Origin of the sequence: Streptomyces humidus, from assembly GCF_014649655.1 — a bacterium.
Classification (GTDB): Bacteria; Actinomycetota; Actinomycetes; order Streptomycetales; family Streptomycetaceae; genus Streptomyces; species Streptomyces humidus.
Genome location: NZ_BMTL01000024.1, coordinates 56,652 through 110,741 on the forward strand (window position 1 = coordinate 56,652; position 54,090 = coordinate 110,741).

61 protein-coding genes and 3 pseudogenes (2 of these 64 running past the window's edge) are annotated in these 54,090 nt (G+C 69.5%); 30 read left to right on the forward strand and 34 right to left on the reverse strand.

The genetic code is table 11. The annotated features are described in order from the left end of the window. The 4 genes from IE239_RS26345 to IE239_RS42370 all read left to right on the forward strand — a co-directional run. A protein-coding gene (locus IE239_RS26345) for an OmpA family protein (protein WP_190151886.1) crosses the window boundary here: on the forward strand, positions 1 to 111 show its end. The gene continues 1,206 nt to the left of window position 1, outside the view; only the last 111 of its 1,317 coding nucleotides appear in the window; the start codon falls outside the window, past its left edge; it ends in the stop codon at positions 109 to 111. A gap of 98 nt (positions 112 to 209) precedes the next feature. Continuing rightward, a complete protein-coding gene (locus tag IE239_RS26350; protein ID WP_190151887.1) occupies positions 210 to 1,658 on the forward strand; it encodes a hypothetical protein in 1,449 nt (482 codons plus the stop codon). Next, positions 1,655 to 2,065 (forward strand): hypothetical protein, encoded by a 411-nt coding sequence (locus IE239_RS26355; protein ID WP_190151888.1) that lies wholly within the window; start codon positions 1,655 to 1,657, stop codon positions 2,063 to 2,065. The genes IE239_RS26350 and IE239_RS26355 overlap by 4 nt, the downstream gene beginning before the upstream one ends. A 543-nt stretch (positions 2,066 to 2,608) precedes the next feature. Beyond that, positions 2,609 to 3,028 carry a hypothetical protein gene (locus IE239_RS42370; RefSeq protein ID WP_229878316.1) on the forward strand — a complete coding sequence of 140 codons (420 nt, stop codon included), beginning with the start codon at positions 2,609 to 2,611 and terminating at the stop codon, positions 3,026 to 3,028. Positions 3,029 to 3,207: 179 nt separating this feature from the next. On the opposite strand, the gene IE239_RS42375 is transcribed toward IE239_RS42370, so the two are convergent. Further along, positions 3,208 to 3,396 (reverse strand): hypothetical protein, encoded by a 189-nt coding sequence (locus IE239_RS42375; protein WP_229878317.1) that lies wholly within the window; start codon positions 3,394 to 3,396, stop codon positions 3,208 to 3,210. A 52-nt stretch (positions 3,397 to 3,448) separates the two neighbouring features. On the opposite strand from IE239_RS42375, the gene IE239_RS26365 reads away from it, so the two are divergent. Next, a complete protein-coding gene (locus IE239_RS26365; RefSeq protein WP_229878318.1) occupies positions 3,449 to 3,763 on the forward strand; it encodes a hypothetical protein in 315 nt (104 codons plus the stop codon). Positions 3,764 to 3,924: 161 nt separating this feature from the next. On the opposite strand, the gene IE239_RS26370 is transcribed toward IE239_RS26365, so the two are convergent. Beyond that, positions 3,925 to 4,131 (reverse strand): Imm32 family immunity protein, encoded by a 207-nt coding sequence (locus IE239_RS26370; protein ID WP_190151889.1) that lies wholly within the window; start codon positions 4,129 to 4,131, stop codon positions 3,925 to 3,927. Between the two features lie 183 nt (positions 4,132 to 4,314). Here IE239_RS26370 and IE239_RS26375 point away from each other — a divergent pair, with 183 nt between their 5' ends. Next, positions 4,315 to 4,791 carry a hypothetical protein gene (locus IE239_RS26375; RefSeq protein WP_190151890.1) on the forward strand — a complete coding sequence of 159 codons (477 nt, stop codon included), beginning with the start codon at positions 4,315 to 4,317 and terminating at the stop codon, positions 4,789 to 4,791. A 23-nt stretch (positions 4,792 to 4,814) separates the two neighbouring features. Here the strand turns inward: IE239_RS26375 and IE239_RS26380 are convergent. Continuing rightward, positions 4,815 to 5,165: pseudogene (locus IE239_RS26380) on the reverse strand (helix-turn-helix domain-containing protein); the annotation flags it as partial. On the opposite strand from IE239_RS26380, the pseudogene IE239_RS26385 reads away from it, so the two are divergent. Further along, a pseudogene (locus tag IE239_RS26385) lies at positions 5,166 to 5,951 on the forward strand (tyrosine-type recombinase/integrase); the annotation flags it as partial. Positions 5,952 to 6,206: 255 nt separating this feature from the next. Here IE239_RS26385 and IE239_RS26390 read toward each other — a convergent pair. Beyond that, entirely contained in the window at positions 6,207 to 7,808 is a 1,602-nt protein-coding gene (locus IE239_RS26390; protein WP_229878319.1) for a restriction endonuclease, read from the reverse strand. An 867-nt stretch (positions 7,809 to 8,675) separates the two neighbouring features. On the opposite strand from IE239_RS26390, the gene IE239_RS26395 reads away from it, so the two are divergent. After that, a complete protein-coding gene (locus IE239_RS26395; RefSeq protein ID WP_190151891.1) occupies positions 8,676 to 11,561 on the forward strand; it encodes an NACHT domain-containing protein in 2,886 nt (961 codons plus the stop codon). Between the two features lie 180 nt (positions 11,562 to 11,741). Here the strand turns inward: IE239_RS26395 and IE239_RS42380 are convergent, their stop codons facing one another. Genes IE239_RS42380 through IE239_RS26410 form a run of 3 tightly spaced genes read right to left on the reverse strand, consistent with a single transcriptional unit; the run spans position 11,742 to position 13,001 of the window. After that, on the reverse strand, positions 11,742 to 12,125 hold the full coding sequence (locus IE239_RS42380) for a hypothetical protein (RefSeq protein ID WP_229878320.1): 384 nt from the start codon (positions 12,123 to 12,125) through the stop codon (positions 11,742 to 11,744). Further along, the gene (locus tag IE239_RS26405) at positions 12,119 to 12,547 is read right to left on the reverse strand and encodes an ATP-binding protein (RefSeq protein ID WP_190151893.1); all 429 of its coding nucleotides are present in this window, start codon (positions 12,545 to 12,547) and stop codon (positions 12,119 to 12,121) included. Before IE239_RS26405 ends, IE239_RS42380 begins: the two co-directional genes overlap by 7 nt. A gap of 46 nt (positions 12,548 to 12,593) precedes the next feature. Further along, complete coding sequence (locus IE239_RS26410) at positions 12,594 to 13,001, reverse strand: NUDIX hydrolase (RefSeq protein WP_059130624.1); 408 nt, start codon at positions 12,999 to 13,001, stop codon at positions 12,594 to 12,596. A gap of 110 nt (positions 13,002 to 13,111) precedes the next feature. On the opposite strand from IE239_RS26410, the gene IE239_RS26415 reads away from it, so the two are divergent. From IE239_RS26415 to IE239_RS26475, 13 genes are all read left to right on the forward strand, one after another. Next, a complete protein-coding gene (locus tag IE239_RS26415) occupies positions 13,112 to 13,900 on the forward strand; it encodes a GntR family transcriptional regulator (protein WP_057600682.1) in 789 nt (262 codons plus the stop codon). Positions 13,901 to 13,928: 28 nt separating this feature from the next. Beyond that, on the forward strand, positions 13,929 to 14,228 hold the full coding sequence (locus IE239_RS26420) for a hypothetical protein (RefSeq protein WP_190151894.1): 300 nt from the start codon (positions 13,929 to 13,931) through the stop codon (positions 14,226 to 14,228). 161 nt (positions 14,229 to 14,389) lie between these two features. Further along, on the forward strand, positions 14,390 to 14,746 hold the full coding sequence (locus tag IE239_RS26425; RefSeq protein WP_108999490.1) for an SCO3933 family regulatory protein: 357 nt from the start codon (positions 14,390 to 14,392) through the stop codon (positions 14,744 to 14,746). Next, positions 14,746 to 16,128: an FtsK/SpoIIIE domain-containing protein gene (locus IE239_RS26430; protein WP_190151895.1), complete on the forward strand. Its 1,383-nt coding sequence runs from the start codon at positions 14,746 to 14,748 to the stop codon at positions 16,126 to 16,128. The genes IE239_RS26425 and IE239_RS26430 overlap by 1 nt, the downstream gene beginning before the upstream one ends. An 83-nt stretch (positions 16,129 to 16,211) precedes the next feature. After that, positions 16,212 to 16,847 carry a DUF2637 domain-containing protein gene (locus IE239_RS26435; protein WP_190151896.1) on the forward strand — a complete coding sequence of 212 codons (636 nt, stop codon included), beginning with the start codon at positions 16,212 to 16,214 and terminating at the stop codon, positions 16,845 to 16,847. A gap of 3 nt (positions 16,848 to 16,850) precedes the next feature. Further along, positions 16,851 to 17,036, forward strand: a complete 186-nt coding sequence (locus tag IE239_RS26440) for a hypothetical protein (protein WP_190151897.1) — start codon at positions 16,851 to 16,853, stop codon at positions 17,034 to 17,036. 1 nt (position 17,037) lies between these two features. Beyond that, a complete protein-coding gene (locus tag IE239_RS26445; protein WP_010985414.1) occupies positions 17,038 to 17,229 on the forward strand; it encodes a mobile element transfer protein in 192 nt (63 codons plus the stop codon). 16 nt (positions 17,230 to 17,245) lie between these two features. After that, positions 17,246 to 17,440, forward strand: coding sequence for a hypothetical protein (locus IE239_RS26450; protein ID WP_190151898.1), 195 nt, complete (start codon positions 17,246 to 17,248; stop codon positions 17,438 to 17,440). A 24-nt stretch (positions 17,441 to 17,464) separates the two neighbouring features. Next, positions 17,465 to 17,716 (forward strand): SpdD protein, encoded by a 252-nt coding sequence (locus IE239_RS26455; protein WP_190151899.1) that lies wholly within the window; start codon positions 17,465 to 17,467, stop codon positions 17,714 to 17,716. Positions 17,717 to 17,875: 159 nt separating this feature from the next. Beyond that, the gene (locus IE239_RS26460) at positions 17,876 to 19,156 is read left to right on the forward strand and encodes a replication initiator (RefSeq protein ID WP_190151978.1); all 1,281 of its coding nucleotides are present in this window, start codon (positions 17,876 to 17,878) and stop codon (positions 19,154 to 19,156) included. Then, positions 19,149 to 19,388: a helix-turn-helix transcriptional regulator gene (locus IE239_RS26465; protein ID WP_190151900.1), complete on the forward strand. Its 240-nt coding sequence runs from the start codon at positions 19,149 to 19,151 to the stop codon at positions 19,386 to 19,388. The genes IE239_RS26460 and IE239_RS26465 overlap by 8 nt, the downstream gene beginning before the upstream one ends. Then, complete coding sequence (locus IE239_RS26470; RefSeq protein WP_190151901.1) at positions 19,388 to 20,632, forward strand: tyrosine-type recombinase/integrase; 1,245 nt, start codon at positions 19,388 to 19,390, stop codon at positions 20,630 to 20,632. The genes IE239_RS26465 and IE239_RS26470 overlap by 1 nt, the downstream gene beginning before the upstream one ends. A 400-nt stretch (positions 20,633 to 21,032) precedes the next feature. After that, positions 21,033 to 21,212: a hypothetical protein gene (locus IE239_RS26475; protein WP_190151902.1), complete on the forward strand. Its 180-nt coding sequence runs from the start codon at positions 21,033 to 21,035 to the stop codon at positions 21,210 to 21,212. An 80-nt stretch (positions 21,213 to 21,292) separates the two neighbouring features. Here the strand turns inward: IE239_RS26475 and IE239_RS26480 are convergent, their stop codons facing one another. Continuing rightward, positions 21,293 to 22,054 carry a phosphoglyceromutase gene (locus IE239_RS26480; protein WP_190151903.1) on the reverse strand — a complete coding sequence of 254 codons (762 nt, stop codon included), beginning with the start codon at positions 22,052 to 22,054 and terminating at the stop codon, positions 21,293 to 21,295. A 232-nt stretch (positions 22,055 to 22,286) separates the two neighbouring features. On the opposite strand from IE239_RS26480, the gene IE239_RS26485 reads away from it, so the two are divergent. Continuing rightward, complete coding sequence (locus IE239_RS26485) at positions 22,287 to 23,651, forward strand: MDR family MFS transporter (RefSeq protein ID WP_190151904.1); 1,365 nt, start codon at positions 22,287 to 22,289, stop codon at positions 23,649 to 23,651. A gap of 32 nt (positions 23,652 to 23,683) precedes the next feature. Here the strand turns inward: IE239_RS26485 and IE239_RS26490 are convergent, their stop codons facing one another. Next, positions 23,684 to 24,244 carry a DUF2000 family protein gene (locus IE239_RS26490; RefSeq protein WP_373308147.1) on the reverse strand — a complete coding sequence of 187 codons (561 nt, stop codon included), beginning with the start codon at positions 24,242 to 24,244 and terminating at the stop codon, positions 23,684 to 23,686. Between IE239_RS26490 and IE239_RS26495 the strand changes: the two genes are divergently transcribed. After that, positions 24,243 to 25,052 (forward strand): helix-turn-helix transcriptional regulator, encoded by an 810-nt coding sequence (locus IE239_RS26495; protein ID WP_190151905.1) that lies wholly within the window; start codon positions 24,243 to 24,245, stop codon positions 25,050 to 25,052. The two genes, IE239_RS26490 and IE239_RS26495, sit on opposite strands and share 2 nt — an antisense overlap. A gap of 135 nt (positions 25,053 to 25,187) precedes the next feature. On the opposite strand, the pseudogene IE239_RS26500 reads toward IE239_RS26495, so the two are convergent. Together IE239_RS26500 and mshA are read right to left on the reverse strand one after the other, a co-directional pair. Further along, positions 25,188 to 25,682: pseudogene (locus tag IE239_RS26500) on the reverse strand (type III secretion system chaperone family protein); the annotation flags it as partial. Beyond that, positions 25,675 to 27,012 (reverse strand): D-inositol-3-phosphate glycosyltransferase, encoded by a 1,338-nt coding sequence (gene mshA, locus IE239_RS26505; protein WP_190151906.1) that lies wholly within the window; start codon positions 27,010 to 27,012, stop codon positions 25,675 to 25,677. The gene mshA and the pseudogene IE239_RS26500, both read right to left, overlap by 8 nt. 320 nt (positions 27,013 to 27,332) lie before the next feature. On the opposite strand from mshA, the gene IE239_RS26510 reads away from it, so the two are divergent. From IE239_RS26510 to IE239_RS26520, 3 genes are all read left to right on the forward strand, one after another. Further along, positions 27,333 to 28,151 (forward strand): class I SAM-dependent methyltransferase, encoded by an 819-nt coding sequence (locus tag IE239_RS26510; protein WP_190151907.1) that lies wholly within the window; start codon positions 27,333 to 27,335, stop codon positions 28,149 to 28,151. A gap of 381 nt (positions 28,152 to 28,532) precedes the next feature. Then, the gene (locus IE239_RS26515; protein ID WP_190151908.1) at positions 28,533 to 29,648 is read left to right on the forward strand and encodes a C40 family peptidase; all 1,116 of its coding nucleotides are present in this window, start codon (positions 28,533 to 28,535) and stop codon (positions 29,646 to 29,648) included. Between the two features lie 337 nt (positions 29,649 to 29,985). Further along, positions 29,986 to 31,446: a PP2C family protein-serine/threonine phosphatase gene (locus IE239_RS26520; protein WP_190151909.1), complete on the forward strand. Its 1,461-nt coding sequence runs from the start codon at positions 29,986 to 29,988 to the stop codon at positions 31,444 to 31,446. Positions 31,447 to 31,689: 243 nt separating this feature from the next. Here IE239_RS26520 and IE239_RS26525 read toward each other — a convergent pair whose 3' ends face one another. The 3 genes from IE239_RS26525 to IE239_RS26535 form a co-directional block, all read right to left on the reverse strand. Beyond that, positions 31,690 to 32,025 carry a DUF2516 family protein gene (locus tag IE239_RS26525; protein WP_373308151.1) on the reverse strand — a complete coding sequence of 112 codons (336 nt, stop codon included), beginning with the start codon at positions 32,023 to 32,025 and terminating at the stop codon, positions 31,690 to 31,692. Positions 32,026 to 32,205: 180 nt separating this feature from the next. Next, a complete protein-coding gene (locus IE239_RS26530; protein WP_190151981.1) occupies positions 32,206 to 32,931 on the reverse strand; it encodes a hypothetical protein in 726 nt (241 codons plus the stop codon). A 164-nt stretch (positions 32,932 to 33,095) separates the two neighbouring features. Further along, complete coding sequence (locus IE239_RS26535) at positions 33,096 to 33,533, reverse strand: helix-turn-helix domain-containing protein (RefSeq protein WP_190151910.1); 438 nt, start codon at positions 33,531 to 33,533, stop codon at positions 33,096 to 33,098. A gap of 368 nt (positions 33,534 to 33,901) precedes the next feature. Here IE239_RS26535 and IE239_RS26540 point away from each other — a divergent pair, with 368 nt between their 5' ends. Continuing rightward, positions 33,902 to 34,624 carry a Clp protease N-terminal domain-containing protein gene (locus tag IE239_RS26540; protein WP_229878322.1) on the forward strand — a complete coding sequence of 241 codons (723 nt, stop codon included), beginning with the start codon at positions 33,902 to 33,904 and terminating at the stop codon, positions 34,622 to 34,624. A gap of 30 nt (positions 34,625 to 34,654) precedes the next feature. Here the strand turns inward: IE239_RS26540 and IE239_RS26545 are convergent, their stop codons facing one another. The 6 genes from IE239_RS26545 to IE239_RS26570 all read right to left on the reverse strand — a co-directional run bounded on the left by IE239_RS26545 (position 34,655) and on the right by IE239_RS26570 (position 42,446). After that, positions 34,655 to 35,134: an HAD domain-containing protein gene (locus IE239_RS26545; RefSeq protein ID WP_190151911.1), complete on the reverse strand. Its 480-nt coding sequence runs from the start codon at positions 35,132 to 35,134 to the stop codon at positions 34,655 to 34,657. Positions 35,135 to 35,213: 79 nt separating this feature from the next. Next, positions 35,214 to 37,346, reverse strand: coding sequence for a HelD family protein (locus IE239_RS26550; RefSeq protein ID WP_190151912.1), 2,133 nt, complete (start codon positions 37,344 to 37,346; stop codon positions 35,214 to 35,216). Positions 37,347 to 37,437: 91 nt separating this feature from the next. Next, complete coding sequence (locus IE239_RS26555) at positions 37,438 to 38,097, reverse strand: TetR family transcriptional regulator (protein WP_190151913.1); 660 nt, start codon at positions 38,095 to 38,097, stop codon at positions 37,438 to 37,440. Between the two features lie 199 nt (positions 38,098 to 38,296). Continuing rightward, positions 38,297 to 40,408, reverse strand: a complete 2,112-nt coding sequence (locus IE239_RS26560) for a phosphotransferase family protein (RefSeq protein WP_190151914.1) — start codon at positions 40,406 to 40,408, stop codon at positions 38,297 to 38,299. A gap of 416 nt (positions 40,409 to 40,824) precedes the next feature. Beyond that, positions 40,825 to 41,568 carry an HAD family hydrolase gene (locus IE239_RS26565; protein ID WP_229878323.1) on the reverse strand — a complete coding sequence of 248 codons (744 nt, stop codon included), beginning with the start codon at positions 41,566 to 41,568 and terminating at the stop codon, positions 40,825 to 40,827. Next, positions 41,568 to 42,446, reverse strand: coding sequence for a FadR/GntR family transcriptional regulator (locus IE239_RS26570; protein WP_190151916.1), 879 nt, complete (start codon positions 42,444 to 42,446; stop codon positions 41,568 to 41,570). Before IE239_RS26570 ends, IE239_RS26565 begins: the two co-directional genes overlap by 1 nt. A 153-nt stretch (positions 42,447 to 42,599) precedes the next feature. On the opposite strand from IE239_RS26570, the gene IE239_RS26575 reads away from it, so the two are divergent. Next, positions 42,600 to 42,794, forward strand: a complete 195-nt coding sequence (locus IE239_RS26575) for a hypothetical protein (protein WP_190151917.1) — start codon at positions 42,600 to 42,602, stop codon at positions 42,792 to 42,794. Here the strand turns inward: IE239_RS26575 and IE239_RS26580 are convergent. Then, positions 42,784 to 43,692, reverse strand: a complete 909-nt coding sequence (locus IE239_RS26580; protein ID WP_229878324.1) for a winged helix-turn-helix domain-containing protein — start codon at positions 43,690 to 43,692, stop codon at positions 42,784 to 42,786. The two genes, IE239_RS26575 and IE239_RS26580, sit on opposite strands and share 11 nt — an antisense overlap. Before the next feature lie 398 nt (positions 43,693 to 44,090). Continuing rightward, a complete protein-coding gene (locus IE239_RS26585; protein ID WP_190151919.1) occupies positions 44,091 to 44,657 on the reverse strand; it encodes an RsiG family protein in 567 nt (188 codons plus the stop codon). Positions 44,658 to 44,815: 158 nt separating this feature from the next. Between IE239_RS26585 and dtd the strand changes: the two genes are divergently transcribed. Then, a complete protein-coding gene (dtd, locus tag IE239_RS26590; RefSeq protein WP_190151920.1) occupies positions 44,816 to 45,241 on the forward strand; it encodes a D-aminoacyl-tRNA deacylase in 426 nt (141 codons plus the stop codon). 67 nt (positions 45,242 to 45,308) lie between these two features. Here dtd and ygfZ read toward each other — a convergent pair whose 3' ends face one another. The 6 genes from ygfZ to IE239_RS26620 all read right to left on the reverse strand — a co-directional run bounded on the left by ygfZ (position 45,309) and on the right by IE239_RS26620 (position 50,101). Then, positions 45,309 to 46,274 (reverse strand): CAF17-like 4Fe-4S cluster assembly/insertion protein YgfZ, encoded by a 966-nt coding sequence (gene ygfZ / locus IE239_RS26595; RefSeq protein WP_190151921.1) that lies wholly within the window; start codon positions 46,272 to 46,274, stop codon positions 45,309 to 45,311. Positions 46,275 to 46,284: 10 nt separating this feature from the next. Beyond that, positions 46,285 to 46,797: a Fur family transcriptional regulator gene (locus IE239_RS26600; protein WP_190151922.1), complete on the reverse strand. Its 513-nt coding sequence runs from the start codon at positions 46,795 to 46,797 to the stop codon at positions 46,285 to 46,287. Between the two features lie 16 nt (positions 46,798 to 46,813). Further along, a complete protein-coding gene (locus IE239_RS26605; protein ID WP_190151923.1) occupies positions 46,814 to 47,389 on the reverse strand; it encodes a heme-binding beta-barrel domain-containing protein in 576 nt (191 codons plus the stop codon). Between the two features lie 245 nt (positions 47,390 to 47,634). After that, on the reverse strand, positions 47,635 to 48,552 hold the full coding sequence (locus IE239_RS26610) for a hypothetical protein (protein WP_190151924.1): 918 nt from the start codon (positions 48,550 to 48,552) through the stop codon (positions 47,635 to 47,637). After that, positions 48,549 to 49,421, reverse strand: coding sequence for a hypothetical protein (locus IE239_RS26615; RefSeq protein ID WP_190151925.1), 873 nt, complete (start codon positions 49,419 to 49,421; stop codon positions 48,549 to 48,551). Before IE239_RS26615 ends, IE239_RS26610 begins: the two co-directional genes overlap by 4 nt. After that, entirely contained in the window at positions 49,418 to 50,101 is a 684-nt protein-coding gene (locus tag IE239_RS26620) for a hypothetical protein (RefSeq protein ID WP_190151926.1), read from the reverse strand. Before IE239_RS26620 ends, IE239_RS26615 begins: the two co-directional genes overlap by 4 nt. Before the next feature lie 284 nt (positions 50,102 to 50,385). Between IE239_RS26620 and IE239_RS26625 the strand changes: the two genes are divergently transcribed. After that, positions 50,386 to 50,748: a DsrE family protein gene (locus IE239_RS26625; RefSeq protein ID WP_190151927.1), complete on the forward strand. Its 363-nt coding sequence runs from the start codon at positions 50,386 to 50,388 to the stop codon at positions 50,746 to 50,748. A gap of 54 nt (positions 50,749 to 50,802) precedes the next feature. On the opposite strand, the gene IE239_RS26630 is transcribed toward IE239_RS26625, so the two are convergent. The 6 genes from IE239_RS26630 to IE239_RS26650 form a co-directional block, all read right to left on the reverse strand. Next, positions 50,803 to 51,075: a DUF3099 domain-containing protein gene (locus IE239_RS26630; protein ID WP_190151928.1), complete on the reverse strand. Its 273-nt coding sequence runs from the start codon at positions 51,073 to 51,075 to the stop codon at positions 50,803 to 50,805. Between the two features lie 91 nt (positions 51,076 to 51,166). Then, the gene (locus IE239_RS26635) at positions 51,167 to 51,454 is read right to left on the reverse strand and encodes a DUF1416 domain-containing protein (protein WP_007382995.1); all 288 of its coding nucleotides are present in this window, start codon (positions 51,452 to 51,454) and stop codon (positions 51,167 to 51,169) included. A 71-nt stretch (positions 51,455 to 51,525) separates the two neighbouring features. Next, positions 51,526 to 52,365, reverse strand: a complete 840-nt coding sequence (locus IE239_RS26640; protein WP_190151929.1) for a sulfurtransferase — start codon at positions 52,363 to 52,365, stop codon at positions 51,526 to 51,528. 142 nt (positions 52,366 to 52,507) lie between these two features. Beyond that, a complete protein-coding gene (locus IE239_RS43330; RefSeq protein ID WP_350818853.1) occupies positions 52,508 to 52,591 on the reverse strand; it encodes an Ms5788A family Cys-rich leader peptide in 84 nt (27 codons plus the stop codon). A gap of 199 nt (positions 52,592 to 52,790) precedes the next feature. Continuing rightward, positions 52,791 to 53,528: an LmeA family phospholipid-binding protein gene (locus tag IE239_RS26645; protein ID WP_190151930.1), complete on the reverse strand. Its 738-nt coding sequence runs from the start codon at positions 53,526 to 53,528 to the stop codon at positions 52,791 to 52,793. A 227-nt stretch (positions 53,529 to 53,755) separates the two neighbouring features. Then, positions 53,756 to 54,090, reverse strand: the end of a protein-coding gene (locus IE239_RS26650) for a hypothetical protein (protein ID WP_190151931.1). 1,132 nt of this gene lie beyond the right edge of the window; only the last 335 of its 1,467 coding nucleotides appear in the window; the start codon falls outside the window, past its right edge; its stop codon occupies positions 53,756 to 53,758.

Below are 54,090 nucleotides of genomic sequence, written 5' to 3' on the forward strand. Positions count from 1 at the left end.
GGGCGCGGACAGCCGGCCGACTGCCCTCGTGGAGGGCCGGCCGGCGGCTCGCCCTCCGGCCCGGACCGGTTGCAGTGCGCCCGGCGGGTCGACATCGAGGTCGACGCGTAGCCACCGAGCACCCGCGCAGGACGACGGTCGTCGGATCGAACGGTTACCGATCGAACGGTTACCAGGGGAAACGGTTACCAGGGGAAGTGAACCGAGGAATGAGCGTCAACGGAAACGCGCCGCACGGCACACAACGGACTCCGGCCGCGGTCACCTGCCCGGTCCTAGCCCTGCGCCCGGCCGAGAGCGGGAACGACGACGGGCCGCCGCACCCGGACGGGCGGTCGGTGAACCGGACGGACAGCAAGGAGGTCGCGGCTCTCCTGGAGGCGTTCGCCACCGCCAACAGCGGGCTCGCCCAGGCACATGCCGAACTCGGCGAGCGGGCCGCCGAAGTGCTGCGCTCGGCCGAACGCGCCCGCGGTGCGCTGGAGGCGGTGGAACGCTTCGAGCACACCCGGTCACCGGCCAAGGCCCGGAAACGCATCGAGGAACTGGACGGGGAGCACTCCCAGGACGGCCCGGAGGACCTGCGCCGTTCGTCGCGCCTGTGGCGCTGGGTGCTGCTGCCCCTGATCGTGCTGGCCGGCATGGCCTTCGACGCTTCCTTCATCGGAAAGCTCCTGCAGTATCTGATGAAGGCCGGGCCGGACCAGTCCGCGTACTACCTGGCTTATCTGCCGGGCCTCGCCGTCCCCATCTGCCTGCTCGGGGCGGGCACCCTGCTCGCCGAGTCGGTGTTCCGGCAACGCGTCACGGCCGCCCGCACCATGAAGCGCGAGCGCCGCCGCCTGACGTTCAGGGAACGGCGCATACGCCTCGAACACGCCACCCAGACCCGCGAGCAGACCGGCCTGCCGTGGCCGAACGCAGGATGGCCGCTGCTCTTCACCCTGGCGATACTCGCCATGTCCGGCTTCTGGGCCTACACGAGGACCGTACAGATCGCCAGCGGTCGCACGGGATTCCTCACCGCCTACCGGCCCGCCGTGGTCGTCCTGCTGGTCATGCTCGGCGTGGCCACGGTGATGGCCAAGATCATCGCCCACAACCCGTACGCCGCCAGATCGAGGGAGGCCCGCAAGAAGGCCGAGAACGCGGAACAGGGGGCCACGGACCTGCTCGCCGGCGCGAGGGAGCAGCTCGCCCTGCACGTCACCTCCTGGTCCCGGCTCAAGTCGGCCACCCTCGCCGCCGAGGACCGGGCACGCCGGGCCGTGGAGGACGCGTGCATCAAGCTCGTCCAGGACCGGGCCCGCAGCGGCGTGGCCGGGGAGTTCACGTTCCCTCTGCGGACGCTCGTCTGGCCGTGGCCGCCCGAGGAGCCGGGCGCCGGGGACAGCGGCGCCGTCGACGCCGTGCCCTCTCCGCGCGTCCGGCTGGAGCTGCTCGACGACATCCACGCCATGCTCGAGCGCTGCGATCCCGAGCAGCTGCACGAGCAGGTCACGAAGGCCGCCGGTCGGACGACCCTGCAGTGGAAGGTCGGCGGTCCCCCGGACGCGGACGACACACACGTCCCCGAGGGGCGCGAGACCGAGCAGGCCGAGGCGAAGGCGGACGGTGGCCCGGCCGGAGCCGGGGACCCGGCCGGGACGGAGGGATGATCACCCCGCCCTGGGAGCAGCGGGCCAAGCACCTGGAGTTCCTGCAGAGCACCATAGCCAGGCTGAGCACGAACTCCTTTCTGATCAAGGGCTGGACCATGACCTTGACAGGCGCCCTCGGGGCCGTCGTGACCCAGCTCCCCAAACGGTCCGTCGCGACGGCGGCCCTCCTGCTGACCATGGGTTTCTGGCTCCTGGACAGTTACTACCTCAGACAGGAGCGCATGTTCCGCTCCTTGTACGAGAAGGCGGCCGAGGACCCGAGCGGCATACCCCTGTTCACGCTGGACGCGGACCGGTACAGCGAGCCGGTGGGATGCCTGGCGGTGTTTCTGTCGAGCACCATGCTGTTGTTCTACGGGAGCCTGCTACTGCTGGACGTCACGGGCCTCGTCGTCCTCGCCTGAAGGCGTGGACGTCACGGGCCTCGTCGTCTTGGCTGGTTGCTCGACCGACATGGCGACCTCCCACATGCCCGACTCGGATCCGGTTACGCGCACAACGCCAACCGCGGTCGTCAGCGGCCGGTAGAGCCGCACGGCCCGTCGGCACGGCCGGATGACACCTCCAGCCATGCGGGGGAAGGCGCATGCTTTCCCCGGCACGGCCGGATGACACCTCCAGCCATGCGGGGGAAGGCGCATGCTTTCCCACTGTGATGCTGGGGCGTTGCGCCGCGTACGGGGGCGTTCACCAGGTTCATGGGCGGCTGGCCCGTCGAGCAGGCCGGGCGTTCGGTCCCCTCTGAACGGCCGAACGGTGCTGAATCAGACGGAGACTGAGACGGCGGGTGTAGTAGGAGTGGCAGGACGTACTGTCCTGCCGGTGTCGCGGTGAGGCAGAGTGCACGAGATGTCGAGGGGACCATGAGGGCAGGAGATCGCGAGTCAACGTCTACAACGAGGCGTACGAAGACGGTGCTCCGTCGAGCGGCAGCACACCTCGCCGCCATGCATCTGAGCGGAGCGCTGCTTCTACTCACCTTCCTTGTGCCACCGGTCTGGGTTCTGGACGCCTACGGGGCAGCTCCGGCCAATGATCCTTCGGCGGACGTGCCGCCTTTCATGCTCCTCGTGGCGGTCGTGTTCGGCTGCGTGAGCTTCCACGTGGCGGTGCAGATTCCCTCGGGACTGCTGGGTACATGGCTTGGTCGGAACCGTACGGCCAGCATCACTTACGCGCTCGTCCTGGCGGTGGCGGGTGTGCTCACGGCCGTTCTTCTGTGGGGCGTCTTGGGGGCTCGCCTCGTCGCCCAAAACCTGCTGTTGTGGGCCGACTTCATGGCGCGCGGCTCATTGGCCATGGCTGCGTATGTCTGGCTGAGCCGCCGTCTCCGGACTCGGTCTGTGCAACGCTCTGTTGCCAGGTAGTGCTCCCTCAGCTGGGGAAGCTGCGGGCACTTGGGGGGGGCGGTTCGGGTCTGACCTGCGCGAACGACCAAGATAGGGTTTCGTTGGGCCCGCCCGCTGTCACCGTGGTTCCCCGCTGTTCCCCGCCCGATCTGGTGCGCTTGTGGTGCACGCATGCCTCGTCCCCGTCCCGGCAGTGCCTATCGCTTCTGCGCCCTGTAGCGCTTCATCAGTGCAGTGATCCGTGCGTGGTCCGCCCGGCCGTTGAGTTCGGCTACGAGATCGTCAGGACACAACTCGTAGAGATCCCCCCACCAACGACGTCCTCGGTTGTCCCAGATGCGATATCCACCTGGCACCCCCCGAGATACGTAGCGTCTCCTACCCACAGTCCCGGCTTCCTGCCGTACTTCCGTATGCGCTCGCTGGCACGATGACCTCGTGGCTGACCTAGAGCGCATCGCGACAGAGATCATGGCGTACTACCGGACGCTCGACGAGGGCGCCACCCTGAGACACCACTTCCGCCATGCTGACGAGGAAGACGGCCTCTGGTACATCGAGGCCGTTCCGGACCGCGGCGAGTTGGTTGTCGTCAAGCAGATGGAGCTGACCTCGGCCGGCCAGCTCCACCGGTACAGCTGGGAGCACCTGGAGGACGAGCACGGCGGCTTGACAGACCAAGCGGTCGATCCTGAGAAGGATCCGCTGGAGCCTATCCCGGCCGGAGACTTCCATCAGGTGTGGAATCGGTGAGCACGCTGGACAACCCCTTCGGAGCGAGGTGCGGTAGGTGCTCGGCTGACCAGCGCCTTCGCCATCTCGGGCCCGCCTGGCGCTGAGTGCCGTGCCGTGCCGTACCGCGGTTCCCCGTGAGACCCCGTTCGTTCTGGCACGAGAGTGGTACAGCCCGCGTACTACACCTTGTCGTATCGCTCCAAGATCAGGCTGATCGATCCGGCCTCGAGATTGATGCCACCCTCAAGATGCTCGTGGTACCCGCCTCGGAGCTCCGGATCAGCAAGACCAGTGAGTCGCTCTGCAAGATCCCGCAGTCCGGCGGCGTTGGCTGCAATGGTGATTTCGGTGGCTGAGCCATACACCTTGATCCGAGGTTCATCCATGACGTCACGCTACCGTCCGGTTGGTGAAGTCCCACCGGGCAGGCCAACCGTCCTGAACACACCCACTACAGGTGAACGGCCCTTGGCGGGGCACGCTGCTGATGCCCGGGGATACCTCCGGATCCCTGCGGTGTGTGCAGAGGCGTGGGAACGTCCATTGGGCACAGGCGGCAAGATGACCACATGGCCGACGACAAGAACACTGGCTTCAGCTTGCCGCGAGGGGCGACAGGCTTTCATCGGCCAAAGGACGACCCCCTTCCCGAGACCGATCTACGGGCCTTCAGGGGCGCTCTGTACGCAGCTGCTCGCGCTACTGGAGGCAAGGTGGGCGAGGTGGAGGAACAGGCATACCCCCGCACGTTCCACACTGCGTCGGTCGTCGAGGACGCAGGCCAGCACATCATCTTGTGCCACGCCCATCAGCCCTGGATCGCGTTCGCTCAGATGCGCAGGGACTGGTACAGCGAGGAGTTCGTCGCACCGCCGCCCTGGGCCGGCACCTTCGTGCACGCTGGGTTCCTGGTGCTCGACCGCGAGCAGCTCACCGCACCTCTTGCAGACGTGGACACTTCGGACCTGTCACAGGGCGAGTGGCGCGAGATTCGTTTCTATGGCATTACCACGCTGGGCGGGGTGATTTTCAACGCGTGGGACTGATGAGATTAAGGGCTTGCAGATCATTAACACGTCGTCTTGATCACGCTGGGGCGCCGCTCAGGGCTCGAACCGCGAGCCTGGAGGGCTGTGAGGGCGGAGGGCAGGGTGGCTGCCGGCGGGATGATGACGCTGTGCGCCTTGAGCAGTGTCCTGATCTTCAGCAGGGTGCGGTGCATGGCGGTCCGGCTGCTGTCGAACAGCACGGCCAAGGGCTCCGCGGCCAGGGCGACCCGCAGGTGAAGGACGGTCGCCAGGACCTGGTCGGGGAATGCGAGCCGGGGCGGGCGGCCGCGCTTGACGTCGCCGTCGACGGCCAAAGTGTCGCTGAGATCGCTCAGTTGCTGCCGTGACATGTCGGTCAGGGCGGGGTCGGCTCCAACGTTCGGGCCGTGCTCTCTGCGGCCGTAGAGGACGGCTACCTTCGCCGGAACCCGTGCAACTCGCGCACGGTGACGCTCCCCGAGATGGGCATGCGCCGGGTCGTCCCCTGGGAGCCGGGACGCGTCTTCGCCATGCGGGCCGCCATGGTCGAACGCTTCCGTCCCAGGGTGGAGATGGGTGCCGACTGTGGCCTCCGGCAAGGCGAGATCCTCGGGCTGTCCGTGGATGAGCTGGACTTCGACAGCGGCACCCTGCACGTGGTGCAGCAACTCAAGCTCAGCCTGAGCAAGGCCGTGTTCGCGCCCCCGAAGGGCGGCAAACTTCGTGACGTCCCTCTGCCCGATCCCGTGGCGGAAGCACTCCAGGAGCACCTCAAGCGCTTCCCGCCCGTTGAGATCACCCTGCCGTGGATGCGGGCGAACGGCCGGCTGGTGACCAAGCGCCTGATCTTCACCGGGCCAAACGGCGGCCACGTTTGGCGCACCTCGCTGAATGAGGACCACTGGAAGCCTGCTCTGGCATCCGTGGGCGTCATCCCGAAGGCCAAGAGCCGGGAGCACACCGCCGCGCGCGAGCATGGCATGCACGCCCTGAGGCACTTCTACCCGTCGGTGCTGTTGGACGCGGGCGAGAGCATCAAGGCCGTCAGCGAGTACCTCGGGCACTCCGACCCGGGACTCACTCTGAAGGTGTACGCGCATCTCATGCCGAGCAGCCGCGACCGGGCCCGGAAGGCTCTCGGTCAAGCACTCCGGCCGCCGCAGGACCCGCCGCGTTGAGGTCCCATAGAGGGCCCAGGCCGTGAAAATGCCCCCGCCCCGCGCCGTATGCGCAGGTAGGGGGCATGATCATGGACTCTACTTCTTCTTGCCCTGGGTCTTGCCGGGGATCTTGGTGAGCTGGGTTTTTGCTGGTCAGGGGCGGTGGGCTCGTGCGCCTGGTGGTCGTCGTTGGTCGTCATTGGCCACTGGTAAGCGGCCTCGGACGGCCCAGGGACGGCCCAGCTCCTCGGCCTGATGGGCGGCCCGCCGGCCTCAGCGCGAGGGGCGCCTCTTCGGGGGGACCGGGCCCGGGATCACGTCCTTGCCAAGGTGTTCCTTGATCAGGTACTTGAGTTCCGGCCCTTCGATGAGCTGGAGCCGGCCATGCTGACGGGCAAAGTCGTGGCTGGCCCTGCCGAACCACGATGTGGTGATCAGGACCCCCTTGGCAGCACGTTTGTGCTCGACAACTCCGGCGAGCGCCTGGACGGACTCAACACCCACGAGCTTGCTGTAGCGCTTCGCCTGAATGATGCACTCACCGTTGAAGACGGGGTCCTTGCTGACGGCCACCGCGTCAACGCCCTCGTCTTTGGACGCCTGGGTGTTCCAGGCCTCCATGCCGATCGCCTCGAACAGTTGGCGGATCAGGTGCTCGAACTCGGTGGGCGTCAGCTTCACCAGCACAGGCCTGCTGTCCAGGCCAGCAACAACATCCATGCTGTCCATGAGCCGGTACTTCGACAGGTCGAACTCGACGATGGGGCGGATCGGTTCGAGATCGTAGGGGTTGGGAGACACCAGAGCGTTGAGTCCCCTGAGGCACTGCGCCGGATCAACCTGACTGAGACGGAGCTTCCCGAACTGCTCCCTGCTGGCGCTGAGCGTCACCAGACAGGGTGAGACCTCCTGACCGGTGGCCCGATCGATGGTCCTCACATGGCCGTTCAGGATCACGCCATTGACGATCCGGTCGGGATCGCTCGTCAGGACCTCGTGGACTGTCCTCAGAGCAACTTGAGCCAGGACGGAGGCGTAGATCTCCTTGCGCTCCTTCTCCGGACGAGGCAGCACGGTCGTCTCGTCTCGGTTCTTCACGTACCGGTAGCCCCGCGCGGTGGGAACGATCGCCTCAGGCGGCAGGTGGATCTCAACGAGTACGTCACCGGTGGCAGGTCGAAAGGCGATCCGATGCTCGTGGGGGAAGCCCAATGGATACTCCGACGCATCTAGAACAGCCCCTAGGTGAGCCTCGACCGCCGCGGGCTCCCCGGCCCTGTAGGCCTCGCGCTCCTCGTCCAACTTCCTGTTGAAAGCCGCCACCTCGTCAAGGGCTAGCTCTTCGGCCTGGCGGTGCTCGGCACGCTTCCGCTCCAGGGTGGCCAGCCGCTTCTCCTCGGCTCGCCTGTGACGATCCTGTGCCTCGCCGAACCGCACCCGTGCCTCGGCAACCTCAGCTTCATAACGCTTCCTGCCAAGACCCAGGACAGCAGCCAGACCGCCGGGCTCCGGTGGTGCGAACTCCTCCCAGCGCGGTGAAGGCTCCGGACGAGACCAAGGACGCTCGTCTAACTTCTTCGGCGTGTGAGTCCTCCGCCGGCGCTCGAAGGTCGTCGGCGGATCGCCCACCAACGCGTTACGGAGCAACTGCCCGAGCTGCTCGACCTCGTGCTCGACCCCGATCGTGCGCACCTGCGCCTGCTCCGCCTGCTGCTCCTGATACGCGGCCTTCCGCTCGCGTTCCTGCCGCTTGCTGGCCGTCTCAGCGGCCTTGCGTTCCCGCTCCGCTTGTCGTGCCCGTTGCTCCTGGGCACGTCGTAACGCTTGCTGCTGCCGCTGATAGTCGTTGCCTCGGCCGCTGCCCCGTTGCGCCACCTGGTTACCCCTCCCCTGACCTCACTCCGCCACAGGGCTGCATTCCCCTTCTACATCGCAGAATCACGCAGCGCAGAGACGTCGCCTCAGTCGGACTGCACGGTGTGCACCGTGGACTCAGGTCGTCTGCACCTCAACCGACGACAGTCAGCCACGATGGCGGGTTTGCCGACCGACCAGGCGCGCGTGTGCCTCGCCGCGCCCCCACAGACCTCAGCCACGCTGTCGCGGTGTCGTCGACCAGAGGAAGCCAGGACGGTCGGCCCGTGAGCACACTGCCTGAGCCATCAGCTTGGGAAGCTCGGGTTTCTTGGCGACGATTGCTGTGCTGACCTGCGGCGGAGTGGCGTTGGAGCCCCGGTCGCTCCCAGGGCAAGTTCCCGTTGTTCCCCGTGGTTCCCCGCAGGATCTGGCACGCGAATGGCACGGTCCCTCTGCGTCAACGCAACTCAGCCGAGTTGGTCCTCGGTGTCTGAGCCTCAGCCGACGACAGTCAGCCAGGGTGGCGGGTCAGCCGACCGTGCAGGCGCGCGTGTGTCTCGCTGTGCCCCCACCGACCTTGGCCAGCCTATGTGCAGTTTTCTGGTGTGCGTCACCCATGGCGGTTCAGACGCAGGGCTTGGCACGGGTCAGTGTGTCTGGTCCCGAGACCTCTCGACGGTGACTACTGCCGATCGCTCTCGTGCAGCGGTACGCCAGCAAGCCCCTCCAGACGGGGTGCCAGCTGGTCGCGACGATCCCTGTACACGGAACAGCCACCGGAAACTAAGTGGCTTGCCACACCCGGGGAGCGAAATCTGCCAACTGGCTCCCGCAGACGCAGGGACGTCAGTAAGGTCATTACCTCCTGATGAGACGGGGTGGCAGGTGTTCTCGGATCCGGTGTTGCAACAAGCCGCAGGCGGCGTCATTGCCAGTGTTATCGGCGCCACGGCGACGCGCCTTGGCGTGACCCTCAGGTCTCTGGGCAGCCGAGGCCTCAAGGAAGATGAAGAAGTTGTTAAATGGTTTAATACTTACACGGTTGCCGAATCGGCACCTCGAATCTCCACTCTGCCGACTGGCGTTCCCGAAAGTGAACTTTGTCGAATCCTGGAGAGCTCGGCGTTTCATTCCGTGATTCATGAGCTATTGGCCGCACGCCTCACCGATGCCCCAGAAGCTGATGTTCAAGATATCCGAAAGGTTTTTGAGCTCACGCTGGGCTACGCTAATCCCGCTGTGGATATATCTGATTTTTCCGATGCCCTATTTGATTACTACGATGCCGAGATCTCCTCGATTGTTGGAAGAATTCAAGGAGCTTCGCCTGAATTTCTCCCAAGGCTGAGAAGTGAGGCTTTCGCGGCACGGATGGTCTCCTCCCTGAAGGCGCTCGAGCGGAGAGTGCGGTCCTATGACACGGCAGACCCTCAAAGGGATCGCGCGTTCCTTCTTCGCTACAAAAATCATCTTTTGGAGGAATTTGGGAAAATTGAACCCCCAGACTTCGAGCGCCGCCGTCGCGTTCCAATCTCCGATCTCTATGTGACTCCGGAAATCAATCAACTTGATATGCCCAATGCAAGCCCAATCGATGTCTGGGAGTTGGGTCGCAGAATCGATAGGACAGTTCTGCTCGGGGATCCGGGAGGGGGTAAGACAACAGCATCAAATGTCCTCATGCATTGGCATGCAAATTCGAATGGTCAACTTACCCCATTCCTGGTCACTCTCCGAGAATTTGCATCACAGGACCCTCCAGAGCGGTCCGTCCTGAAACACATTGAGCACACGCTTGAAATCATTTATCAGTGCCCCCCGCCCGAAGGGCTCATCTCGCGACTGCTCCTTTCGGGTTCAGCCCTCGTAATCTTCGACGGTCTGGACGAATTGATCGACACGGCGCGGCGATCTGAAGTAACTACGATCGTCGAGCGATTTTGCACGGAGTACCCGATGGTAAAGGTACTCGTAACTTCACGCCTCGTCGGATACGATCAAGCGCGCCTCGACGATCAGTGTTTTACTCGATACCGTGTTGGAGGGTTCGACACGGCGAGAGTGAGCGAATACGTCCGGAAATGGTTCGCGCAAGAGAGTGGAATTAGCAACCCGGAGGCGGAAGCCCTTGCTGAAGCCTTCATGAGTGAAAGTGTCACTGTTTCAGACCTCAGATCTAATCCGCTCATGCTTGCCCTGATGTGTATTCTTTATCGCGGAGAGGGTTCGATCCCGAGAAATAGGCCAGAAGTCTACGAGCAATGCGCTGGCTTGCTTTTTAGAAAGTGGGATGCGAGGCGGCGAATCCACACGGAGCTTCGAGCGCGCCCACATGTCGAACCCGCTCTACGACACTTGGCCTATTGGCTTTTTAGTCGACAGGACACCGAGTCGGCAGTAACTCATGGCGGCTTGATCAGTGAAACTGCCAAGTTCCTGCATGGGCGGGGATTTGAGTCGATCGATGAAGCGAAAGAGGCAGCAGAAGAGTTCGTGGACTTCTGTAAAGGGCGTGCTTGGGTCTTCAGTGATGCTGGAACAACGGCTCGAGGGGAAGCGCTCTACACTTTTACCCACCGCACGTTTTTGGAATATTTCACGGCTGCGTATCTCTCATCGGTCAGTGATACACCTGAGAAGCTAGCAAAGCTACTAGTACCCCACGTCGCGAAAGAAGAGTGGGAGGTAGTAGCTGAGTTGGCCGTGCAAATGAAGGATCGTTCCGTTGATCAGGGTGCGGCCAGGGTTTACAGGAGCTTGCTGAGTGATCGCCGTTACACGGCGTTTGACAGTCGCAGCAATCTACTCTGTTTCCTTGCTGCGTGCCTGGAGTCCGTTGATCCTCCGCCGGCTGTAGTGCGGGAGCTCACTCGTAACTGCCTCAGCCATCTTCTTCGCGGCAGCTTGAATGATCAGCTATTCTATGCTCCTCTGCTTGTTTTGGTCAGGTGCAGTGGTGCCTATCGTGAAATCGTCGCCAGCGAAATAACAGCAAAAATTGATGAACTTGCTGAATCAAGCGACGAATCGATGAGACTGGCAGGTCTTAGACTCGCAGTCTGGTGTGACCCGCAGAATAGTACCTACTCACGTGGGCCCCTGGGTTCCATCGGGGAGGAAATTGGACGCTATTGGCGTGATTTTACTGAAGCCAATTGTGTTCGATTTGAGTCGGAGATTGTTGCAGCGGCGGAAGCTGACTCAGGCTTCTTGCATCTTGCTCTCATGCGGAGACTTATTGATTTGGAGCAGGTGCTATCGCATCCGCATAATTTTGAAAAGTTGACGATTGGGGGCCACCCCATCGCTATTTTCGGAACTATCTGGTCGCCGTACTTGCCGACCCAGGCCATCAAGCTGGTGACACAGCCGGAGGATGTAGCTGAGGACACCCTTAAAGACATGGCGGTGGTGGGCAAATATGTTGCTCAACACTCTTCTCCGCCCTGGATGCGTTCAGATAGCGGTCACTGGGCAGGATTTGTGCGTCCCGTGGTCGATCCTCCAACATTGCAGCCACTGCAATCCGATGCCTTCCTGGGGGCATCAGTATTGCTGATGATCATCGTTGAGCTATCAGGAGATGTCGGCTTCAGGTCCGGGACGCCGGAGGATTTGGGTTTTCTTTCCGATCTCCATCCGTATCTCGTGACGCGAGTTGCTCGTCAAACTGAAGTTGTTCTTCCACCTCTGCCGATTCCTCAGGAGCTGCAAGGACTTATGGAGCGCTGGGCTCTGGGAGAAGTCGATTTTCTACGGAGCAACGCATAGGCTGACCGCCGATTGGCGGGAAATAGTCCTGCTAGCGGTGAGCGGTTAATTGTTCTGCGCGCGGCACGGGCGCCGGCCGGGTTGGAGCGGGACGAAGGCAGGAGCGCAGGCCCGGCCGGGGGCCGGGCCGCGCGCGGGGAGCGGAGCGAGCCGCCTTGAACCAGTAGAGAAAGTTGTAACTCAGTTGGCTCTATGGGGCTTGAAGTCATTCGTGCAGGCTGGGAGTTCGACGCCCTGACGGTGTGCCAGGGGTAGGAAGAGAGCTGGTCGGACCGTCCATGTGATGCGTGTGCTGATGTGCGTGATGGACACCGTCCAGGGCTCCCGGCGCAACAGGGCTCGTCTCGTGTCGATGCGGTCGTCGTGGAGTCGTGTCCACGCCTCCTGGGAAGCGGCGGTGTCCGGGGCCGGTGAGATGGTGCGCAGGATCGTCGCCACCCAGTTGTTCGCCTCGACCGCCGAGTACGCGTCGAAGGATCCGAAGAGCGCCGGCGGGCGTCGTCCGTCGAGCCGTTGTGTCCAGCACTCGCACCAGAAGCCCGGCCGGGTCGTCGTCCTCAGCACGGGTGGCCTCCTCGGCCTGCGTCGGTGAAGAGCTCCGCCGTGATGGTGTGGCCGGCCTCGCTGCCGTGGACGACGACCCGGTGAGCGATCGAGGTGACCATGCCGAGTCCGCGGCCGTGTTCGGCGTCCTGGTCCTGGTGCTCGATCTTCGGGGCCGTGCCCGTGCCTCCGGCATCCGTCACGGATACCGCCACCACCTGAGCCGAGACGGCGACGGCCAGGTGGAAGCTGCCGGACTCGCCTCCGCTCGCCGTGTGCAGGATCGCGTTCGCGCTCAGCTCGCTCACGATCAGCTCGGCGTCCTCGGCGAAGGGGGAGCCTCGCAGGACGTCGCGCGTCCATCGGCGGGCCCGGCTGACCTCTTCCGGGAAACCTGGGCAAGACAGTCCCCAGACCCGGGCAGTACTCGTATACTCGTGCATACAAGTTCCTTCATGCTGGTAGGCCGCCATGTGCAGCGGGTTCGGACTAGACGAGTTTCACGCCGTCGTGGGCGCGGATGGCTGGCGGAGACGCCGCGTCGAGTGCGTCTATGACGCGAATCGCGTATGCCTCGTCAGCGAGTTCGGAGACTTCTTCACGAGTCACCCAGCGCAGTGCGCGGGTCTCGTCGCCGGTGGTCGGCGTACCGTCGGCCGCCTCGCAGCGGAAGACCAGCGAGACGATCAGACCCGTCATGTTCTTGTAGACGCCGGTGAGGGTCGCGGGAAGCGCGATCTTGATGCCGGTCTCTTCGAGGACTTCGCGTTGAAGGGCTTCGGGGACGGTCTCCTCGCGTTCGAGGATGCCGCCCGGCGGTTCCCAGTGACCGTTGTCCCGGCGCTGGATCAGGAGGGCCCGGCCCTGGGCGTCGACGACGACCCCGGCCACGCTCACGGAGTGCGGGCGTTCTGTGCTCACGTTCCTCGGCCCTCTCGGATGGCTAGGCTCTCCACCGTAGCAACAAGCACTCGCCCACTCGTCTAGATACCTAAAGGAGTACACACATGAGCCCTCTTTCTTCGGGCCTGCTCGGTGATCTCGACCCTACGAGCGATCGTGCGGTCTTCAGGCAGATCGCCGACCAACTGCGTGAGGCCATCGACCGTGGGCGATTCCGGGAGGGCGAGAAGCTGCCCTCGGAAGCTGAGCTCGTCGACCACTACGGCGTCTCCCGGATGACGGTCAGAAACTCCTTCTCCATCCTCCAGGGGGAAGGCCTCGTCCACGCCGAGCACGGCAAAGGCGTCTTCGTCCGGCCCCGTCCGCCCGTGCGGCGGCTCGCCTCGGACCGGTTCGCCCGTCGTCATCGCGAGCAGGGGAAGTCCGCGTTCATCGTCGAAGCCGACGCGGCGGGCAGCCACCCGCAGGTCGACAGCCTTGAAGTGAAGGAAGAGAAGGCGAGCCAGGACATCTCCACGCGGCTCGGGTCCGTGCGGCGGGTCCTCGCACGTCGGCGCCGCTACCTCCTCGACGGGCGACCGGTTGAGTTCGCCACCTCCTACCTACCGCTCGACATCGCCCGCGGCACGCAGATCGCCGAACCCAACCCCGGCCCCGGCGGCATCTACGCCCGCCTCGAAGAGCTGGGCCACCGCCTCGACCACTTCGAGGAAGAGATCCGCGCCCGGATGCCCTCGCCCGACGAGGTGCGCACGCTGCGACTGGCGGCCGGCGTGCCCGTGATTCACCTGATCCGAACCGCCTTCGACACCGAAAAGCGACCCGTCGAGGTCTGCGACACGGTCATGGCGGCGGATGCATACGTCCTGGCGTACCAGCTCCCCGCCACATGAGCCTGTGGCATCAGGAAGGAGACGCGTCGTGACCGAGGAATGCTGGCAGCTCATGTGCGGCGATCGGCTCGCCGGAACCCTCCGGATGGAGGCTATCGACATGTTCTGGACGGACTGCACCTTCGAACCGGGGCCTGAGTGGGAAGTGCTTCGTCCGCTCTTCGACGCCTCGCGTGACGCCTGGGTGCGGGGAGACAGAGAGGCTGCCATGGTGGCCGACCACCGCATTCGCGCGGCGGGCCTCGTCCTCGCCGGGAGCGAAGGGGGAGCAACGATCACCGATTTCCTTATCCGGATCCACGGGGGCAAGGCACGGTTTCGGTGGTGACCTCGCGGCTCCGTTCCCGTCGGTACCACGAACTCGTACACCCCAACACGCTTACTCGTATAGACGAGTGGGCAAGTTGTGTGGCAGGGTGATCGTCGTGAGCCCGAGGAATCGGGTTCGCAGATCGCATCTTGTATAGACGAGTAGATAGGAACGTGCCTGTGCGCACCATCCGTGTTGAGACCTCCGCCGCGACCATCCTCCTGACGGAAGCCCCTGAGCCGAAGGTCCGTGACCGCCAGACCGGTGAGATCGCCAAGGACGCCGTCAGCGGCGAGGCGCTGATGACCATCGGCGTCGTCTACATCGAGGACGGGGAGTCCTCGCTGATCAAGGTCACCGTCCCGGAAGGCGGCGTCTCAGAGGGGCTGAACCTCGGTGCGCCGGTCTCGCTGCCGGGGCTGGTCGCCCGGCCCTGGGAGTCCGTGTTCAACGGCCAGCAGCGTCACGGGATCGCCTTCCGGGCCGCCGCCGTCACCCCCGCCGCCTTCCCGGCCGTCATGGGGGCCTCGGCCTGATGACCGATCTCGCGACCCTTCTGGAGGTGGGTGGTCCCGTCGCCGCGCTCGGCGGTGGGGCCGCCTACACCCGGGCCAACCACCCCAGCCTCTACTGGTCGGCCGTCGGCGGGCCGATATCCACCGTCCGGCTGCTCAGCTCGTACGCCTCGGTCATGGAGGCCTGCGGCCTGACCGTCCCGCCGTCCCGGCTGCGCATCCTCGCCGTCAAGGCCACCACTCGGCGGGAGGTGCGGCCTGTCCCGCCTCGTCGGGGCATCATCCGCCCTACGTCGACGGGCTTACGGCTGCGACTGCGGCTCGCTCCTGGACAGGAACCCGCCGACGTCGCCGCCTCGGCCGAACGGCTGCGGCACGCCTGGGGCGTCCACGCTGTGTACGTCTCCACCGTCAAGCCCGGTGTCGTCGAACTGCGGCTGGTCGGCTTCGACGTCCTGCGCAAGGTGCGGATGCCGCGCAAGATCGACGGCGGCTTCCTCCAGGTGCCGGTCGCGCTGCGGGAGGACGCCATGCCCTTCGTCCGCGACTACCGGGCAGTTCCTCACCAGCTCACCCTCGGCGCGACGCTGTCGGGCAAGTCCATGTACCTGCGTCATCTCGTCTCCGGACTGGCCTCGCAGGACGTCGCCCTCGTGGGCGTCGACTGCAAACGCGGGGTTGAGCTGGCTCCCTTCGCGTCGCGTCTCTCGGCGCTGGCCACCGATCCCGATGAAGCGGCAGAGCTTCTGCCCGTCCTGGTCAAGGAAATGGAGGACCGATACGACCTGATCAAAGCCCGGCAGGGCATCGCCCCTAACACTCCGGACGAAGAGATCACCTCCGACGTCTGGGGCCTGCCCGAGAGCGAACGTCCCGTGCCCGTCGTCCTGTTCGTCGACGAGGTGGCCGAACTCTTCCTCACAGTCACCCGCAAGGACGAGGAACGGCGCGACGAGATGGTCACCCAGCTCATCCGCCTCGCCCAGCTCGGCCGCGCGGCCGGCATCTACCTGGAGGTCTGCGGACAGCGCTTCGGTGCCGAACTCGGCAAGGGCGCGACCATGCTCCGGGCCCAGCTCACCGGCCGGGTCTGCCACCGCGTGAACGATGAGGCCTCCGCGAAGATGGCCCTCGGCGACATCGCGCCGGAAGCGGTCCTCGCTGCCTGCGCCATCCCCGCCGAACGTCCTGGCCTCGCGGTCGCGGGTGACACGTCCGGCGGCTGGTCCCGCATCCGCACCCCGTGTCTCTCCCTCGGCGACGCCGCCGACATCTGCCGGGAGGCGGCTCACCTGGTGCCGGACCTTCCCGCGCTGAAGCCGTTTCGGCCCTACGTGCCCGTTCCTCTGCCTTCTGTCGAACGGCCAGGGCCCGCTGTCCAGCCGCGCCCCCTCGCCGACTGAGTCTCACCGCACCCCGGTCGGCGTGACCGTCTCGCGCCACGTCCCTACCCCTCCCATGCCTGATCCAGAAGGGAGACGCCCTCATGCGCGCCCAACTGGCCCGTATCGACGCGGTGTTCGTCCAGGCGTTCATCGCCGCCGCGCTGTCCTTCGCGCACATTCACGACGTCGCCGTGGCGGCCGGACAGGACGGCTGGAAGGCCTGGGCCTATCCCGTCTCCGTCGACCTGCTGCTCGTCGCCGCCTGGCGTCGGCTGCGTTCCGGCTCGGCCAAAGGTGCGGCCTGGTGCTGGTTCGTCATCGCGCTCGCCGCGTCCCTCGGCGCGAACGTCGCCACGGCCGGCCTCCTCGACCTCGGCGACGTCCCGGCCTGGCTGCGCATCCTCGTCGCGGGCTGGCCCGCCGTCGCCTTCCTCGGCGGAACCCTCCTCGCCCACTCCACCCCCAAGGCGGCCGACGACGTCGAGCTCATCGAGGACCAGGAGGACGAGCCTGAAAGCGCACCAGAGCCGACTACCCCGCCCGCCATCGAGGCCCCACCTGACCGCTCCGCCGTCCCGGTCCCGGCCGCCCTCATCGACCACGCCCGCAAGGTCGCCGCCGAACACCACACCCGAACCGGCTCCCCCATAGACGTCACCACCCTGCGCGCCCGCCTCGGCGTCCCGGCGCCCATGGCCGAAGCCATCGCCGCCCACCTCATGCCGACAGGAAGTTGACCCATGCCCTTTCTCACCTTCAACACGGCCGCCGACTACCTCGACGCGGCCCGCGAGATGGCCGCCAGCGGCCGACCGGCACTTGCCCGGCTCCTCGCCGAAGAGGCTGCCGACCGCACACCGGACCCCACCGAAGCCGCCCGAATCCTCAACGCTTTCCCCGCCCCCACCCCTCGGGAGGAGGACTGACGTGACCGCCAACCGCCGCTTCCGCAACGTCACCCGCATCGGCCCGGTGCAGGTCGGCACCGCCTACGACCACCGCGGCCGCGAGAAGCACACCGCCGCCTGCACCGCCCCGCGCTGCAACTTCTCCGCCGACTACGACAGCCGAGCCGCCGCCGAGCTGGCCGCCCGCACCCACCGCTGCCCCGTCCGCTGAAAGGACCCTGTACCCCGTGACCGTCAGCCTTCCGCTCGTCGTCGTCCTCGGCTTCTTCGCCTGGGGAGCGGTCAAGTACCTCGGCGTCCGCATCTGGATCGTCGTCCTGATCACCCTCTTCGGCTTCTGGCTCTCGCGCACCTTCCTCGCCCCCGCCATCGAGTCCGGCACGCGCTCCGGCGTGACCGTCATAAACGGCCAACACATCTAGACGAGTAGACAGGAGACCGCTGCCGTGTTCCTCCCCAAGTACCCGGACAACCCCACCCCGCCGCCCGCACACACCCACGCCCCGACCGACCCGGCCCCCGCCCCAGTCCGGCGCTCGCTCCCGTCGGTCTCCGTCGACCAGAAGACCGTCGCGGCCGTGCTTGTCGGCGGAGTCGTCCTCACCGCGCTCCTGGCCGCCGTCGCCGTCACGGCCATCTCGGTCGCCGTCGCAGCCGTGGTCCTGCGCTCCCTGCTCCGCGACCACCACCGCCGCTGACCTGCGGCCAGACCTCCGGGGCGGCGTGACACAGCCACGTACCCGCCGCCCCGGCGGCCCACCCCTCCCGAAGTGCCCGTCAGAAGGAGAACCGTCATCTTCGCCCGCGCCACCCCGCCCCCTCTCCCGGAACTCAGCAACCTCGCCGCAGGCGGCACCCTGCCCGGTATCCTCCGGCAGCTCTCCGGCCTCGGCGGCTGTACCCACCCGATCCGCCTCGACGGCCACCGCACCGAATACGACGTCGACGCCACCACAGGCGAGGTCGGCCGCATCCTGCGGCACCTCGACTCCTCGGAACTCCCAGCCGGCCAACTCCTCGTTCGCTGCAACAACCGCCGCACGACCCGCTGTGCGGCCTGCTCCGAGGTCTATCGCCGCGACACCTTCCAACTGATCACCGCCGGGCTGCGCGGTGGCAAGGGCACCCCCGAACACGTCGCCACCCACCCGCGCGTCTTCGCGACCTTCACCGCCCCTGGCTTCGGCCCGGTCCACAACCGCCGTACTGACGGCCGTCCCTGCCGCTGCGGCACCCACCACGACCAGGAGGACGAAGCCCTCGGCTCCGCGCTCGACCCGGACACCTACGACTACGAAGCTGCCGTCCTCTGGAACGCGCACGCCGGTCCGCTCTGGCGCCGCTTCTCGACCTACCTGCGCCGGGAGGTCGCCAAGCGCGCCGGCCTGTCGCAACGGGAGCTCCGCGACCACGCCCGCGTCTCCTTCGCCAAGGTCGCCGAGTACCAGAAGCGCGGTGCGGTCCACTTTCACGCGGTCATACGCCTCGACGGCCCCGGCGGCGGCGAGACTCCGCCCCCGGCCTGGGCGACCGCCGAACTGCTGACCGACGCCATCGGCGCTGCCGCGTCCAAGGTCCAGGTCGACGGCCCGACCATCGACGGCCGCGCCCACGCTTTCGTCTTCGGCCGCCAACTCGACGTCCGCACCATCCGATCCGCCGACTTCAACGACGGCCAGGAGCTCACCGAGCGCGCTGTCGCCGCCTACATCGCCAAGTACGCCACCAAAGGCGCGGAGACCGCCACGGGAGCCCTCGACCGCCCGCTGAAGTTCGTCGCCGAACTCGCCCAGCTCGACATCAGCGAGCACGCCCGCCGCCTGATCCGAACCGCCTGGGCCCTCGGCGCACGCAAGGACCTCGAACACCTCCGCCTGCGCGCCTGGGCCCACATGCTCGGCTTCCGCGGCCACTTCTCCACCAAATCCCGCCGCTACTCGACCACCCTCGGCGCACTCCGCGACGCACGCGCCGAATGGCGACGAGCACAGGCAGCAGCGAACGAACCCGCCCCCGAGACGACGTACGTACTCGCGCACTGGGTCTTCGCCGGAACCGGTCTCTCCGACGCCGAAGCCTGGCTCGCCGCATCCCTCGAACCCGCCCCCGGAACCGAAGGAGAACCCACCCGTGGCTAGCCGACGCCTCGCCCTGGCCGACGTGGCCGCCGAACCGCGCGCCCTTCCTTCGCGGTACCTGACCCCTGACGACCTGGTGGAGATGTTCGAGTTGCCCAGCGTCGAGACGGTCTACCAGTGGCGACGTAAGCGCACCGGGCCCCGTGGGTTCCGCGTCGGCCGGCACCTGCGCTTCGACCCGGCTGACGTGCGGGCCTGGGTGGACTCCCAGCGTGAGGGGGCGGCTGCCTGATGGCCGGACACATCCAAGACCGCTGGTACAAGTCCGAGGTAGGTCCGGACGGCAAGAGCCGCAGAGTGAAGAGCGACCGCTATGGTTCGGGCGCCCGCTACCGCGCACGGTACGTCGGCCCGGACGGTACGGAGAAGTCCAAGAGCTTCCCCGACAGACAGAAGCGGCTTGCTGATCAGTGGCTCGCCCACACCGAGGCGGACATGGCACGCGGGCAGTACATCGACCCGCGTGCCGCTCGGGTCACGTTTCAGCAGTACGCCGAGACGTGGGTATCCACCCAGGGAGCCGACCCGAACACTCAGGCTTCGATGGAGTCACAGCTTCGACTGCACGCCTTCCCGTACCTGGGATCGCGCCCGCTCGGCTCCTTCCAGCCTGCGCACATCCGGGACTGGGTGCGGCAGCTGAGCGAGAACGGCATCCGGGGCTCGTACGCCCGCACCATCTACTCCAACGTGCGTGCCGCCCTCAGTGCGGCCGTGGATGACGGGCACCTTCCCCGGAATCCGTGTGCGGCTCGATCGGTCCGGCCGCCGACCGTCGATGACAGGCGCGTCGCTCCCTGGACACCGGAACGGGTCTTCGCCGTCCGGGCCGGCATGCCCGAGCGGTTCCGGGCCATGGTCGACCTCGGCGGCGGCTGCGGGCTGCGCCAGGGCGAGATCCTCGGCGTGGCCGTCGACGCGATCGACTTCGAGTCGGACACGTTGCACGTGGTCCAGCAGCTCAAGCTGAGCCGAAGCAAGGCCGTCTTCGCCCCGCCCAAGGGTGGCAAGCTCCGGGACGTGCCGCTGCCCGGTCCCGTCGCAGATGCACTCCGGGCTCACATGAAGCGGTTCCCGCCGGTCGACATCACCTTGCCGTGGAAGGTGGCGGACGGGCCTCCGGTGACCAAGCGGCTGATCTTCACGGGGCCGCGCGGAGGTCACGTCTGGCGGACGTCACTCAACGAGGAGGCGTGGAAGCGGGCGCTGGCCTCGGCTGGAGTGATCCCCGAGCGTAAGCCTGGCGAGCCGTACGCCGAGTCCCGCGAGAACGGCATGCACGCACTCCGCCACTTCTACGCCTCGGTGCTCCTGGACGCTGGGGAGAACATCAAGGCCCTCGCCGAGTACCTCGGCCACTCGGACCCGGGCCTGACGCTCCGCGTATACGCCCACTTGATGCCGTCAAGCCGGGAGCGCACCCGCAAGGCTGTTGCTTCAACCTATGAGAATTCCCGCAGCATTGAACGAAACTAGTGGCAGCGCTCAGACACTGCATTATTCCTTCCACTGAAGGAAGTAATCATTCCTCTCGCGGAAGGAAAGAGGAAAGGGTCATTCCGGGCTCACGTAGCACGAAATCCGCTCCCACTCTATAGCGACAATAGGTTCCGTAGAGTGGGGATGACCTGGCCTCCCTTGGAGGGGGTACGCGACGGAACGTTCCCTCAGACTCTTAGGGAAGTTAGGTAAATGTGCGCAAAGAAGTGTCTACGAGTCAACCTCGACCCCTCTTTTCACCTGCATGTTTGGCTACGGCGTGGCAGCTATGAGAAAGTCTCCAGGGTATGCGAATGCCGCCCCGGCATGGGCGGCATTCGCTTCCATTTTTGCGCTCAGAAACCCTAGCCAGGAACCGACCACAGATGGAGGCCACATGGTCCCACGCGCAGGTGTCACCGTCGACATCTGTCCCCGTGACTTGCCGCTCGCGCTCATCGGCACGGCCGGCGGCGCGCTCGCCCTCTGGGCCGATGCTCCCCCCGAGATCGCCGTCCCCGTGGCGCTGGTGATCGTCCTCGACATCCGGGTCCGCCGCTGGCGTCGTCGCACCTGACGGCCCAGGGACGGCCCAGCCCCACCAAAAAGCCCCCGACCTGCCAAGAAACCGCAGGTCGGGGGCTTGCCGGTGTCGTGTTACTTCTTCTTGCCCTGGTTCTTGACCGCCTCGATCGCTGCTGCCGCCGCGTCCGGGTCGAGGTAGGTGCCGCCCGGGGTGACCGGCTTGAAGTCCGCGTCGAGTTCGTAGGCGAGGGGGATGCCCGTCGGGATGTTCAGGCCCGCGATGTCGGCGTCGGAGATGCCGTCGAGGTGCTTGACGAGGGCGCGCAGGCTGTTGCCGTGGGCGGCGACGAGGACCGTGCGGCCGGCGAGGAGGTCCGGGACGATGCCGTCGTACCAGTAGGGGAGCATCCGGACGACGACGTCCTTGAGGCACTCCGTGCGGGGGCGGAGCTCCGGGGGGATGGTCGCGTAGCGCGGGTCCGCGGACTGGGAGAACTCCGTGCCGTCCTCGAGGGGCGGGGGCGGGGTGTCGTAGGAGCGGCGCCACAGCATGAACTGCTCCTCGCCGAACTCCGCGAGGGTCTGCGCCTTGTCCTTGCCCTGCAGCGCGCCGTAGTGGCGCTCGTTGAGGCGCCAGGAGCGGTGGACCGGGATCCAGTGGCGGTCGGCGGATTCGAGGGCCAGCTGGGCCGTGCGGATCGCTCGCTTCTGGAGGGACGTGTGGACCACGTCAGGCAGGAGGTCGGCGTCCTTCAGGAGTTCGCCACCGCGGACCGCCTCCTTCTCGCCCTTCTCGTTGAGGTTGACGTCCACCCAGCCGGTGAACAGGTTCTTCGCGTTCCACTCGCTCTCGCCGTGACGGAGGAGGATCAGCTTGTACGGTGCGTCGGCCATGCGTACGAGCGTAATCCACCGCTCCGACACGTTGTGCGTCCGCTCGTACAGCGGACAGGCCGACGGCAGGGCTGCTCTCAGGACAGCTGTCAGGACGGCGGTCAGGACGGCTCGCAGGGCGATGGCAGGACCGTGACGATTGACCGTTTCTGTTAAATGAGTGGCCTCCCCTTTCGCCTCCCTCGTAAGTTCTGAGAGCCGTCTGCGCCGCTTACATTCCGGGGGATACGCCATGCCTGTCGCCGTACTGAGACGTGCCGCCCGCGAGACGCTGTCCGGGCTCCCCCGGGAGTTCTGGTGGCTGTGGACCAGCACCCTCGTCAACCGGCTCGGCGCCTTCGTGGCCACCTTCATGGCGCTGTACCTGACCCTGGACCGCGGCTACTCCGCCTCCTACGCCGGGCTCGTCGCGTCGCTGCACGGGCTGGGCGGGGTCGTCTCGTCGCTCGGCGGCGGCGTCATGGCGGACCGGCTGGGACGGCGGCCCACCATGCTCCTCGCCCAGACGTCCACCGCCGCCTCCGTCGCGCTGCTCGGGTTCATGGAGCATCCGGTCGCCATCGCCGGGGTCGCCTTCCTCGTCGGAATGGCCTCCAACGCCTCCCGGCCGGCCGTGCAGGCGATGATGGCCGACATCGTGCGGCCCGAGGACCGGATCCGCGCCTTCTCGCTCAACTACTGGGCCATCAACCTCGGCTTCGCCGTCTCCTCCATGGCCGCCGGGTTCATCGCCGAGGTCAGTTACCGCGCCGGCTTCCTCCTGGAGGCCGGGATGACGTTCGTGTGCGCGATCGTCGTCTTCCTCAAGCTGCCCGAGTCACGGCCCGAGCAGACGGACCAGGGCGTCCTCCGCGACAGCGGCAGGGTCGGGCTGGGAACCGTCCTGCGCGACGGGCGCTTCATGAGCGTCGTCGGCCTGTCCTTCCTCGTCGCGCTCGTCTTCCAGCAGGGGGCCGTGGGTCTGCCGGTGGCGATGGGCGCGGCCGGGTTCACGGCGGCCGACTACGGCACGGCCATCGCCGTCAACGGCGTCCTCATCGTCGTGCTGCAGATCCCCGTCACACGGTTCATCGAGCACCGGGACACCCGGCGGCTGCTGGTGATCTCCTCGGTGCTCGCGGGGTACGGGTTCGGGCTGACCGCCTTCGCCGGGTCGGTCGGCGTGTTCGCGCTCACGGTCTGCGTGTGGACCCTCGCCGAGGTCGTCAACGCGCCCACGCAGACCGGGCTCGTCGTCCGCCTCTCCCCCACCCACGGCCGGGGCCGCTACCAGGGCATGTACACGCTCTCGTGGGCCCTGGCCTCCCTGGTCGGCCCGGTGCTGTCCGGTCTCGTCATCGACCGGTTCGGGGCGGAGTGGCTGTGGGGGATGTGCGCGGTGGTCGGCACGGTGGCGGGGGCCGGGTACGCCGGGCTGATGCGGCGGCTGCCGGCGGAGAAGGAGTCGTCAGACGCCCGCCAGGCCGCCGCCGGTGACGGGGGTCCCGCCCGCCGGGCCGTCTCCGACGGCTGCCACGCCGACCGGGTCTCCTCCGACGGGCCCTCCCGTCCCGGCCGTGCGGACGCCGCCCCGGAGCCGGAGAGCAGCAGCGCCTGACGTCCGCCGGCGCCCGGCCTCCCGGCGCCCCGCTACGGGTGCATCCGCGCGCCCTTCAGCACCTTGTCCACCGCGTTCCTCGGTCCGTACACCGCCAGGCCCACGAGGTCCAGGTCGGCCGTCGCCACGGCGCGCACCGCCGCGCGGTTGTCTCGGTCGTTGCCGGTGGCGAAGAGGTCGCTGGTGAACACCGCGCGCGGGAGGGCCCGGGACAGCACGCGCGCGTGGGCGGCCGTGAGCAGTTCCTTCGTGCCTTCGAAGACCAGCACCGGCTGCCGGAACATCGAGAGGCAGCGCACGCCGTCCGCGTCCTCGTACGGCTCCCCGATCACCTCGGGGACCGCCGACCCGAGGCCGCTGACCAGGAACGCGGTGACGTTCAGACGCTGCCAGGTCGCCAGGTCCTCGCGCAGCAGTACGGCGATCTTCGTGTCGAAGCGGACGGGTCCGGTGCTCGTGCCCGTGATGGAGCCGGTGGTGGCGCCCGGGTTCGCGGCGGGGCCGGTGGTGGTGTTCGGATCCGTGTGCGTGCTCGTGCTCATACGGTGAGACTGCCGATCGCCCCACGGCCCCGTCTTGTACGTTCTTTGCATGGCTGCCCGGCAGGAAGTGTCCGCCTGGCGCCCGGCCGTCCCGGGTGTCGTGGAGGTCTTCCACGCCCGCTTCACCGGGTACGCGTACCCGATGCACGTCCACGAGGCGTGGACCCTGCTCATCGTGGACGACGGCGCCGTACGGTACGACCTCGACCGGCACGAGCACGGCACCCCGCACGACACGGTGACCCTGCTGCCGCCGCGCGTGCCGCACAACGGTTCACCGGCCACCTCGGGGGGTTTCCGCAAGCGGGTCCTGTATCTCGACACCAGCGTGCTCGGCGAGGACCTCATCGGGGCCGCCGTCGATGCGCCCGACCTGCGCGATCCCGTGCTGCGTCGACGGGTCGGCCGGCTGCACTCCGCGCTTGCCCGGCCCGGCGACGAGCTGGAGGCCGACAGCCGGCTCACGCTGATCGGCGAACGGTTGCGGGGCCGTCTGCGGGCGGGGCGGGACGCCGCTCTCCCGCGCCGCGACCCCGCGCTGGCGGGCCGCCTGCGAGAACTGCTCGACGAACGCGTGGTCCAGGGCCTGACCCTGGACGAGGCCGCCGGGCTCGTCCAGGCCCATCCGGCCCATCTGGTACGGGCGTTCAGTGCGGCCTACGGCATCGCGCCGCACCAGTACCTCACCGCCCGCCGCGTCGACCTCGCCCGCCGGCTGCTGCTCGACGGGCGGCCACCGGGTGAGGTCGCGGCGGTGGCCGGCTTCTACGACCAGGCCCATCTCACGCGGCATTTCAGGAAGTTGGTGGGGGTCACGCCGGGGCGGTACAGGGACGGCCGCAGGCCCTCCGCCCGCTGATCAAGCCGCCGGGCCGGCCGGGTTCGCCGGATCGGCACGGTCGACCGGGCCCGTAGGGTCCGTCCGGTCCATCAGGTCCGTAGGGTCCGTCCCGTCCATCGGCTCCATCAGGTCCGTCCGGTCGGCCGAGGCGGGCGGGCGCTGCGTCAGGTGCGCGAACGCGTCCAGGTTGCGGGTCGGTTCGCCCCGGGAGACGCGCCACTCGTACTCCCGGCGGATGGCGCTCGCGAAGCCCAGCTCCAGCAGGGTGTTGAAGGCGCCGTCGGCGGCCTCCAGGACCTGGCCCATGAGGCGGTCGACCTCGTCGGCGCCGACCGCGGCGAGCGGGACGCGGGCGGTGACGTAGACGTCGCCGAGCTGGTCGACGGCGTAGCCGACGCCGTACAGCTTGAGGTTGCGCTCCAGGAGCCAGCGGTGGACGCCGGACTCGTTCTCGTCGGGACGACGGATGACGAAGGCGTTGAGGGAGAGCGAGTGACGGCCGACGATGAGGGAGACGGTCGTCCTGAGTTTGCGGGTGCCGGGCAGCTGGGCCACGTAGGCGCCGGGCCCGGTGCTCTCCCACTCCAGCTCCGCGTCACGCAGGAAGGCCTCGATGGCCTGTGCGGCGGTCTTCTCCACGTCACCCATGCTCGGAGCGTACGTGACGGCGATGGGACTGGGCCGCGGCCGCGTAGACGTCGGCCGTCGCGGCGGCCGCGGTGTCCCAGCCGAAGGACTGGGCGTGCGCGGCGGCGGCCGCGCCCATGCGGGCGGCCAGTTCGGGGCCGTCGGCGAAACGCGCGAGCACGCGCGCGTAGCGGGCCGGGTCGTGGCCCTGCACCAGGAAGCCCGTCTCGCCGTCCCGGACGGCCACCGGCAGCCCGCCGACCGCAGCCGCGAGCACCGGGGTGCCGGCCGCCTGCGCCTCTATGGCGACCAGGCCGAAGGACTCGCTGTAGGAGGGGACGACCAGCAGCGACGCTGCCCGGAACCAGTCCGCGAGCTGGTCCTGGCCGACGGGCGGCCGGAACCGTACGACATCCGCGATGCCGAGCCGCGCGGCGAGCTTCTGCAGCCCCTCCGGCCTGGTGAGGCCGCTGCCGCTGGGTCCGCCGACGATCGGGACGACGATGCGGGAGCGGAGCTCGGGGCGCTCGTCGAGCAGGACGGCCACCGCGCGCAGAAGGATGTCGGGCGCCTTCAGGGGTTGGATACGGCCCGCGAAGAGGGGGACCAGGGCGTCCTGCGGGAGGCCGAGGCGGGCGCGGGCGGCGGCGCGGCCGTCCGCGGGGCGGAACCGGTCGAGGTTGACGCCGGGGTGCACCACGGCGACCTTGTCGGGTTCGGCATGGTAGTGCCGGACGAGTTCACCGGCCTCCTCCGCCGTGTTCGCGATGAGGCGGTCGGCGGCGACGACGATCTGGGTCTCGCCGATGACGCGCGCGGCGGGCTCGGGGGTGTCGCCGTCGGCCAGGTTGGCGTTCTTGACCTTGGCCATGGTGTGCATGGCGTGCACCAGGGGGGCGCCCCAGCGCTGGGCGGCCAGCCAGCCGACATGGCCGGAGAGCCAGTAGTGCGAGTGCACGAGGTCGTAGTAGCCGGGGCGGTGACCGGCCCAGGCCTGCATCACGCCGTGCGTGAAGGCGCACAGCTGGGCCGGGAGGTCCTCCTTGGCAAGACCCTCGTAGGGGCCGGCGTCGATGTGCCGGACGAGGACCCCGGGGGCCAGCTCGACCGTCGGCGGGAGGCCGCCGGTGGTCGCGCGCGTGAAGATCTCGACCTCGATGTTGATCGCGGCGAGGCGCTGCGCGAGTTCGACGATGTAGACGTTCATGCCGCCGGCGTCACCGGTGCCGGGCTGGTGGAGCGGAGAGGTGTGCACGGAGAGCATCGCGACGCGGCGGGGGCGGCGGTGGAGCCTGAGCCGCGAGGGAACCGCCGTGGAGCGACGCCCGAGCCTGTTGGCGTACTGGCTCACGGGGCGTTCCTCCTTGCTGCGGGCATGCCGGAAGGAGGGTCTGGCGTGCCCTCCAGGGGGGTGCAACGCCGGAGGAAGGGATTCCCATTCCTGCGGGTTTCGGAAAGGGGCGCTTTTTGCCCAGTCATTACCCTTCTTCGCTCAACCGTTCGAGGACGGTGCGCGTGGGGCTCACCACCGGGCTCCCGACGGGCCGAGTCGCCGGGCCCATTGATCGGCCGGCCGCCCACTGACTCACTGGCTCACTGATCGACTGGCCCTTTGATCGACCGGCCGACTGGCCGACTGGCCGACGACCGCGTCGCATTACCCTCTCCGGTATGACATCCCGCGCCTCCGTCCGCCCCGTGGGCACGGTCACGCGCGGGACGACTCATCCCAACCGGCTGCGTCGCATGGACCGCTGGATCGCCGCGACGCACGGCGCCGAGCTGCGGCGCGCCGTCGAGCCCGTCGCCGTCGACCTCGGTTACGGAGCCGCGCCCTGGACTGCGGTCGAGTTGCTGGTCCGGCTGCGTTCGGTCGCGCCCCGCGCGCGGGTCGTCGGCGTCGAGATCGAGCCCGCGAGGGTCGCGGCGGCCGAGCCGTACGTACGCGAGGGGCTGGTCTTCCGGCACGGCGGGTTCGAGCTCCCGGTCGCCCGGCGGCCGCACCTCGTGCGCGCTGCCAACGTGCTGCGGCAGTACGACGAGGGCGAGGTCGCCGGGGTCTGGGAGCGGCTCTGCGCACGGCTCGCGCCGGCCGATCCGGCCGCCGGGTCCCGTGGGGGGCTGCTGGTCGAGGGAACCTGCGACGAGATCGGACGCCGGCACGTGTGGGTGGCGCTCGGACCCGAAGGGCCGCGCACGGTCACCTTCGCGACCCGGCTCGGCTCCCTGGAACGCCCCTCGGACCTGGCCGAACGGCTGCCCAAGGCGCTCATCCACCGCAACGTCCCGGGCGAGCCGGTCCACGCGTTCCTGCGCGACTTCGACCGCGCCTGGGCGGCGGCCGCGCCCTACGCGTCGTACGGCGCCCGTCAGCGGTGGATCCGCGCGGTACGGGACCTGACGGCCGACTGGCCGGTGACGGACGGGCCGGCGCGATGGCGGCAGGGCGAAGTGACGGTGCGGTGGGACGCGTTGGCGCCCACGAGCTGAGCGGGTTTCCCCGTCCGACGGGCCCTCTGCCGCCCGGCCCGCCGGGTCCGCACGGCCCTCTCAGCCCGCCCGACCCGCCCGACTTGCCCGCCCACCGGGTCGGTCGGGTCCACCGGGTCCACCGGGTCCACCGGGTCCACCGGCTCCACCGGGTCCACCGGGTCCACCGGGAACGATCTCCGTGAGTCGTTCGTCACACAGGCGGGGAGATCGTCATGGCGGGGTGGCGAAGAGGGGAAGGACTGTCTCCGTCGTTCCGCCGGTCGTCGCGCTGCCGGCCTGCCGCTCCGTCGCCGCCTCTGTCGTTTTCGGCCGTGACATGGCACGATCCCCCGAGCACCGTAAGTTACTGACGGTTAATCAGGGGTTGGGGGACGGAGTATGGGAACGGGCAAGCGTGGTCTGCTCGCGGCGGCCGTGGCCGTGGTCTGCGCGGTCACCGTGCTGGGGGCGCCCGGCGTCGCGTTCGCGAGCCCGAGGCCCGCACCGGCCATACCGACCACCCCGAGCACGCCGACGGCGGGCGCCCGGGCCCCCGCGCTCCCCTCGACCGCGACCGCCGACAAGAACCTCGAGGCCGTCCGCGCCAAACTCGAAGCGCTGTACCACGACGCCGCGGTCGCCACCGACGCCTACAACGCGGCCGAGGAGGCGGCGCAGAAGCAGTCCGCGGAGATCGTCGAGCTGGCCAAGAAGATCGTCGCGGGCCAGGAGAAGCTGGCCGAACTGAAAGACCGTGCGGGCGCGGCGGCCCGGGCCCAGTACCGCACCGGCGGCCTGCCGGACGAGGCGCGGCTGATGCTGAGCGACGACCCGTCCGAGTTCCTCGACGGCGCGGGGCGGGCTCGCCAGGGCCAACGCGCGACGAAAGGCCTGATCAGTCAACTGACCCGCACGCAGCAGGACTTGGAGCAGTACTCCAAGGACGCCTCAGCGCAGTGGGCGAAGCTGGAGACGGGCCGTAAGACGAAGGCGGCGGCTCAGAAGAAGATCGAGAAGCAGATCTCGGAGGCCGAGAAGCTCGAATCCCGGCTGGAGAAGAAGGAGAAGGCGCGCCTCGAGGAGTTGGAGCGGCAGGCCGCACAGACGGCGCAGACCGCCTGGCTGGACACCGGCATCCTCCACGAGATCGACAGCTCGGCGTCCGCGCAGGGCAAGGCGGCCGTGCAGTTCGCCACCGCCCAGATCGGCAAGCCGTACGTGTGGGGCGCGGAAGGACCGGACAGCTTCGACTGCTCCGGGCTGACCTCGGAGGCCTGGAAGAGCGCCGGCCGGGCGATCCCGCGCACCTCGCAGGAGCAGTGGAAGCAGTTGCCGCACGTGCCCGTCGAGGAGATGCGCCCCGGCGACCTGATCATCTACTTCGGCGACGCCAGCCATGTGGCGATGTACGTGGGCGACGGCTCGATCGTCCACGCCCCGCGCCCGGGCCGTACGGTCACCCTCGCCGGGGCGGGTTCGATGCCGATACTCGGGGTCGTGCGACCGGACGCGTGACCGGGCCCCTGTGTGCGCACACGACCGGAGGTGAGTGAGCCGGGGCGCGGGCCGACGGGCGCGGCACGACGGCAGGGGCAGCGGGTGAGCCGGAGGGCGTGACCCATGACACCTCGCCCCGAACCCAAACCCGAGGCGGACGTGACGTTCGTCATTCTCGCCCGGTTCCCGACGTGCCCAACTGCGATACGTAACGCGGCATATGACGGGGGCCAGAGATCAAGCAGAGTGTTTTACGCCATTCCGTTGCGATGCCTTCTGCCGCTATGGTCCCCGTCGGTGGTCGAGGTCCCTCGCCCCCGCCATGCCCTCGGGGGGAGGGAAGGAACCCAAGACGATGCCCGTGCCCATACCGCGGCAGAGAGCGATCCCGGCCGTGGAGAGTGGTCAGGCGCAGGCCGCACCCGCAGTCGGCGGCCCCTCCAGTGAAGAAGCCGTCCGCACCGAAGACGCCGGCCGCAACGAGGCGACGCCGGCCGAGAACGACACCACGCTCGACGCCGCGCCCGCCGACGACGTCCACTCCGGCGTGAGCGCGACCGATGCGAGCGCGACGAGCGTGAGCGCCACCGGTGCGAGCAGTGGCGCCGCGGTCACCGCCAACGCGGGCGGAGCCCACACCCCCCTGACCCTGCTGCTGATCGAGGACGACCCCACGGCCGCCCCGATCGTCCGCGACCTGCGCGACTCGGACGACAGGCCGATCCGCGTGCGCACCGCCCGCAACCTCACCGAGGCCGAGCGGCTGCTCACCGACGACGTCCACTGCATCCTGCTGGACCTCGCCCTGCCCGCCCCGGGCCGCGCCTCCGCAGGCGCCGGGGACGACGAGCTCGCCGTACTGCGGCATGTGCTGCGGCTCGCGCCCCGGCACGCCGTGCTCGCGCTCACCGCGTCCGGCGACGCCGAGCGGGGCGCCGAGGCGGTACGCGTGGGCGCCCAGGACTACCTCTTCAAGGACGAGCTGGACGGCCGGCTGCTGAGCCGCGCGATCCGCTACGCCGTGGAGCGGAAACGTTCCGACACCGCTGAGCGGAGACTCGCGGAGGGCAAGTTGCGCGCGCAGGAGAACGCCCGCCTGGAGCGCGGTCTGCTGCCCACGCCCCTCCTCGAGGGCTCCCTGCTGCGCTTCGCCGCCCGCTACCGCCCCGGCCGCTCGCGCGCGCTGCTCGGCGGGGACTTCTACGACACCGTCCGCACACCGGACGGCACCGTGCACGCCATGATCGGCGACGTCTGCGGGCACGGGCCCGACGAGGCGGCGCTCGGCGTGGAGCTGCGCATCGCCTGGCGGGCGCTGACCCTGGCAGGCCTGTGCGGGGACGAACTGCTGAACACCCTCCAGCAGGTGCTGGAGCACGAACGCGACGACGACGAGATCTTCGCGACGCTGTGCACGGTGGACATCGCGCCCGACGGCCGCCGGGCGGGCCTGTGTCTGGCCGGTCATCCCGCGCCGCTGATCGCCCGCCCGGACCGACCCGCGCGCCTGCTGCCCCACGACAACAACGGCCCCGCCCTCGGCCTGCTGCCGGGCGCCCGCTGGCCGCGGACACAGGTCGAGCTGGGCGCCGCGTGGAGCCTGATGATGTACACCGACGGCCTGATCGAGGGCCGGATCGGCGAGGGCCGGGAGCGGCTGGGCCAGGACGGCATGGTGGAGATGATCCGCCGCCAGCTCTCCGAGGGGCTGAGCGGGGAGGCGCTGCTGCGGGCCGCGGTGAACGAGGTGCGTGAGCTCAACGGAGGCGAGCTGACGGACGACGTGGCGGTGGTCCTGCTGGACCGGGTTCCCTAGGATCCGGTCCGGGTACGGCCGGGGATCCGGTTCTGCCGGTCCGGAGGCCGAACGGGACCCGGTCCGCCAGGCTCGACGTCCCGCGCCTGATCCCGCCCCCACCCGGCGCTAGGCCGGAGTGCACCGCACCCCGGGCTCATCACGTCCGGGGTCATCACGTCCGGGGTCATCGGGTCCGGGGTCATCGGGTCCGGGGTCATCGGGTCCGGGGTTCGTCCCGTCCAGCGCTGACGTCTGGTGGCTCTACCGTCCGCCGTTGTAGGGACCGTACGGACCGTCGCTGCTGCTTCCGCCGCGTCGGCGACGCCAGCCGCCGCCCGACACCTGCCTGAGGGCGGGACGGACGTCCACGAAGAAGACGATCGTGGCGACGAGGCCCGCGAGCTGGAGGAAGAGCATCGGCACCAGCAGGTTCACCGCGACCGCGATGCCGAGGATGATCAGCCAGAAGCCCTTGTTCTGCTTGTCTGCGGCCCGGTAGGCGTCGTCACGGAACACGGCTGCCATCACCAGGGCCACCACGGCGAGAATCAGCATGGCGAGGTACAGCAGCCACATCAGTCCCGCGAAGCCTGCCATCAGCACAACGCCCACCACCCGATTCGACGCGTCTCGTCTCGACTCGACCTGCTCGTCCCTACCCGGTCACGGTACCCGCAACCGCCCTCCCCCTTACCTGTACAACGGGCCGGGCACCGTATCAGTGCCCGGCCCGTGACCGTATACCGCTGCTCGCCGCGCCCTCCCCGGCCGCCGGTCTCACTTGGCGGGCGGCGTCGGCTTCTTCATGGCAGTGGGCTTGCGCACCGGAGCCTTCTTGACGGCGGGCTTCTTCGCCTCCGGGGCGGGCGCGGTGGCGGTCGCGGCCGGAGCGGGCTTCGGCACGCCGGCCTCCTTCAGCCGGACCGGCTCGGGGCCACGGACCGCCTCGGACTTCGGCTCGGTCTTGGACTCGGCGCTCGGCTCGACCGCGATCGCCAGCTCCTCGATCTCCTCGGCCGCCTCGCCGCGCCAGGTCCGCACGGCGTGCTCGCCGTGCTCGGCGACCTTCTCGTAGGTCTCACGGGCCTTGACGGCGTACTCGGCGGCGACGCCGACACCGCGCAGCGCGAGGTCCTGAGCGGACTCGCCGAGCTTCTTCAGGTCGGCGTCGAGGGTGCTGCCGAGCTTCTTGATGTCCCCGTCGAGGGTGCTGATGAAGTCGGTGACCTTGGACTGGAGGGACTCCTGCGCCTCCTTGGCACGGGCGGTCGCCTCCTTGGCACGGGCGGTCGCCTCCTTGGCGCGGGCGCCGGCCTTCTCCTGAACGGTCTTGGGGTCGGTGTTGCGGACGGCCTCGAAACGGGCCGGGGCCTCGGTACGCAGCTGCTCCACCAGACCGGGCACCTTCTTCGCCTGCTGGAGGGCCAGGTCGGCCGTGCCCGCGGCGAAGTAGAGCGGAGTGGGGTCGCTGAGGGTCTTGCGCAGGTCGTCGGTGATGGCCATGGTGAAGGTCCTCCCGGACTGACGTTCGTCGTACAGGTCGTGTGCGTCGTATGCGTCGTGCGAGCCGAGTTCGCCGGACGCCTCGATCAGATCGAGCACGTCCGTGTCGCCCTCGGCCGAGGGTCGTGCGGTTCCGCAGCGGTGCGGCCGGTCCCCTGGACCGGTCAACCGGCCGTCTGCTGCGGATCGGCGTCGCTCTCCTGCGCCCGGGGGTCCGCGCCGTCCACGTCGCCGTGGCCGCGGCCGTCGCTCCCGATCCCGTTCTCCTTGCGGAAGGACTCGTAGATCTGGAGCAGCGCCAGCTTCTGCGCCTCGGTGAGCGTGGGATCGGCGAGGATGACCGCTCGGGTCTCCACCTCGTCCCGGTCACGCTCCGCGTCGAGGATGCCGGCCCGCACGTACAGCGTCTCGGCGGAGATCCGCAGCGCCTTGGCGACCTGCTGCAGCACCTCCGCGCTCGGCTTGCGCAGCCCGCGCTCGATCTGGCTCAGATACGGATTGGACACCCCGGCGGCGTCGGCGAGCTGCCGCAGCGACAGTTGCGCGGTGCGCCGCTGTTCCCGCAGATACTCACCGAGATTGCCGACGTTGAGCGATGCCATGCCTCCACCTTGCATCACCCGCGCTAACTATTGCAAGCACCTGCTTGCAAAAGTGCGCCACACCACTCGGGAGGAGCATGCGGAGCATGTGGGCCTGAGCGAGCTGGTGCGTTGGATCTGCGGCGGCGCGATCTGTGGCGGCGCGGCGGCACTTCCGCCGCTGCGGGTCGACCAGGCGACCGGATCCCGCCGATCTTCATGGTCGGTCGAAATCGTCGCCCCATCCGCCCATCGGTGCTGCCGGCTCGTGTCGGGCGGAGCCGACGGCGGAGGTCGCCGGACTCGTGGCGATCTTCGCCCGACCGAGCAGGGAGGCAAGAGGCAAGTACGCCTTGACAAATTCAAACTGTCAAGGCGTACTTGCGCTCATGGCTCTTCCAGACCTGGACGATCTCATCGCGGAAGTCGACCGCAGGTGCGACACCGCACACCGCCCCGGCAGCCGGGAGCAGCCTGACCGGCTCGCCCTCCTCACGGTCGCCGCCCAGCTCGCGGGCCAGCTGCAGGCCCTGGCGGACGACCTGGTCGAGGACTACGTCGAGCACTGCCGGATGCACGGCAATTCGTGGACCGACATCGGCACCGCCCTCGGCGTCACGCGGCAGGCGGTCCAGCAACGCTTCCACGCCCCGCACAAGCGCTACAGCCCGGAGACGATGGCTGACGAGCTCCGCCAGGCGATGACCCACGTCAAGCAGGCGGCGGTGCAGCACCGCAACAACTACATCGGCACCGAGCACCTGCTCTGGGGACTGACGGCGGAGGACAACAGCGCCACCCTGCTCCTTCAGGCCGCCGGCGTGTCGCCGGAGACGGTCCACCGATCCGTCGGAGCCCGGCTGCGCATGGGCGCCTCCCAGGCGGCCGAGCGCATCGCCTGGACGCCCTACTCCCGCAAGGCCATCTCCCTCGCGGAGGCACGGTCCGGGGAGAACGGCTCGGATCGCATCGCCTGTGACGATCTGCTGATCGGCCTCGCCCAGGTCGGCCGCGGAGTCGCCGCCGACGTCCTGGCCGGGGCCGGCTTCGACCCGGCAGCCCGGTCGGCCGGCCAGTCGGCCGCCCTCAAGGCCACGGTCGCGGACGTCTGAGCCGGTCACGGTCCCGGCGACCACGCCGCGCTACCCGCGCGCGATCCACTCCGCGATCCACTCGGCCACCGCCGCGAGGTCGGCGTCGCGGAGGCCGCGGGCGGGGTGCACCCGGTGGAGAAGTGCCGGGGCGGGGTGGCGGGCGGCCACCCAGTCGTGGTCGACGTCGGTGATCTCGTCGTCGAGCCAGACGAACGGTCTGCCCGCGGCCAGGCGCACCAGGGGCCGCGCCTTCCAGTGGACGCCTGCGGCCGGTGGTTCGTCCTCGTCCGGCCAGTACGCCACCGGCAGCGCGGGCAGGCCGAGCCAGGGCGCGAGGAGCGTGTTCGCGTCGTCCGTCCAGGTCGTCGCCCACGTCAACTCGCAACCCAGCGCGAGGAGTCGGGGGCCGAGGGCCGGGTCGAGCCGGGACAGCAGGGGGTGCGCGGGGGACGGCGGACCGTACCGGGGGTAGGGGTCCGTGCCCCCGAAGGGGATCAGCGTTCCGTCGACGTCGAGAAAGAGCAGCATCACCGTCCAGGATCCCCCGAGTCGCGCCTGCGCCCTGACACCGAGAGCCGACCGAAGATCCGTGCGAAGGCGCGCAGGCTCACTGTTCCCAGGGCAGGGGGCGTTCGTGGACGACGTCCAGGCGGGTCACCGCGCGGGTGAGCACCACGTACAGCCGGTTCAGGCCGCGTTGTTCCGCTTCCGCGACGGCCGCCGGCTCGACGGCGACGACGTGGTCGTACTCCAGGCCCTTGGCGAGGGTCGCGGGGACGACCGTCACCCGGGCGGCCGGTTCGTCCGGAACGGGGGAGGACGGCGGGCGGCAGGAGGTCAGGCCGCAGGACGGCAGGCCGGCCGCCTTCAGCGCCTCGTGGATCGCGGCCGCCTGCGGGTCCGCCGCGATGACGCCGACGGATCCTTCGTGGCCGAGTGCGTCGCGTACGGCGGCGACGACCGCGGACGACAGGTCGCCGTCCGCCCGCCGGACGCGCAGTCCGCCGTCCCGGCGCAGCGAGTCGGCCCGTGGCACGTCGACGTCGAGGCGGTCCAGGACGCGGGCCGCGAGGGTGAGCACAGCAGCCGGGACGCGGAAGCCCGTGGTCAGCGGGACGATCGTCGCGTCCGGCTTGCCCAGGTGGGCCATCTGCGCCCGCCACGAGGCCGCCGCCCACGGGGTGGTGCCCTGTGCCAGGTCGCCGAGGACGGTGAGCGAGCCGAAGCGGACCCGGCGGGCGACGGCGCGGCACTCCATCGGCGAGAGGTCCTGGGCCTCGTCGACGACGACATGGGCGTATCCCGGGGGGTGCTTCAGGAGGCCGGCCACCTCGTCGAGCAGGACGAGGTCGGCCGTCGACCAGCGCGCCGACTTCGGGGAGCGGGGCGGACGCGGCCAGAGCAGGGCGCGCTGCTCGTCCGGGTCCAGCACGCCGGCTCCCGCTCGCGCCAACGCCTCGGCGTCCGTGAAGAGTTCGGCGAGGACCTCCTCGGGGCGCAGCTTCGGCCACACCGCTTCCAGGCACGCGCTCAGGGCCCGCGCCCGTTCGGTCCGGCGGGTCCAGGAGGCCGGGCGCGGTCCGCTCCGGCGTTCGGCCTGCTCCTGGATCCGGCGGACGATCCGGCTGCGCACCCGCTCGCGCCCGGTGTCGTAGGGCGGCGCCTCGGCGAGCACGCCCGCGACGATCTCCCTCAGCACGCGGCCCCCGACGCGCCAGCGGCAGGGGCCCTCCGGCACCGTGAGGTCCTCGGCGTGGTCGGCCGCCACCCGCCCGTACACCGCGCGGCGCAGGACCTCGGCCATCCGTGCGTCGTGTTTGACGGCGGCGGCGCGGTCGGGGTCCGTCGCGGTCGCCCGGTGGCGGCCGATCTCGTCGTGGAGGGTGGACTGCCGTACGCCGGTCTCGCCGAGGGCGGGCAGCACCTCCGCGATGTAGGAGAGGAAGGCGCGGTGGGGCCCGAGGATCAGCAGTCCCCCGCGCTGGACGCGCCGCGGATGGGTGTAGAGGAGGTAGGCGGCACGGTGCAGGCCGACGGCGGTCTTGCCGGTGCCGGGGGCGCCCTGCACGCACACCGACCCGGTGAGGTCGCCGCGGACGAGGTCGTCCTGCTCGGGCTGGATGGTCGCGGCGATGTCCCGCATGGGGCCGACCCGCGGCCGTTCGATCTCGTGGGCGACGATGCCGCCGTCAGGCGCCGCGGGCCCGGGCCCGCCCGGGAGTTCGCCGGTGTCGAGGCGCTCGTCCTCCAGGCCGGTGAGGTCCGCGGAGTCGCCCCTGCTGCCGGGGGCCCAGCCGAACCGGCGCCGTACGGCGACGCCCTGCGGGTCCCGGGCGCTCGCCTGGTAGAAGGCGCGGGAGACGGGTGCGCGCCAGTCGACGACGAGGGGCGGGGCGGCCGGGTGCTCGCTGATGCGCAGCCGGCCGATGTGGTGGGCGAGTCCCTCGTGGTCGCCGCCGGTGCCGTGCGCGAAGTCCAGCCGGCCGAAGAACAAGGGGCCCTCGGGCAGTTCGTGGAGGGCTTTGGCGTGGCTGCGCAGCCGGTGGCCGAGGACTTCGGCGTCGGCCCCGGAGGCCGACACGTCCTCGCCGGTGACGACGTGGAGGTCGGCGCCCTCGACCATGGCGGTGAACGCGGCCCGGCAGGCGTCGTGGTGGGAGCGTTCGAGGCCCAGGGCGGTGGTGAGGTCCTGTGGGTCCGGGCCGGCGGAGTCCTGAGGAGCTGGCTCGAGTGCCGTCATACGGCGAGGATACCGAATAACGTAACCGAGTTACATTTTTTACCTAGTCTCACACTGCCGTTCGGCTGCCGACCGGGCGTCTGGCGGATGTCTACCGGGCGTCCGCCGGCCGCCCCGAGGGTCGGTCGAGCCGCGGCAGCGCCGTCCCCAGCACGTCGAAGGCCCGCTCCGCTGCGGCCACCGCGTCCTCCCGCACGTCTGCGAGACGCTCCCCGGCCGCCACCCGCCGCCAGTTCTCCTCGGCGAGGATCCGCCGGACGGCGACGATCTGGCCGGCCGCCAGCCGGGCGTCGAGGGCGGTGGGCAGGTCGTCCGCGAGGGCGTCGGCGAGGGCGGCCTCCGAACGCTCCAGATAGCCGTACAGGCGGGCGACCAGGGACGGAGTGCCGTAGAGAAGGTCGTAGAAGGCCCGCGCCGCGGGGTGGTCGTTGAGGCCGGTGACGGGGTCCTCCGCTGCCAGCCCCGCCAGGAAGTGCCGGCGCAGGGCGGTCAGCGGCGCGACGCCCTCGGCCCGCCCCTCGGCGACGATCCGCGCGGCCTCCTGTTCGTGATCGGCGATCCGGTGCAGCACCAGATCCTCCTTCGCCGGGAAGTAGCGGAAGAGGGTCGGCTTGGAGATCTCCGCCGCCGCGGCGACCTCGGCGACGGACACCGCGTCGAAGCCGCGCTCCAGGAACAGCCGGACGGCGACCTCCGACACGGCCTGGTACATCCGCTGCCTCTTGCGCTCCCGCAGCCCGGTCTCACTCATGGGGCGAGCCTACGGCGGCGACGCGGGCGGCGTGCCGCCGTGGAGGCCCGGGGCGGAAGCACCCGCCGGGCGGGTACGCCCGCCACCGGGCCGGCCGTCGGGCCGCGCGGGCGGGTTCCGTAGGCGGTCCCGGCCGCCGCGGGCGGCGGGGATGACCGCTCCGGCGGGCGTCCGTCCCCGAACGCACGGGTCGATACGGCTAGGCCAGAGCCCGGGCAAGGCAGGGGTTCGCCGTCGCGGGGACGGAGAGACCGAGGGAAGCGGTGGCGGCCGCGAGGGTGTCGGCGTAGGAGTCGACCGCCCGGCGGACGTTGGGGGCGTCCAGCCCCGAACCGGTCGCCAGGCGGTCCAGGTCGATGTACGCGGAGCGGACGATCTCGATCCGGCGGTAGACGAACCAGTCCTTCCCCCAGTCCCGGGTGTACTCGGGGGACAGCCGACGCTGCCACCGAAGGAACATCCGCTCCCTGATCTCCGGCCTCGTGGGCGTGAGATGCATGTGCCGGACCAGGTCGTAGAGCGGGTCGCCGACCAGGGCCATCTCCCAGTCGATGATCGTCAGGGCCAGGGCGTCGTCGCGGCGCACCAGGTTCCACGGATTGAGGTCGCCGTGCAGCAGAGCCGGCGCCCGATGGCTCACCCGGCGCACGGAGAGGATCTCCCGCAGCCGCCGCTCGTCGGGCAGCCCCAGCGTGCGGGCCAGTTGGAGCGACTTCTTCGGCAGGTCCCGGACCAGACCCACCAGTTGTTCCTTGAGCCACTCGGAGAAATCGACCTGCCCGGCCTGTGGATCGATCAACGCATGGTCCACCCGGGTCAGTTCGCACAGCTGGTCGACGAGTGCGTCCGCCTCGTGCGGCAGCAGGCCGTTCACCGGGTGCACGGGAGGCCGGTCGATATGGGTGCCCTCGTAGGTGTGGACGCTGAGTTGATCGTTCGGGTAGCTGACGCCCAGCGCGAGGACCTCGGGCGCCGCCACCCGCACACGTGACTCCTGGATCGCCTGGAGGACGACGTGCTCACTCAGGTATCTGGGCTCCCGGCGCGAGACGTCGGGCAGTTTGCGGCGCACGACCACGGGAGTCGGCACGCCCTGCACCCGGACCACCGAGTTGAGGTGCGCGGTGCCCTTGAAGACCCGGTGTGCCGGAGCCGCGCCCTCCGCCAGCAGCGCCTCCCGCACGGCGGACGCCGGGAAGCGGGGGTTCTCGGGAAGGCGTGGATCCGGCTGCCATCCGAAGGCCTTCGTGATCCAGTCCCGGCCGCTCACTCCCTGATCGCCCCGAGACGCCAGCCAGCGGAACAGGGCTCGTCCGATCTCGTCACGCGCCGGGACGTTCACCAGACGCAACGGCTCCGCCGCTTCCCGCAGTGCCCGTCCCACCTCCACCGTCGCCTCGTCCAGGCTCTTCTGCGTGAACGACTCCCGCAGGGACCGCGCGGCCCGCATGACGTCGGGGTAGAGGGACTGCGCCCGCTCGAAGTCGAGGTAGTGACGCAGATCCTTGGCGAGGCCCTTGACCGCGCTGGGCCGGCGCTCCCGCATGGCTTCCGCCCATGCCTCGATCACCTCGTCCCACTGACTGTCCGGGTACCGCATGCGCACCAGATGGGTGGCGAGGTCGTGCAGGGGGTCGCCCCAGGTCGCCAGCTCCCAGTCGACGCAGACGAGCGGCGGGTCGCCGTCGTACGAGACGATCAGGTTGTCCCGGTGCAGGTCCGTGTGGAGCAGGCTGTACGGCCGCCGGGTCATCGCCGGGACCCGCCCGGCCAGTGCGAGCAGGGCGTCGTCGGAGACGCCGAGGGCCTTGAACAGTCCGCCGAACTCGCTCCAGTTCGGTCGACGGATCTCCGCGTCGGCGAGATGCGCCAGGGTCCTCAGAAAGGCCTGGCTGTCGCTGTGGTTGGCGGGCCAGGACCTCGGCAGGGCCGGCAGCGCCGACAGCCGTACCTGGGTCATCCGCGCCAGCAGCCCCGCCAGCGTCCTGATGACCAGGGTGTCCACAGGTTTACCGTTTCCGCAGATCGTGGAGAGCGGTACGCCTTCCGCATAGCTGTGGACGGAGCAGTCCGGTGTCTTCACCAGGCACGCGGGCGCGTGGGGCAGGACGCCCTGGAGGGCCTTCAGGATGGCCGCCTCGTCCTGCCACGTCCTGATCACCACGGGCAGCGCGTCCCGACGCCGGATGCGCACCGTCACGGGTGTGCCCGGCTCTCGGCGCAGCAGTCGCGCCACGTCACCGGTCAGCGGCAGCACATGGTTGCGATGGTGGTGGCCGCTGGACGCCTGCGTGGACTCCGCGGCTCGCACGAAGGCACGTAGTACGGCTGACGTGTCCTCGGCGGCTCGTTCCCCGGGGTGACGAAGGGGAACAAGGTGGTCGACCACTGGCCGCTCCGGATACTCGCGCTGGGCATGTTAGGGCAAACGGTAAAGGCGCCGCACGACCGGAGCGATGCAAGTGAGCCGTTGGGTGGGTGCCACTCATCCGCGTCAGGCCGTCCGAGACCGGCTGGTTCGCCGTCTTATACGGGTGGACGGGGGTGAATGCTCGCGCGATTGAGGCATGCTAGCGCAGCGCGGACCGGTTGTTCGGCGAGATGCCTCCAGACCGCGCTCCGCAGCCTGATCACGCGCGAGCCGCCGCCCCCGTCACCGCTCTGCCGCGCGTTCACACGGCGACCGCGGCGCCGCCCTGCGCCCGGCAGACGTCCCCGAGCCGCCGCTCAGCCCCTGAACGCCTCCAGCACCGGCTCCAGCGACGGCACCACCCGGGTCGCGCCCGCCCCCAGTAGCAGTTTCTCCTTGCGCTCGTTACGCGCGTAGCCCAGGAAGGGGACGCCCGCCTCGCGGGCGGCCAGGAAGTCGGAGGGGGTGTCACCGATCATCAGGGCGGTGCCGGGGGCCGAGCCCGTGGCGCGCAGGGCGAGGTTCAGGCAGTGCGGATGCGGCTTGAGGTGGTGCAGTTCCTGGGTGCGGCCGTAGATGTGGGGCGCGAAGCAGGAGGTGAGGCCACGGGCCGCCAGGTATGTGGCGACGACCCGCGGGGAGTTGTTCGTGGTGATCGCCAGCCGCAGGCCCAGGGCCGTCAGGGTGCGTATCAGCGGGTCGGCGTAGGGGGTGGGCATCGCCGTCGCCGTGGCTCTCAGCTCCTCCTGGGTGAGACGTTCCTCCAGCTCGGCGACCAGGTCGCTGCCGGGACGCAGACGGTCCACGGCGCGCAGGACGACGTGCGGGTCCAGCGACTCCCGCTCGCTCTCCGTCAGCAGGTGGTGCAGGCCCCGCCCTTCGAGCCACTCCACCAGGCCGTCGGCCACCCCCTCCGCCGAGTGGCCGGCGAAGAGGCGGCAGATCGGCCCGTCGAAGTCCCACAGGACGACGCGCGCGTTCCTGATCACTTCACGCAGGTCTGCCGCCTCGGTCTCGGTGTCGGGGGTCGCGTGCTGGGTCTGCTGCGTATCAGAAGTCACTAGGAGAGTGTCAGGTCCGTGGTGATGGTTTCCCAGAGGGCGTCGAACCACTTCTGGGATTGCTCCACGAACGCGGCGTCGCGCTGACCGGCCGCCTTCTCGAAGGAGAAGAGCAGCGACTCGGTGCCGAGGACGTCGTACATGTCGAGGGTTCCGGTGTCGGTGGACTCCTCGCGCCGGGTGACCATGTAGTACGCCATCAGCGCCTCCTGGCCGTTGAGGAGATAGAGCTTCACCGGCGGGGTGAACGGCAGCGCGCGGAAGGTGATGCTGACGTCGATGCCGTGCGAGCGCAGCGTCTGGAGGTTGTGGCGCAGGACGTGCCCCTGGGCGTTGCGCATCGCCAGCCAGCGCTGGTGGACGGGGTCGTCGTCGCCGCGGCCGTCGACCGGGACCGGGAAGGCGAGGCTGATGTCCCGGGACGGCAGAAGGATGCGGACGTCGATGCTGGCGGGCTTCAACTGCCCCCCGTGGATGAGCCGCAGGGGCTCGCCCAGGGCGGGGATGAGGCTCTCGGCGGTGAGACAGGCCGCGTCGACGCGCACGTGCGGGGCGGAGAAGGCGGCGGTCAGCCGGGGGGCCAGACCGACCATGGTGGGCTGCGGCTCCTCGGGGCCCGAGGAGGGCGGCTCCGCGATCCGGGGCGGGCTGCCCTTGCTGACGCCGGTGAGCAGCCCGTCGTCCTGCAGCATCCGCAGCGCCTGGCGCACGGCGCCGCGCTCCACGCCGAACTCGTCGGCCAGCTCGGCCTGGGTGGGCAGCCGGTCGCCGGCCCTGAGATCCCCGACGCGGATGCGCTCGCGCAGGACGTCGGCGATCTCCAGGGGAGAGAGCCTTCTGCTGCCGTTCACTGCCACGTTCTCCTGGGTCACGACCAAACGCTACAACTTCGATCCATCTGACGGGAGTTGTTTGAAAGTTGTTTAGCAGTTGCCGCCAAGTGGGGACAACATAGTCATAGTTGGTTACCAACTTGAGCGAGTTGGCAGAAGGTTTGCCTCCCGCTCCCAGCCTGGAAGGGGGGAACCACCATGCCCGTCCTCGTCCTCCTCAGCGCCGCCTTCGTCGTCGGCGTCGAGCAGACCGTCCAATGGAAGTACGGCACCACCGGCGCCGTCGGCCTGCTTCTGCTCAGCGTCGGCGTCAAGGCCAAGAGCCCCGCCCTGAGTTCGGTCGGCGCCGTGATCCTCGCCCTCCTCGCCACCGGGCCCGCCGTCAGCTCGTGAGGACCAGCTCGGAGCTGATCGTGTCCCACAGCGCCTCGAACCACCGGCGCGACTGATCCACGAACGCCGTGTCACGCGGACCGGCGCCCCGCTCGAAGGCGAACAGCACCGACCGCGTGCCTTCGGCGTCGTACATGTCCATGTTCTCCTGGCCGACCGTCTGCTCCCCCCGCTGGACCGTGTAGTAGGCGAACAGCGCCTCGGTCCCGTTCAGGAGGTACAGCTTCACGGGCGGGGTGAAGGGCAGCGCGCGGAAGGTGACGTGCACGTCGATGCCGTGCGTGGAACGCAGCGTGAGCAGGTTGTGCCGCAGCACCTGCCCCTGGGCGTTGCGATGGGCCAGCCAGCGGCGCTGCAGCCGGCCGGTGGCCGAGGCGTCCACCGGCGACGGGAAGGCGAGGTCGATGTCCCGGGACGGCAACAGGACACGGACGTCGATCTTGGCCGGTTTCAGCTGCCCCGCGTGGATCTGCCGCACCGGTTCGCCGATCGCGGCGGTCAGCGAGACCGCGGTCAGACAGAGGGCGTCGACCTGCACGTGATCGGCCGCGAAGGCCTCGGTGACGCGGGGTGGGAGGCCCGCCGCCGAGGGCTGCGGCGCCGCACCGGGGCCGACCGGGAGGCCGGGCGGGCCCGGCAGCTCCGCGACCGTCGCCGGACTGCCCTTGGAGACGTTGGTCAGCAGCCGCTCCGACTGCAGAATGCGCAGGGCCCGGCGTACGGCGCCCCGGTCGACGCCGAACTCGTCCGCCAGCCTGGCCTGCGTGGGCATGCGCTGCCCCGGCCGCAGCACACCGGCTCTGATGCGGGCGCGCAGCTCGTCGGCCACCTCGCGGTGCGAGCGCCGCGCCTCCTCCGCTCCCCTCCGCCCCTTGACGGAGGCATTTTCCGTCTCCACGTCCGCACCGTACAACTTCCCGCCATCTTTCGGCAGTTCAAAGTGAGATGGTTATAGGACGCTTCCAAGCGGACATAACTACAGAGAAGTTGGCAGCCAACTTCAACAACGTGGTCAAACTTCCAGACGGTTGGCCGGTCGGGCTTCCTTCCGGAGGGGAGCCGGGAGCCCGAGCAGACGGCGCCGACGTACAGCCACAACTGAACATCGCCCGCACAGCCACAACTTCAGAGCGTACGCACAGCCACAACTGAACAGCTACGGATGAACCACTTTCCCGACGACCGCCGTTCCACCCGCCGAAAGGAGCCGCCAGCACCTGTCCGGGCACTCAGGGCGCCCGGGCGTCCGCGGCAGGGCGCCGACCCATCGGGCGGCGCCCTCTCGTTCGTCCGCCGTCACACCAGCAGGTCCTCGACCTGCGCCTCTCCCTCCCGGTAGCGGCGCGTGATCTCCGCGCCCGACTCGTCGGCCGTCTGCTGCAGACGCTGACGCCGGCTGGAGACCTGCTGCTCGTAGCGGACCAGCCGGCCCATCGCCTCGTTCAGCTCGGGATCGGTGCGCGCGCCGAGGTCGGAGAGCTCGACGTCGGCGAGCATGTCGGCGGCGAGCCGCCGGTACTCCTCACTGTGCGGAGTGCCCAGGGTGACGTGGCGCGCCGAGGAGCGGTGCCGGGCCGGGGCGTCGGTGAGGATCTCCGACAGCCGCTCGACCACGGACGCCGCGCCCGTCGGAGAACGCCGGGCCAGCTCCGCGCGCAGGATGTCGATGCGGCCCTGGAGCAGGCGCCGCACGTAACTGAGGTCGGCCTCGTCGCGCTGGGCGTCCCGGCGCAGGGTGCGCAGCTCGGGCAGGCTCAGCCCGGCCAGGTCGTGCTCCGCGGGTGCGACGGGCAGCACGGTGTCGTCGCTGCGCTGTGCGGGCGGCCTGTGTGTCGCGGGCCGCCCGGTACTCGGTGTGCTCATGTGCCTCAACCGTCCCTCGACCGGCGTGTGGAAAGCATCGTGCCACCCCAAGTCGCCGCTTTGTGACCGAGTCCCCCCGAACGGCCCCAGACAGGGGCTTAAGGATCAAAAATGGGCCCCTCGCGAGTCCGTGCCGGCCACCCGGCATGATGGTCCGCATGCGAGCGGTGGTGCAGAGGGTGGACGGCGCGAGCGTCGTCGTGGACGGCGAGACGGTCGGGGAGATCAGCGGCGAGGGGCTGTGCGTCCTGGTCGGCGTGACCCACGAGGACACCCCGGAGAAGGCGGACCGGCTCGCCCGCAAGCTGTGGTCGGTCCGCATGCTGCACGACGAGAGGTCGTGCAGCGACATCGACGCACCGCTGCTGGTGATCAGCCAGTTCACCCTGTACGGGGACGCCCGCAAGGGCCGCCGGCCCACCTGGAACGCGGCCGCCCCCGGCCCGGTCGCCGAACCCCTCGTCGACGAGGTCGTCGCCCGGCTGCGCGCCCTCGGCGCGACGGTGGCGACGGGCCGGTTCGGCGCGCGGATGCGCGTCTCCCTGACCAACGACGGCCCCTTCACCGTCCTGATCGAGGTCTGAGCCCGCCGCCCGCCCCACCCGACGACCTGACGGGCTGACGGACTGACGGGCTGACGGGCAGGCCTCGCTAGGGCTCGACCACGACCTCCTGCGCGGCCGCCGTCGTGTCGGCCACCAGGGGGGCGTCCACCGGCACGTTGCGCTTCACCAGGGCCAGGGCCACCGGGCCGAGTTCGTGATGGCGGGCGGAGGTGGTGATGAAGCCGACCTTGCGGCCGTCGGGGCCTTCGCCGGCGACGCGCAGCTCGGTGCCGGCGGGCGGAAGATGCACCTCGCTGCCGTCGAGGTGCAGGAAGACCAGACGTCGGGGCGGCTTGCCGAGGTTCTGGACACGGGCGACCGTCTCCTGCCCTCGGTAGCAGCCCTTCTGGAGATGCACGGCCGTGCCGATCCAGCCGAGCTCGTGCGGGATCGTGCGGTGGTCCGTCTCGAAGCCGAGGCGCGGGCGGTGGTGCTCGACGCGGAGGGCCTCGAGGGCGAGTATCCCGGCCGGCGGACCGGCCTGCCCGGCGAACGACTCCAGGTCGGCGCGGGGAAGGAAGAGATCGCGGCCGTACGGCGTCTCGCGGACGACGACGCCGGCCGGCACGGGGGTGATCGACCCCGCCGGGAGATGGACGACCGCTGTGTCCGCCGTCCGGTCGGCGACCTCGACCCGGTAGAAGAACTTCATCGACTCCAGGTACGCGAGCAGCGCGTCCTGGGTGCCGGGTTCGACGTGCGCCCAGACCGTCGCACCGTCGTCCACCAGGTACAGCGCGTGCTCGATGTGACCGTGCGCGGAGAGGATCAGCGCCTCGGTGGCCTGGCCGGGCGCGAGGTCGCAGACGTGCTGGGTGAGCAGGAGGTGCAGCCAGCTCAGCCGGTCCTCGCCGGAGACGGTGACGACTCCGCGGTGCGAGAGGTCGACGAAGCCGGCGCCGTCGGCCAGGGCGCGCTGCTCACGGAACAGGTCGCCGTAGTGACCGGCGACGTCTTCGTCCACGCCCTCGGCGGGGACGGCGCCGGGCAGGGACAGCAGAGGGCTCTTCATGGGGCCAAGCCTACGACCCGGTGATCGAACCCTCGTCGGCCGAATCCACGGCCGGACCGGCGGCCGGCCCCGCGGCCCCGCCCTTCGCGGCAGAACCCCTGCCCGCGCAGTCCCGGCAACGGCCGAAGATCGCGAAGTGCTTCATGTCCGTCTCGAAGCCGAAGGTCGCACGCAGCTTGGCCGTGAACTCGGCGGCCACCTGCACGTCCGCCTCGATGACGTCGCCGCAGTCCCGGCAGACCAGGTGGAGGTGATGGTGGCGGTCGGCCAGATGGTAGGTGGGCGCCCCGTGCCCCAGGTGCGCGTGGCTGACCAGCCCGAGTTCCTCGAGGAGCTCCAGCGTGCGGTAGACGGTCGAGATGTTGACCCCCGACGCCGTCTTCCTCACTTCCACGAGGATGGCGTCGGGGGTCGCGTGCTCCAGGGTGTCCACGGCCTCGAGGACAAGCTGGCGCTGCGGCGTCAGCCGGTATCCGCGCTTCCGCAGGTCGCTCTTCCAGTCAGTGCTTTCAGTGCTCACCACACCCACGAGTCTAGGACTACTTGAAGAAGGCGATCCCGTCGTCCGGCATGTCGTCGGGGAGGGCCTTCGCCCAGCGCTCGACGTCCTCGGGGGTGACGACCTTCTTCAGGTGGGCCGACATGTAGGGGCGCAGCTCGACCTCGGGGGTCTGCTTCTCGCCGACCCACATGAGGTCGCTCTTGACGTAGCCGTAGAGCCGCTTGCCACCGGTGTACGGGCCCGAGGCGGCCGTGCGCGCCACCGCGTCCGTGACCAGGTCGATCTGCGGCTTCTTGTCGGCCAGCTCGCCGTACCAGATCTCGACGACGCCGTCGTCGCGGACCATCGTCACCTCGACCTTGCGGTCGGCGTCGACCCGCCAGAAGCCCGACTCGGACTCCAGGGGGCGGACCTTGTTGCCGTCCTTGTCCAGGACCCAGGTGTAGGAGCGGTACTCGAGGAAGTCCCGGCCGTCGTGGCCGAAGGCGACCTCCTGCCCGAAGTTGCACTTCTCCGACCCCGGGAAGTCGTGCACGCCCGCGCCCGCCCAGCTGCCGAGCAGGAAGGCGAGGGGGACGAGGTCCTTGTGGAGGTCGGACGGAATCTCGATCATGAGTGGCAGTTCCTGGACTGGTAGGTCAGCGCTGGCCCTGGTACAGCTTCTTCACGGTCAGACCGGCGAAGGCGAGGACGCCGACGCAGACCAGGACCAGCAGGGCTTCGAAGAAGATCTCCACGGGTGCTCCTCGGATGAGCGTGTTGCGGGGTACGTACGACTCGGGACACGTACGACAGGGCCGGGCCCCAGCTTACGCGGCCGGGCCCCGGCCCTCCCTGCGAGGTACGCCGTCGCGGGCGTCAGCTCAGCAGCTGGCTCTGCAGGGCCACGGTCTGCTGGAAGGGCACGGCCGCCGCGGCGCCCCTGCGGGACTGCAGGACCAGGGCGACGACGTCGCCCGCCTGCAGATAGGCCTGGCGCAGCTGCTCCGCGCCGTACGGCTTCGCCTCGTCGTAAGCATTGCGCCTGACGTTCGGGAGGTCGGCGAACGTCGGGTAGCCCTCGTCGAACTCCGTCTCGGCCGCGCCGCGGGCCGCGTACACGGGTGAGGCGAACGAGGTGAGCGTGTCGTAGACGCGCTGGGCGACCGTCCCCGTGTCGAACTGCATCAGGTAGACGCCGGTGTGCGTGCCGTCCGCGGTGGTCCAGCCCCGGGCCGCGATGTGCCGCAGGCCGCTGTCGGTGAGCAGCTGTCCGACGTCGCCGCGGTCCTTCTCCGCCTCGAACACCGTCAGGAAGTCCTTCGTCGCCAGCCAGCCGTCGGCGCCGCGCAGCGCCTTGTCCTCGGTCGAACCCCCGGGAGCGGGCAGGCGCAGCGCGCGCAGGTCCGCGTAGTGGCCGGCGGCCCAGTTCCTGGTGTCGAACGGGTGCCGGCTGCCGGCGGGCAGCGGAGGCATGGTGATGTCCGGGTAGGCCCAGCGGCCGTCCGGCTGGGTGGCCAGTCCGGGCAGGTCCGTCCGTTCCATGCGCGTGATTCCGTAGGCCGTGCCCGCTCCGAGCGCGGCGAAGACGGTGACGACGGCGGTCCAGCGCAGGACGGCCCGCAGCACGCGGCGGTCCTTGGAGGCGGGAACGGCCTCCGGCGTCGTGTCGGGGGCGGGTCCGGGGATCGGGTGCGAAGCGGTCCCGGGGACGGGTTCCCGGATCGGCGCCGGGGCTCCCGTCTGTTCCGGCCGGGGCTGCGGGTCCTGCAGCGGTCGGGGGCGCTCGGTGGTCATACGGCCTGTCCCGGGTCGTCGATGCGGGCGAGTTGTGCGGCGAAGAACTTGGCGACGAACGTGCCGTCGATCGGGTCGGGGGCCGCCGACGAGACGCTGACCAGCACATCCCCCACTGCCGCGGTGCACAGCGCCACGCCCAGGTCCTCGGCCTCGCCCTTGGGGCTCAGGGAGCACCGCGCGTCCGGACGACCCTCGATCCTCGGCCCCTTACGGAAGACGTCCACAGCGGCGAGGAACCCGTTGAAGGCCGTCGCCGAACGGCGCGCGGCGGTCGGGTTCTCCAGTCGGGACAGGGTGACGTCGAAGACGATCGTGTCCTTGCGGTTGTAGTCCGACCAGGCGACGGCGTAACTGCGCATCGCCATGCCCTTGACGGGCTCCTTGTCGATCAGCTTCTCCAGCTTCCGGCGCGACGCGCTGGGCAGATCCTTGATCGACTCCTTGCGCAGGGCGGTGGCCTGCGCGCCGCTGAACTCGGCGTCCGAGCCGAACTCGCGCATGTCCGGGCCGGGTTGGAAGCCGTCGGTGCCGAACGGCACCATCAGGGCGCTCAGTCCCGACCCGGCCGCGGCGCCCTTCCTCGGGCCCTTGCCGTCGGCCCCGTCCTCGCCCTCGGCGGGCGTCTCCGGGAACTTCCAGGTGGGGCTGCCGTGGCCGCGGTCGGCGCCCCGCACGGTCACGACGGTGCCGCCGACGACCGCGCAGGCCAGCAGGACGGAACCCGCCACGGCGGCGATCCGGCCGGTGCGACGGGCCCCGGCCGGTGCGGGCTCCGCGACGGCGTGCCCCGCCCCGGCCTCGGCGCCGGCCGCCTCGGGGCGCTCGGGGCGCTCGGGGACTTCAGAGGTCTCGGGCGTCTCGCTCACAGCTTCCCCACCTGCCGCTCGGCCAGGTCCATGATCTTCGCCTTCGGAATCGGCTTGCTGTCGTAGACGCGGATCTCCATGCAGACGTCCCCGCGCCAGGCGTACGCCTCGGCCGCGTACAAGGGGAGGTAACCCGGCTTCCGCTCGGGGGTGTCGTGCACGTACGCCACCCCGTTGCCGTCTCCGGTGCCGGGGATGGGCCAGTCGCGGGTGCCGGGCTCCTTGCCGGCCCAGTAGCGGCCGTTCTCGGCCCACTCCAACGCCGCCCTCTTGCTCTCCTGGCGGAACTGCACGAGGTTGATCCGCACGCTGTACGTCTCCCCCACCCGCCACGAAGTCGTCGCCGCACGGCGGAACTCGTCGTCGACGAGGTCGTTGAACGTGGCGGCGGGGTCCTTGTAGTCCCCCGCGTACGCGGACAGGTCCGCCCAGCCGTCCCTCCCCATCGGAACCCGGCTGTCCTTCGCCCCCGCGGGCCGCGTGATCAGCAGCTTGCGCAGGTCGCCGTCGGTCCTGACCCGGCGGTCCTGCGCCGCCGACAGCGGCTCGACCTCGCCCTCGGCCTGCTCCACGACGGGCTGCGAGAGCGACGGCAGCGCGGTGGGCGCACGGCCGGCCTGGATCACGTATCCGGTGCAGACACCGGCGACGATCCCGAGCAGGGCGGCTCCGGCGATCATCAGCGTCGTACGGCCACGGGGCCGCCGGCCGGCTCCAGAGCCGGTGTCGGCGGCCGGGTCTGCACCTGTACCTGTGCCCGAGTCCGTGGCGGTGCCTGTACCCGAGTCCGTGGCGGTGCCTGTACCTAAGTCCACGGCGGTGGCGGGTGGTTCCGTCTCATCGGTCCTTTCCGGACCTTCCACAACATCCCCCTCAAAAGCGTGTAGCGCGCATTCGTCGCGCCTTGCACAGGAGACCCATGATCATCACCGGCAGTTGCAGGGAGCTTGATTACGATTCGGGCATGACGAAGAAGCTCGTGATCAAGGTGACGGCGGGGGCCGATGCTCCCGAACGGTGCTCGCAGGCGTTCACGGTGGCGGCGGTGGCCGTGGCCAGCGGGGTCGAGGTGTCGCTGTGGCTCACCGGGGAGTCCGCGTGGTTCGCGCTGCCGGGACGGGCCGCCGAGTTCGAGCTGCCGCACGCGGCCCCGCTGCCCGACCTGATCGACTCGGTCCTGGCCGGCGGCCGTCTCACCCTGTGCACCCAGTGCGCGGCCCGTCGGGACATCACGGAGAAGGACGTCATCGAGGGGGTGCGGATCGCCGGCGCCCAGGTGTTCGTGCAGGAGGCGCTGGGCGACGGGACGCAGGCGCTCGTGTACTAGGGGCGGGCGGTGCCGGATGCCGGGCGGGACATCGGGGGGCGTCGGGCGGGAGCGTCAGGGGCGGTCGCGGGGGCGGCGGTTCTTGCCGTCCAGCTCGTCCCACCACTCGTCCGACTCGGGGTCGCCCGAGGGGTCGTCCCACCAGCGGTCGTCGGGGCCGCGCCGGTTGGCGACCATCGCGGCGACCGGCGGGATGATCATGGCCACCAGGCACATGCCGACGGCCGCCGGGACCGACCAGATGCGCACGACCGCCCAGGCCAGCACGAAGAGCGCGATGCAGGTGCCCATCATCGCGAAGTACATGCGCCGTCGGCGGGCCAACATACGTCCAGGGTAGGACGGGACACGCGCCGGGACACGGCGAAGGGCCGCGTCCCGGGCGTCCAGCCCGCGGGACACGGCCCCTGCCCGGTGCTCAGACCGCGATCGCGACCTCGGCGAGACCGCCCTGCTGGGCGACGACCGTACGGTCGGCGGTGCCGCCGGGGACGAGGGCGCGCACGGTCCAGGTGCCCTCGGCCGCGTAGAAGCGGAACTGTCCGGTTGCGGAGGTGGGGACCTCCGCGGTGAACTCGCCGGTCGAGTCCAGCAGGCGGACGTATCCGACCACCGGCTCGCCGTCCCGGGTCACCTGACCCTGGATCGTGGTCTCACCGGGCTTGATCGTCGAGGCGTCCGGGCCGCCGGCCTTCGCTCCACACATGTGCTTCTCCAGAGATGTCTGACCGGAAGGCCGGTCGGGTTCGCTTCTTGTCCGTCGCCTGGTGGCGCGGGTTACTTGTTGGCGCCGAGCTCGATCGGGACGCCGACGAGGGAGCCGTACTCGGTCCAGGAGCCGTCGTAGTTCTTGACGTTCTCCACGCCCAGCAGCTCGTGCAGGACGAACCAGGTCAGGGCCGAGCGCTCGCCGATGCGGCAGTACGCGATGGTGTCCCTGGCCAGGTCGACCTGCTCGTCGACGTAGAGCGCCTTGAGCTCGTCGTCCGACTTGAAGGTGCCGTCGTCGTTGGCGTTCTTCGACCACGGGATGTTGCGGGCGGACGGGACGTGGCCCGGACGCTGGGACTGCTCCTGCGGCAGGTGCGCGGGAGCGAGCAGCTTGCCGCTGAACTCGTCGGGCGAGCGGACGTCGACCAGGTTCTGCGAACCGATGGCCGCCAGCACGTCGTCACGGAAGGCGCGGATGGCCTTGTTCTGCGGCTTGGCCTGGTAGGAGGTCTCGGGGCGCTCGGGCACCTCTTCGACCAGCTCGCGGGCGTCCAGCTCCCACTTCTTGCGGCCGCCGTCGAGAAGCTTGACGTTCTCGTGGCCGTACAGCTTGAAGTACCAGTAGGCGTAGGAGGCGAACCAGTTGTTGTTGCCGCCGTAGAGGATCACCAGCGTGTCGTTGGCGATGCCCTTCGCGGACAGGAGCTTCTCGAAGCCCTCCTGGTCGACGAAGTCACGGCGGACCGGGTCCTGGAGGTCCTGGGTCCAGTCGATCCGGATCGCGTTCCTGATGTGGTTCTTCTCGTACGCGGACGTGTCCTCGTCGACCTCGACGATGGCGATGTCGGCGTTGTCGAGGTTGGCCTCGACCCAGTCGGCGTCGACCAGGACGTCACTGCGGCTCATGCTCGTTCTCCTCCGGGGCAGTTACGGCGGGGGTGTGCAGACTAAAAAGAGGGGTGCGCGGCCGGGGCTCGCCGGCGGGCGGCGCACGAATGCCCTCGGCGCGAGGGCTACGGGAGGCGCGGAAGGCCGGCGGGGCTTCCGCTCAGAAGGGGCGACAGAGCATGGCGGCGACGCGGCACAGGTCTACTGCCCGCCGCTTCGTGAGATCCGCCTGTCGCTGCATCATGTCGTCGATCGTAGGGACGGACAGGCGGCCATGTCACCAGTGCTCCGCATGGTGAGACAGGATCGTCCGCATAGTGGGAAACGAGAAGCGCCCGGACCGTGCCGACACGGGTTCCGGGCGCTGGAGGCCGTCGTCACATCGATCGGACGGACGGCGATGTCTCACCTGTCGGACGTCTGGCGTCCACCAGGGATCAGGCCTACCCGGCCAGCCTGACGTTCGAACCCTTCACCGAGATCTCCACGCCGTTCTGCGCGGCGACGACCTTGTCGAGCTTGATCCCGCCGGGCAGGTCGTCGATCTTCTGCTGGAAGTCGGTGATCGAGCGCACCTCGTCCTCGGCGGCCCGCACCCCGCCGAAGCTGGGCAGCGAGTCGGCGTGCACGCGGACGCTGTCGCCGACGACGGTGACCGTGCTGAGGACGTAGACGGGCTGCGGCAGCCGGTTGCCGAGCACGGTGGCCTGGACGGCGACCTTGATCTTGCCGTTGCCGCCGTCGGAGAGGCCGATCACCTGGGCGGTGACGCCCTGGATGATCCGCGTCGGCTCGGACTTCGCGGTCTTCAGCAGCTCGGCGTACGTGATGGACGCGCTGCCGGTGGCGCTGGAGGCGGTGGCGGAGCTGTAGTCGCCCGAGAACTCGACGCCCTTCATGTCCGCCCGGAGGTCGTCGATGCGGATGGTCCGGCCGCGGGCGCCGGTGGCCGCCTCGTAGCCGTCGATGCCGACCTCGACGTCGTCCAGCGAGCCGCCCACGACCTGGGTGAGGAAGGGGAAGCCCTTGATGGACACGTCCGGGGTGACGGCGAGGCCCTCGCGGGACTTGAGCCTGTCGGCGACCTCACCCTCCGCGAAGTTCACGGCGAGACGGTCCGCGAGCACGAACAGGCCGCCCAGGACCACGACGACGACCAGCAGTATGCGAAGCGCACGCATGCGACAGTTTCCCCCACCCGGACGGTCTGGGCCCCTCACGGCGAACGGCCCACGACGGCCGGTCCACGACGACCGGCCGGTTCTCCTCGACAACGGTTCAAGGTAACCCCGCGTGCGTCGGCCGCCGCGGGATTGTCGATCACCTGTGACAGACCCTCAGGCTCATGCCCGCCGTGACCCGTCCCATGCCGGTCCCATGCCGGTCCTGTGCCGGTCCTGTGCCGGTCCTACGCCAGCGCCCGTCCCAGCACGTACACCGCCGGCGCCGCGGCGGCCAGCGGCAGGGCGACGCCCGCCGTGAAGTGCACGAAACGGGAGGGGTAGTCGTAGCTCGCGACCCGGTGGCCGATGAGCGCGCAGACCGCCGCGCCCGCGCCGAGCAGCGCTCCCCGCGCGCCCATCCCGGTCATCTGGCCGACCGCGATGCCCGCGCCCGCCGCGGCGAGCAGCGCCACCACGACGGAGGCCGGGGTGGGCAGCGGCAGCGCACGGGCCAATACGGCGATCGCCACCGCGGCCGCGCCGACCGTCACCGCAGCCGGCTCGGCGCCGAGGTGCCCGG

Bases quoted from the DNA above. Each gene is read 5' to 3' on its own strand.
- IE239_RS26375 (WP_190151890.1), top strand. From the start codon at position 4,315: ATGGCCGACGACAAGAACACTGGCTTCAGCTTGCCGCGAGGGGCGACA.
- IE239_RS26485 (WP_190151904.1), top strand. From the start codon at position 22,287: ATGCCTGTCGCCGTACTGAGACGTGCCGCCCGCGAGACGCTGTCCGGG.
- IE239_RS26575 (WP_190151917.1), top strand. From the start codon at position 42,600: ATGCCCGTCCTCGTCCTCCTCAGCGCCGCCTTCGTCGTCGGCGTCGAG.
- IE239_RS43330 (WP_350818853.1), bottom strand. From the start codon at position 52,591: ATGATGCAGCGACAGGCGGATCTCACGAAGCGGCGGGCAGTAGACCTG.
- IE239_RS26550 (WP_190151912.1), bottom strand. From the start codon at position 37,346: ATGACGGCACTCGAGCCAGCTCCTCAGGACTCCGCCGGCCCGGACCCA.
- IE239_RS42370 (WP_229878316.1), top strand. From the start codon at position 2,609: ATGCATCTGAGCGGAGCGCTGCTTCTACTCACCTTCCTTGTGCCACCG.
- IE239_RS26440 (WP_190151897.1), top strand. From the start codon at position 16,851: ATGCCCTTTCTCACCTTCAACACGGCCGCCGACTACCTCGACGCGGCC.
- IE239_RS26415 (WP_057600682.1), top strand. From the start codon at position 13,112: ATGAGCCCTCTTTCTTCGGGCCTGCTCGGTGATCTCGACCCTACGAGC.
- IE239_RS26355 (WP_190151888.1), top strand. From the start codon at position 1,655: ATGATCACCCCGCCCTGGGAGCAGCGGGCCAAGCACCTGGAGTTCCTG.
- IE239_RS26630 (WP_190151928.1), bottom strand. From the start codon at position 51,075: ATGTTGGCCCGCCGACGGCGCATGTACTTCGCGATGATGGGCACCTGC.
- IE239_RS26510 (WP_190151907.1), top strand. From the start codon at position 27,333: ATGACATCCCGCGCCTCCGTCCGCCCCGTGGGCACGGTCACGCGCGGG.
- IE239_RS26470 (WP_190151901.1), top strand. From the start codon at position 19,388: ATGGCCGGACACATCCAAGACCGCTGGTACAAGTCCGAGGTAGGTCCG.
- IE239_RS26620 (WP_190151926.1), bottom strand. From the start codon at position 50,101: ATGATCGCCGGAGCCGCCCTGCTCGGGATCGTCGCCGGTGTCTGCACC.
- IE239_RS26480 (WP_190151903.1), bottom strand. From the start codon at position 22,054: ATGGCCGACGCACCGTACAAGCTGATCCTCCTCCGTCACGGCGAGAGC.
- IE239_RS26635 (WP_007382995.1), bottom strand. From the start codon at position 51,454: ATGTGTGGAGCGAAGGCCGGCGGCCCGGACGCCTCGACGATCAAGCCC.
- IE239_RS26435 (WP_190151896.1), top strand. From the start codon at position 16,212: ATGCGCGCCCAACTGGCCCGTATCGACGCGGTGTTCGTCCAGGCGTTC.
- dtd (WP_190151920.1), top strand. From the start codon at position 44,816: ATGCGAGCGGTGGTGCAGAGGGTGGACGGCGCGAGCGTCGTCGTGGAC.
- IE239_RS26535 (WP_190151910.1), bottom strand. From the start codon at position 33,533: ATGGCATCGCTCAACGTCGGCAATCTCGGTGAGTATCTGCGGGAACAG.
- IE239_RS26490 (WP_373308147.1), bottom strand. From the start codon at position 24,244: ATGCAAAGAACGTACAAGACGGGGCCGTGGGGCGATCGGCAGTCTCAC.
- IE239_RS26605 (WP_190151923.1), bottom strand. From the start codon at position 47,389: ATGATCGAGATTCCGTCCGACCTCCACAAGGACCTCGTCCCCCTCGCC.
- IE239_RS26610 (WP_190151924.1), bottom strand. From the start codon at position 48,552: ATGACCACCGAGCGCCCCCGACCGCTGCAGGACCCGCAGCCCCGGCCG.
- IE239_RS26520 (WP_190151909.1), top strand. From the start codon at position 29,986: ATGCCCGTGCCCATACCGCGGCAGAGAGCGATCCCGGCCGTGGAGAGT.
- IE239_RS26540 (WP_229878322.1), top strand. From the start codon at position 33,902: ATGGCTCTTCCAGACCTGGACGATCTCATCGCGGAAGTCGACCGCAGG.
- IE239_RS26430 (WP_190151895.1), top strand. From the start codon at position 14,746: ATGACCGATCTCGCGACCCTTCTGGAGGTGGGTGGTCCCGTCGCCGCG.
- ygfZ (WP_190151921.1), bottom strand. From the start codon at position 46,274: ATGAAGAGCCCTCTGCTGTCCCTGCCCGGCGCCGTCCCCGCCGAGGGC.
- IE239_RS26585 (WP_190151919.1), bottom strand. From the start codon at position 44,657: ATGAGCACACCGAGTACCGGGCGGCCCGCGACACACAGGCCGCCCGCA.
- IE239_RS26370 (WP_190151889.1), bottom strand. From the start codon at position 4,131: ATGGATGAACCTCGGATCAAGGTGTATGGCTCAGCCACCGAAATCACC.
- IE239_RS26640 (WP_190151929.1), bottom strand. From the start codon at position 52,365: ATGAGCCGCAGTGACGTCCTGGTCGACGCCGACTGGGTCGAGGCCAAC.
- IE239_RS26525 (WP_373308151.1), bottom strand. From the start codon at position 32,025: ATGGCAGGCTTCGCGGGACTGATGTGGCTGCTGTACCTCGCCATGCTG.
- IE239_RS26555 (WP_190151913.1), bottom strand. From the start codon at position 38,097: ATGAGTGAGACCGGGCTGCGGGAGCGCAAGAGGCAGCGGATGTACCAG.
- IE239_RS26625 (WP_190151927.1), top strand. From the start codon at position 50,386: ATGACGAAGAAGCTCGTGATCAAGGTGACGGCGGGGGCCGATGCTCCC.
- IE239_RS26495 (WP_190151905.1), top strand. From the start codon at position 24,243: ATGGCTGCCCGGCAGGAAGTGTCCGCCTGGCGCCCGGCCGTCCCGGGT.
- IE239_RS26515 (WP_190151908.1), top strand. From the start codon at position 28,533: ATGGGAACGGGCAAGCGTGGTCTGCTCGCGGCGGCCGTGGCCGTGGTC.
- IE239_RS26545 (WP_190151911.1), bottom strand. From the start codon at position 35,134: ATGCTGCTCTTTCTCGACGTCGACGGAACGCTGATCCCCTTCGGGGGC.
- IE239_RS26530 (WP_190151981.1), bottom strand. From the start codon at position 32,931: ATGGCCATCACCGACGACCTGCGCAAGACCCTCAGCGACCCCACTCCG.
- IE239_RS26405 (WP_190151893.1), bottom strand. From the start codon at position 12,547: ATGCACGAGTATACGAGTACTGCCCGGGTCTGGGGACTGTCTTGCCCA.
- IE239_RS26645 (WP_190151930.1), bottom strand. From the start codon at position 53,528: ATGCGTGCGCTTCGCATACTGCTGGTCGTCGTCGTGGTCCTGGGCGGC.
- IE239_RS26475 (WP_190151902.1), top strand. From the start codon at position 21,033: ATGGTCCCACGCGCAGGTGTCACCGTCGACATCTGTCCCCGTGACTTG.
- IE239_RS26350 (WP_190151887.1), top strand. From the start codon at position 210: ATGAGCGTCAACGGAAACGCGCCGCACGGCACACAACGGACTCCGGCC.